The sequence below is a fragment of the Streptomyces sp. NPDC047002 genome (genome assembly GCF_040704505.1).
Taxonomy (GTDB): Bacteria; Actinomycetota; Actinomycetes; order Streptomycetales; family Streptomycetaceae; genus Streptomyces.
On the sequence record NZ_JBEYWC010000029.1, the window covers coordinates 1 to 57,671 of the forward strand.

General features: G+C 73.3%; 44 protein-coding genes, 1 tRNA gene and 1 pseudogene (1 of these 46 running past the window's edge). 28 read left to right on the plus strand and 18 right to left on the minus strand.

Translation table 11 applies throughout. The annotated features are described in order from the left end of the window. Positions 1–101: 101 nt before the first annotated feature. Entirely contained in the window at positions 102–734 is a 633-nt protein-coding gene (locus AB0910_RS23730) for a TIGR03085 family metal-binding protein (RefSeq protein ID WP_366746637.1), read from the minus strand. An 82-nt stretch (positions 735–816) separates the two neighbouring features. Here AB0910_RS23730 and hisI point away from each other — a divergent pair, with 82 nt between their 5' ends. The 19 genes and pseudogenes from hisI (at position 817) to AB0910_RS23825 (ending at position 21,284) form a co-directional block, all read left to right on the plus strand. Beyond that, positions 817–1,170, plus strand: coding sequence for a phosphoribosyl-AMP cyclohydrolase (hisI, locus tag AB0910_RS23735; RefSeq protein WP_366746638.1), 354 nt, complete (start codon positions 817–819; stop codon positions 1,168–1,170). Positions 1,171–1,181: 11 nt separating this feature from the next. Continuing rightward, positions 1,182–2,720 carry an anthranilate synthase component I gene (locus tag AB0910_RS23740; protein ID WP_366746639.1) on the plus strand — a complete coding sequence of 513 codons (1,539 nt, stop codon included), beginning with the start codon at positions 1,182–1,184 and terminating at the stop codon, positions 2,718–2,720. A gap of 34 nt (positions 2,721–2,754) precedes the next feature. After that, positions 2,755–3,414, plus strand: a complete 660-nt coding sequence (locus AB0910_RS23745; RefSeq protein WP_366746640.1) for a TIGR02234 family membrane protein — start codon at positions 2,755–2,757, stop codon at positions 3,412–3,414. 178 nt (positions 3,415–3,592) lie between these two features. Beyond that, positions 3,593–3,886 carry an HGxxPAAW family protein gene (locus AB0910_RS23750; protein ID WP_366746641.1) on the plus strand — a complete coding sequence of 98 codons (294 nt, stop codon included), beginning with the start codon at positions 3,593–3,595 and terminating at the stop codon, positions 3,884–3,886. A gap of 97 nt (positions 3,887–3,983) precedes the next feature. Then, positions 3,984–4,409, plus strand: coding sequence for a DUF2752 domain-containing protein (locus AB0910_RS23755; protein WP_366746642.1), 426 nt, complete (start codon positions 3,984–3,986; stop codon positions 4,407–4,409). 129 nt (positions 4,410–4,538) lie between these two features. Beyond that, the gene (trpC, locus tag AB0910_RS23760) at positions 4,539–5,348 is read left to right on the plus strand and encodes an indole-3-glycerol phosphate synthase TrpC (protein ID WP_366746643.1); all 810 of its coding nucleotides are present in this window, start codon (positions 4,539–4,541) and stop codon (positions 5,346–5,348) included. A 9-nt stretch (positions 5,349–5,357) separates the two neighbouring features. Beyond that, on the plus strand, positions 5,358–5,594 hold the full coding sequence (locus AB0910_RS23765) for a tryptophan synthase subunit(beta) (protein WP_366746644.1): 237 nt from the start codon (positions 5,358–5,360) through the stop codon (positions 5,592–5,594). A gap of 19 nt (positions 5,595–5,613) precedes the next feature. Continuing rightward, positions 5,614–6,852: pseudogene (trpB, locus tag AB0910_RS23770) on the plus strand (tryptophan synthase subunit beta); the annotation flags it as partial. Between the two features lie 86 nt (positions 6,853–6,938). Continuing rightward, entirely contained in the window at positions 6,939–7,757 is an 819-nt protein-coding gene (trpA, locus tag AB0910_RS23775) for a tryptophan synthase subunit alpha (RefSeq protein ID WP_366746645.1), read from the plus strand. A gap of 134 nt (positions 7,758–7,891) precedes the next feature. Beyond that, positions 7,892–8,713 carry a thioredoxin domain-containing protein gene (locus tag AB0910_RS23780; protein WP_366746646.1) on the plus strand — a complete coding sequence of 274 codons (822 nt, stop codon included), beginning with the start codon at positions 7,892–7,894 and terminating at the stop codon, positions 8,711–8,713. A 160-nt stretch (positions 8,714–8,873) separates the two neighbouring features. Next, complete coding sequence (gene lgt / locus AB0910_RS23785) at positions 8,874–9,854, plus strand: prolipoprotein diacylglyceryl transferase (protein ID WP_366746647.1); 981 nt, start codon at positions 8,874–8,876, stop codon at positions 9,852–9,854. Between the two features lie 394 nt (positions 9,855–10,248). Continuing rightward, positions 10,249–10,977, plus strand: coding sequence for a VIT1/CCC1 transporter family protein (locus tag AB0910_RS23790; protein WP_366746648.1), 729 nt, complete (start codon positions 10,249–10,251; stop codon positions 10,975–10,977). 442 nt (positions 10,978–11,419) lie between these two features. Beyond that, positions 11,420–15,979: a glutamate synthase large subunit gene (gene gltB / locus AB0910_RS23795; RefSeq protein WP_366746649.1), complete on the plus strand. Its 4,560-nt coding sequence runs from the start codon at positions 11,420–11,422 to the stop codon at positions 15,977–15,979. Further along, complete coding sequence (locus AB0910_RS23800) at positions 15,972–17,432, plus strand: glutamate synthase subunit beta (RefSeq protein ID WP_366746650.1); 1,461 nt, start codon at positions 15,972–15,974, stop codon at positions 17,430–17,432. The genes gltB and AB0910_RS23800 overlap by 8 nt, the downstream gene beginning before the upstream one ends. Before the next feature lie 307 nt (positions 17,433–17,739). After that, complete coding sequence (locus AB0910_RS23805; RefSeq protein ID WP_366746651.1) at positions 17,740–18,570, plus strand: VWA domain-containing protein; 831 nt, start codon at positions 17,740–17,742, stop codon at positions 18,568–18,570. Between the two features lie 33 nt (positions 18,571–18,603). Beyond that, positions 18,604–19,017: a ribonuclease domain-containing protein gene (locus tag AB0910_RS23810; protein ID WP_366746652.1), complete on the plus strand. Its 414-nt coding sequence runs from the start codon at positions 18,604–18,606 to the stop codon at positions 19,015–19,017. A 92-nt stretch (positions 19,018–19,109) separates the two neighbouring features. Then, positions 19,110–19,496, plus strand: a complete 387-nt coding sequence (locus tag AB0910_RS23815; RefSeq protein ID WP_366746653.1) for a barstar family protein — start codon at positions 19,110–19,112, stop codon at positions 19,494–19,496. 163 nt (positions 19,497–19,659) lie between these two features. After that, on the plus strand, positions 19,660–20,688 hold the full coding sequence (locus AB0910_RS23820) for an aldo/keto reductase (protein WP_366746654.1): 1,029 nt from the start codon (positions 19,660–19,662) through the stop codon (positions 20,686–20,688). 8 nt (positions 20,689–20,696) lie between these two features. Then, on the plus strand, positions 20,697–21,284 hold the full coding sequence (locus tag AB0910_RS23825; RefSeq protein ID WP_366746655.1) for a TetR family transcriptional regulator: 588 nt from the start codon (positions 20,697–20,699) through the stop codon (positions 21,282–21,284). 94 nt (positions 21,285–21,378) lie between these two features. On the opposite strand, the gene AB0910_RS23830 is transcribed toward AB0910_RS23825, so the two are convergent. The 5 genes from AB0910_RS23830 to AB0910_RS23850 form a co-directional block, all read right to left on the minus strand. Then, positions 21,379–21,858: a TetR-like C-terminal domain-containing protein gene (locus tag AB0910_RS23830; RefSeq protein WP_366746704.1), complete on the minus strand. Its 480-nt coding sequence runs from the start codon at positions 21,856–21,858 to the stop codon at positions 21,379–21,381. A gap of 76 nt (positions 21,859–21,934) precedes the next feature. Beyond that, a complete protein-coding gene (locus AB0910_RS23835) occupies positions 21,935–22,771 on the minus strand; it encodes an alpha/beta hydrolase (protein ID WP_366746656.1) in 837 nt (278 codons plus the stop codon). Between the two features lie 192 nt (positions 22,772–22,963). Next, positions 22,964–25,246 carry an NEW3 domain-containing protein gene (locus AB0910_RS23840; RefSeq protein WP_366746657.1) on the minus strand — a complete coding sequence of 761 codons (2,283 nt, stop codon included), beginning with the start codon at positions 25,244–25,246 and terminating at the stop codon, positions 22,964–22,966. A 191-nt stretch (positions 25,247–25,437) separates the two neighbouring features. After that, complete coding sequence (locus tag AB0910_RS23845) at positions 25,438–26,916, minus strand: ankyrin repeat domain-containing protein (RefSeq protein WP_366746658.1); 1,479 nt, start codon at positions 26,914–26,916, stop codon at positions 25,438–25,440. A gap of 47 nt (positions 26,917–26,963) precedes the next feature. Beyond that, the gene (locus AB0910_RS23850; protein ID WP_366746659.1) at positions 26,964–27,863 is read right to left on the minus strand and encodes a hypothetical protein; all 900 of its coding nucleotides are present in this window, start codon (positions 27,861–27,863) and stop codon (positions 26,964–26,966) included. Positions 27,864–28,197: 334 nt separating this feature from the next. Between AB0910_RS23850 and pepN the strand changes: the two genes are divergently transcribed. The 5 genes from pepN (at position 28,198) to pyk (ending at position 36,755) form a co-directional block, all read left to right on the plus strand. Then, positions 28,198–30,705 (plus strand): aminopeptidase N, encoded by a 2,508-nt coding sequence (pepN, locus tag AB0910_RS23855; RefSeq protein ID WP_366746660.1) that lies wholly within the window; start codon positions 28,198–28,200, stop codon positions 30,703–30,705. 256 nt (positions 30,706–30,961) lie between these two features. Next, complete coding sequence (locus AB0910_RS23860) at positions 30,962–32,437, plus strand: aminotransferase class V-fold PLP-dependent enzyme (protein WP_366746661.1); 1,476 nt, start codon at positions 30,962–30,964, stop codon at positions 32,435–32,437. Beyond that, positions 32,434–34,164 (plus strand): SidA/IucD/PvdA family monooxygenase, encoded by a 1,731-nt coding sequence (locus tag AB0910_RS23865; protein ID WP_366746662.1) that lies wholly within the window; start codon positions 32,434–32,436, stop codon positions 34,162–34,164. Before AB0910_RS23860 ends, AB0910_RS23865 begins: the two co-directional genes overlap by 4 nt. 114 nt (positions 34,165–34,278) lie before the next feature. Continuing rightward, a complete protein-coding gene (locus tag AB0910_RS23870; protein ID WP_366746663.1) occupies positions 34,279–35,169 on the plus strand; it encodes a hypothetical protein in 891 nt (296 codons plus the stop codon). 152 nt (positions 35,170–35,321) lie between these two features. Then, on the plus strand, positions 35,322–36,755 hold the full coding sequence (gene pyk, locus AB0910_RS23875; protein ID WP_366746664.1) for a pyruvate kinase: 1,434 nt from the start codon (positions 35,322–35,324) through the stop codon (positions 36,753–36,755). On the opposite strand, the gene AB0910_RS23880 is transcribed toward pyk, so the two are convergent. After that, on the minus strand, positions 36,752–37,534 hold the full coding sequence (locus AB0910_RS23880; RefSeq protein WP_366746665.1) for a helix-turn-helix domain-containing protein: 783 nt from the start codon (positions 37,532–37,534) through the stop codon (positions 36,752–36,754). The two genes, pyk and AB0910_RS23880, sit on opposite strands and share 4 nt — an antisense overlap. A gap of 110 nt (positions 37,535–37,644) precedes the next feature. After that, positions 37,645–37,719 (minus strand) — tRNA-Leu (locus tag AB0910_RS23885). A 99-nt stretch (positions 37,720–37,818) separates the two neighbouring features. On the opposite strand from AB0910_RS23885, the gene AB0910_RS23890 reads away from it, so the two are divergent. Continuing rightward, a complete protein-coding gene (locus AB0910_RS23890) occupies positions 37,819–38,463 on the plus strand; it encodes a response regulator (protein ID WP_366746666.1) in 645 nt (214 codons plus the stop codon). Between the two features lie 96 nt (positions 38,464–38,559). On the opposite strand, the gene AB0910_RS23895 is transcribed toward AB0910_RS23890, so the two are convergent. From AB0910_RS23895 to AB0910_RS23930, 8 genes are all read right to left on the minus strand, one after another. After that, complete coding sequence (locus AB0910_RS23895) at positions 38,560–39,276, minus strand: ABC transporter ATP-binding protein (protein WP_366746667.1); 717 nt, start codon at positions 39,274–39,276, stop codon at positions 38,560–38,562. Further along, complete coding sequence (locus AB0910_RS23900; RefSeq protein ID WP_366746668.1) at positions 39,273–40,187, minus strand: ABC transporter ATP-binding protein; 915 nt, start codon at positions 40,185–40,187, stop codon at positions 39,273–39,275. The genes AB0910_RS23895 and AB0910_RS23900 overlap by 4 nt, the downstream gene beginning before the upstream one ends. 5 nt (positions 40,188–40,192) lie before the next feature. Beyond that, on the minus strand, positions 40,193–41,983 hold the full coding sequence (locus AB0910_RS23905) for a branched-chain amino acid ABC transporter permease (protein WP_366746669.1): 1,791 nt from the start codon (positions 41,981–41,983) through the stop codon (positions 40,193–40,195). A 5-nt stretch (positions 41,984–41,988) separates the two neighbouring features. Continuing rightward, the gene (locus AB0910_RS23910; RefSeq protein WP_366746670.1) at positions 41,989–42,918 is read right to left on the minus strand and encodes a branched-chain amino acid ABC transporter permease; all 930 of its coding nucleotides are present in this window, start codon (positions 42,916–42,918) and stop codon (positions 41,989–41,991) included. Positions 42,919–43,091: 173 nt separating this feature from the next. Further along, on the minus strand, positions 43,092–44,327 hold the full coding sequence (locus tag AB0910_RS23915) for a branched-chain amino acid ABC transporter substrate-binding protein (RefSeq protein WP_366746671.1): 1,236 nt from the start codon (positions 44,325–44,327) through the stop codon (positions 43,092–43,094). Between the two features lie 290 nt (positions 44,328–44,617). Next, a complete protein-coding gene (locus tag AB0910_RS23920) occupies positions 44,618–45,259 on the minus strand; it encodes a hypothetical protein (protein WP_366746672.1) in 642 nt (213 codons plus the stop codon). Positions 45,260–45,418: 159 nt separating this feature from the next. Beyond that, on the minus strand, positions 45,419–45,922 hold the full coding sequence (locus AB0910_RS23925) for a hotdog fold thioesterase (protein WP_366746673.1): 504 nt from the start codon (positions 45,920–45,922) through the stop codon (positions 45,419–45,421). A gap of 39 nt (positions 45,923–45,961) precedes the next feature. After that, positions 45,962–48,277 (minus strand): FdhF/YdeP family oxidoreductase, encoded by a 2,316-nt coding sequence (locus AB0910_RS23930; RefSeq protein WP_366746674.1) that lies wholly within the window; start codon positions 48,275–48,277, stop codon positions 45,962–45,964. A 249-nt stretch (positions 48,278–48,526) separates the two neighbouring features. Here AB0910_RS23930 and polA point away from each other — a divergent pair, with 249 nt between their 5' ends. Both polA and AB0910_RS23940 read left to right on the plus strand, forming a co-directional pair. Beyond that, on the plus strand, positions 48,527–51,238 hold the full coding sequence (polA, locus tag AB0910_RS23935; RefSeq protein ID WP_366746675.1) for a DNA polymerase I: 2,712 nt from the start codon (positions 48,527–48,529) through the stop codon (positions 51,236–51,238). A 251-nt stretch (positions 51,239–51,489) separates the two neighbouring features. Then, positions 51,490–53,325 (plus strand): lytic transglycosylase, encoded by a 1,836-nt coding sequence (locus AB0910_RS23940; protein WP_366746676.1) that lies wholly within the window; start codon positions 51,490–51,492, stop codon positions 53,323–53,325. 73 nt (positions 53,326–53,398) lie between these two features. Here AB0910_RS23940 and hrpB read toward each other — a convergent pair whose 3' ends face one another. After that, the gene (hrpB, locus tag AB0910_RS23945; RefSeq protein ID WP_366746677.1) at positions 53,399–55,924 is read right to left on the minus strand and encodes an ATP-dependent helicase HrpB; all 2,526 of its coding nucleotides are present in this window, start codon (positions 55,922–55,924) and stop codon (positions 53,399–53,401) included. A gap of 3 nt (positions 55,925–55,927) precedes the next feature. Further along, positions 55,928–56,839 (minus strand): class I SAM-dependent methyltransferase, encoded by a 912-nt coding sequence (locus AB0910_RS23950; protein ID WP_366746678.1) that lies wholly within the window; start codon positions 56,837–56,839, stop codon positions 55,928–55,930. Between the two features lie 559 nt (positions 56,840–57,398). Between AB0910_RS23950 and rpsA the strand changes: the two genes are divergently transcribed. Next, positions 57,399–57,671: the start of a 30S ribosomal protein S1 gene (gene rpsA / locus AB0910_RS23955; protein WP_366746679.1), read on the plus strand. 1,236 nt of this gene lie beyond the right edge of the window; 273 of the gene's 1,509 nt are visible here — the first part of the coding sequence; it begins with the start codon at positions 57,399–57,401; its stop codon lies beyond the right edge, outside the window.

Below are 57,671 nucleotides of genomic sequence, written 5' to 3' on the forward strand. Positions count from 1 at the left end.
CTGCGAGGAGATGATCTCCTCGCGCGTCCTCGCGTGCGCCTCGACGGTGAAGAGGCCCAGGTCGTCGAGGAGCCGGGAGAACTGGACCCCGCCGCGCCGGGTCAGACGCCCAGCTTCGCGTCCAGGATCTTCGCCACCGCGTCCTTGTCCCCGTCGAGCGAGACGTCGGCCGACGCCTGGCGGCCCGAGAGGAACAGCGTCAGCTCGCCCGGCTCGCCGGTCACCGTCACGACCGGGGTGCCGCGGCGCGCGACAGCGGTGCGGCCGTCCGGGCGGCGCAGCACCAGGCCGACCGGCGCCTTGCGCCCCATCAGCCGCGCGCCCTTCTCCAGGCGCGACCACAGCGCGTCGGCGAAGACCGGGTCCACCTCGCGCGGCGTCCAGTCGGGCTGCGCCCTGCGCACGTCCTCCGCGTGGATGTAGAACTCCGTGGTGTTCGCCGCCTCGTCGATCTGCTTCAGGCCGAAGGGCGACATCTTCCCCGGGCCCGTGCGGACCATCTGGAGCAACTCCTCGTACGGCTTCTCCCCGTACTCCGCCTGCACCCGGTCGAGGCGGGCGCGCAGCGCGGGGATGACCGTGCCTCCCGCGGCGTCCGGCCGCCGGTCCCGCACCACCACGTGCGCGGCGAGGTCCCGGGTGAGCCAGCCTTCGCACAGGGTGGGGGCGTCAGGACCTGCGGCTTCCAACAGATCCGCGAGGAGGAGCCGTTCACGTTTGGCATGGGTCGACATGCCCGCAAGCGTACGGCGCCGCCCCCTGTCCGCCCAGTGGGCGCCCCGCCGCGCGTGCGGCGGGGCGCGGCAGAATGGGGCCATGACCACGCCGCTCGACCCCGCAGTCGCCGCCCGCCTCACGCGCAACGCCGACGGGCTCTTTCCCGCCATCGCCCAGCAGTACGACACCGGCGAGGTGCTGATGCTCGGCTGGATGGACGACGAGGCGCTGCACCGCACCCTGACCACCGGGCGCTGCACGTACTGGTCCCGCAGCCGGCGCGAGTACTGGGTCAAGGGCGACACCTCGGGCCACGCGCAGCACGTGAAGTCCGTCGCGCTCGACTGCGACGGCGACACCGTGCTCGTCAGGGTCGACCAGGTCGGCGCCGCCTGCCACACCGGCGACCGCACCTGCTTCGACGCCGGCACACTGCCCCTCGCGGCCGAGTAGGGTCTGCCGCCATGGATCTTGAGACGTTCCGCAAGCTGGCGGTCGACCGCCGCGTCATCCCCGTGAGCAGACGGCTGCTCGCGGACGGCGACACCCCGGTCGGCCTGTACCGCAAGCTCGCGGCCGAGCGCCCCGGCACGTTCCTGCTGGAGTCGGCGGAACAGGGCTCCTGGTCCCGCTACTCCTTCGTCGGCGTACGGTCGGCCGCCGCCCTCACCGAGCGCGGCGGCGCCGCGCACTGGCTCGGCACCCCGCCGGTCGGCGTCCCCGCGGGCGGTGACCCGCTCGCCGCGCTGCGTGCCACCCTGGAGGCGCTGCACACCCCCCGCGACCTCACAGCGGGCCTCGGTCTTCCGCCCTTCACCGGCGGCATGGTCGGCCACCTCGGCTTCGACGTGGTGCGCAGGCTGGAGAAGCTCGACAGGGGCGCCGAGGGCACCGGCGCCCGCGACGACCTGCACCTGCCCGAGCTGACCATGCTGCTCACCTCCGACCTCGCCGTACTCGACCACCAGGACGGCACGGTCCTGCTGATCGCCAACGCGATCAACCACAACGACCTCGACACCGGTGTCGACGAGGCGTACGCGGACGCCGTCGCCCGCCTCGACGCCATGCAGGCCGACCTCGCGAAGGCCGCCGACACGGTGCCCACGGCGCTGCCGCCCTCCGAGCTGCCCGACTACACCGCCCGCTGGGGCGGGGAGCAGTTCAGGGCCGCCGTCGAGGACATCAAGGAGCGCATCAGGGCGGGCGAGGCGTTCCAGGTCGTGCCCTCGCAGCGGTTCGAGACGCCCTGCGCGGCGAGCGCCCTCGACGTGTACCGGGTGCTGCGCACCACCAACCCCAGCCCTTACATGTACCTCTTCCGCTTCCCCGGCGACGACGGCGGCGTCGCCTTCGACGTCGTCGGGTCCAGCCCCGAGGCCCTCGTCAAGGTCGAGGACGGGCGCGCCCTGCTGCACCCCATCGCCGGGACAAGGCCGCGCGGCGCCACCCCGCGCGAGGACCAGGACCTCGGCGACGAGCTGCTCGCCGACCCCAAGGAGCGCGCCGAGCACCTGATGCTCGTCGATCTCGGGCGCAACGACCTCGGCCGGGTCTGCGAGCCGGGCAGCGTCGAGGTCGTGGACTTCATGAGCGTCGAGCGGTACTCGCACGTCATGCACATCGTCTCCACGGTCACCGGCCGCGTCGCGCCGGGACGCACCGCCTTCGACGTGCTCACCGCCTGCTTCCCCGCCGGCACGCTCTCCGGCGCGCCCAAGCCCCGCGCCCTCCAGATCATCGACGAGCTGGAGCCCAGCAGGCGCGGCGTGTACGGCGGCTGCGTCGGCTACCTCGACTTCGCCGGCGACTCCGACACGGCCATCGCGATCCGCACCGCCCTGCTGCGCGACGGCACAGCCTACGTGCAGGCCGGCGCGGGCATCGTCGCCGACTCCGACCCCGAGTCGGAGGACGCCGAGTGCCGCAACAAGGCCGCCGCGGTGCTGCGGGCCGTGCACACCGCGAACCGGCTGGTCCCCGCGGAGCCCAGCACCGCCTGAACCGCGCAGGAGGCCGTAGGGGATAGTGGAGGGCGTGACAGCGCTACCCGCCCCCCGGGGCACCACCGACGAGCGACGCGCGACCGGCGCCACGAGCGGCCGCCGCAGCCTCGCAGCAGCCCTGCTCCTCGGCGCCGCGGGCGCCGCGGTGGCGCTCATCGCCTCGGGCCAGATCTGGGCCAGGGGCGCGGCCGCCGTGGGCGGCGGCGCCGTGACGGTCACCGCCGACGGCCGCGACGTGACGGGCGTGCCCGCCGCGCTCGCCGTGGTCGGCCTCGCCGCGCTGGTCGCCGTGTTCGCCGTGCGCCGCGCCGGGCGGCTCGCCGTGGCGGCCGTGCTGGCGCTCAGCGGCGCGGGCACCGCGGTCTCCGCGCTCCTCGGCGGCACCGGCTCCGACGCCCTCGACGAGAAGGCCGCGCAGACCACGGGCGACTCGTCGGCGACCGTGCACGCCCTCAGCCACACCGGATGGCCGTACGTGGCGGCCGTCGCCGGGGTGCTGATCCTCGCCGCCGGACTCCTCGCCGTCGGCTACGGCAGGCGCTGGCCCGCCATGTCGGGCCGGTACGAGCGCGGCACCGGCGCCGCAGGACTCAGGGCGGCCGCACGCCGCAAGCCCGTCGTGGACCCGGACAGGCCGGAGGACGTGTGGAAGGCGCTCGACCGGGGCGAGGACCCCACCGAGCAGAGCTGACGCGCGCGCCCCGCGCCCCGGTGGCGCGCACCGACCCCCCTCGCGCGTCACCCGCAGTGCATGCGGGAGAATGCCGGGTGAGCATCGGACGGGCGGGACGGCGGCGCCACGCCGCCCCGCGCGTCCGGCGGACGACACAGCGCCCACCACACAGCGCCACAGCAACGAGGAGCAACTCATGGCGGCTAACAGCAGCCACGGACACACGCCGGCGGCCTGGACCGGCGTCATCATTTCCTTCGTCGGCTTCTGCGCCGGCGGGGTCTTCATGGTGGGCGACAGCCCGGTCGGCTTCTGGGCCAGCATGGGCGTGGTCGTCCTCGGCGGCATCGTCGGCGTGATCATGCGGGCCATGGGCCTCGGCATGCCGAAGGAGTCCGACGAGATGAGGCAGGCGCGCGAGGAGGCGGGCCGCGCGCAGATCGCCGCCCGCACCGGTGGCGCGCAGGCGCAGCAGCACGCCAGGGCCTGAGCGCCCGCACCACCCGGCCGCCCGCCGGCCGGGGCAGGACCCGGCCGTCCGCCCGGCGGCCGGGTGCGGCAGACGACCACGGGACGGAGTGGCAGCGATGACGGCACCGGTGGTGCGGCCGCCCGCACAGGGGGCCGGCCGGTGGGCCAGGCCGCTCGGCGTCCTCGCGGGCGCGGCCGCCGCCTTCACGTACGTGGGGCTCGTCAACCCGAACCGCCCCGGCCACTACCCCGTCTGCCCGCTCTACGCGCTGACCGGCGTCTACTGCCCCGGCTGCGGCGGCCTGCGGTGCGCGCACGCCGTCGCCACGGGCGACCTGCCGACCGCGCTGCACGACAACGCGCTCGCCGTGGCCGCCTTCGCCGCCTGCGCGGTCCTGTGGGTGCGGTGGGTGCTGCGGACCCGCAGGGGCCTGCCCGCCACCGTGCGGATCAGCGGCCACTGGGGCTGGTTCTTCTGCGTGCTCGTCGCCGTCTTCACCGTGGCGCGCAACCTGCCCTTCGGCGGCCTGCTCGCCCCGTGAGCCGCGGACAGGCCCCGCCCGCGACCCGCGCACCCCGTGATGAGGGCCTTTGGCCTCTTACGGCTAGCATCGAAGGGGCCGGAACCTGAACACATGACCCACCCGCCTGAACGGAAGGGGGCCGCTCGCGTGAGCGTGCTCGACGAGATCATCGACGGCGTGCGCGCCGACCTCGCCGAGCGCCAGGCGCGCGTCGGTCTCGACGAGCTCAAGCAGCGCGCTGCCCGGGTGCCCGACGCCAAGGACGGCGTCGCGGCGCTGCGGGGCGAAGGGGTCAGGGTGATCTGCGAGGTGAAGCGCTCCAGCCCCTCCAAGGGCGCGCTCGCCGCGATCGCCGACCCCGCGGCCCTCGCCGCCGAGTACGAGGAGGGCGGCGCCGCCGTCATCTCCGTCCTCACCGAGCAGCGCCGCTTCGGCGGCTCGCTCGCCGACCTGGAGTCCGTGCGCGCCCGCGTCGACGTCCCGGTCCTGCGCAAGGACTTCGTCGTCACCTCCTACCAGCTGTGGGAGGCCAGGGCGTACGGCGCCGACCTCGTCCTGCTGATCGTCGCCGCGCTCGAACAGCCCGCGCTCGTCTCGCTCGTCGAGCGCGCCGAGTCCATCGGGCTCACGCCGCTCGTCGAGGTCCACGACGAGGAGGAGGCGGAGCGCGCCCTCGACGCGGGCGCCCGCATCGTCGGGGTCAACGCGCGCAACCTGAAGACCCTCAAGGTCGACCGCTCCACCTTCGAGCGGGTCGCCCCCGAGCTGCCTGCGGGCGTCGTCACGGTCGCCGAGTCGGGCGTGCGCGGGCCGCACGACCTGATCGCCTACGCCAACGCGGGCGCCGACGCCGTGCTCGTCGGCGAGTCCCTCGTCACCGGCCGCGACCCGCGCTCGGCCGTCGCCGACCTGGTCGCCGCGGGCGCCCATCCGGCCCTGCGCCACGGCAGGGACTGAGCGCACGCCATGCCCGCGTACCGCCCCGCGCTCCCCGCGGCCGACACCCCGCAGACGCGCCACGCGCCCCTGGCGCGCGGCTGCCGCCCGCGGGGCTGCCGCGCGCCCGCGCGCCGGGTGCACGGGCGGCGGGTGCGGTACGTCATCGGCGACGAGCCGGGACAGGTCAACGGCATGCGATGGCGGAGGCCGGCGCGCGCGGCGCACAGGTGTGCCGCGCCCGCATACGGTGCCTTCCGTCCTTAGCTTCCGAGGAGTTGCTCCGTTGTCCACGAGGCCTTCCGCAGATCCCTCTGCGTTCTTCATCCCCGATCCCGAGGGGCAGGTCCCCACCGCCGACGGGTATTTCGGCGCGTTCGGCGGCACGTTCATCCCCGAGGCGCTCGTCGCCGCGGTGGACGAGGTCGCCGTCGCCTACGACAAGGCGAAGTCCGACCCGGCGTTCGCGGCCGAACTCGACCGGCTGATGGTCGAGTACACCGGCCGCCCCAGCCCGCTCACCGAGGTGCCGCGCTTCGCAGAACACGCGGGCGGCGCCCGGGTGTTCCTCAAGCGCGAGGACCTCAACCACACCGGCTCGCACAAGATCAACAATGTGCTGGGCCAGGCCCTGCTGACCAAGCGCATGGGCAAGACCCGGATCGTCGCCGAGACCGGCGCGGGCCAGCACGGCGTCGCCACCGCGACCGCGTGCGCCCTGTTCGGCCTCGAATGCGTCGTCTACATGGGCGAGATCGACACCGAGCGGCAGGCGCTCAACGTCGCCAGGATGCGCATCCTGGGCGCCGAGGTCGTCGCCGTGAAGTCCGGCAGCCGCACCCTCAAGGACGCCATCAACGAGGCGTTCCGCGACTGGGTCGCCAGCGTCGACACCACGCACTACCTGTTCGGCACGGTCGCGGGACCGCACCCGTTCCCCGCGATGGTCCGCGACTTCCACCGCGTCATCGGCGTCGAGGCGCGGCGGCAGGTGATCGAGCGCACGGGCCGGCTGCCCGACGCGGCGATCGCCTGTGTGGGCGGCGGCTCCAACGCGATCGGCCTCTTCCACCCGTTTCTCGGCGATGCGGGCGTCCGCCTGGTGGGCTGCGAGGCCGCGGGGCACGGCGTCTCCACCGGCGAGCACGCGGCCACCCTGACTGCGGGCGAGCCCGGCATCCTGCACGGCTCGCGCTCGTACGTCCTCCAGGACGACGAGGGGCAGATCACCGAGCCGTACTCGATCTCCGCGGGGCTCGACTACCCGGGCATCGGGCCCGAGCACGCCCATCTGAAGGACAGCGGGCGCGCCGAGTACCTCGCCGTCACCGACGACGAGGCCATGCGGGCCCTGCGGCTGCTGTCGCGCACCGAGGGCATCATCCCGGCCATCGAGAGCGCCCACGCCCTGGCCGGCGCGCTCACCGTGGGCCGGCAGCTCGGCGAGGACGGCCTGCTCGTGGTCAACCTCTCCGGGCGCGGCGACAAGGACATGGACACGGCAGCCCGCTACTTCGGGCTCTACGCACCGGACACCGCGGTCGAGCCGGACACCGCATCGGCCGCCGTCGTCGCGGACGACCGCGCAGACTCGCCCGAGGGGGACGCCAAGTGAGCGGGAACATCCAGCTGTTGGCGGACACCCTCGCGGCGGCACGCGCCGAGGACAGGGCCGCGCTGATCGCCTACTACCCGGCGGGCTTCCCCACCGTGGACGCCGGGATCGAGGCCATCGGAGCGGTGTTCGACGGCGGCGCCGACATCGTCGAGGTGGGCCTGCCCTACAGCGACCCGGTCCTCGACGGGCCCGTCATCCAGACCGCCGACGACATCGCGCTGCGCGGCGGCGTCCGCATCGCCGACGTGCTGCGCACCGTGCGCGAGGCCCACGAGGCGAGCGGCAAGCCGGTCCTCGTGATGACGTACTGGAACCCGATCGACCGCTACGGCGTCGAGCGCTTCACCGCGGAGCTCGCCGCCGCGGGCGGCGCCGGGTGCATCCTGCCCGACCTGCCCGTCCAGGAGTCCGCGCTGTGGCGGCAGCACGCCGCCAAGCACGACCTCGCGACCGTCTTCGTCGTCGCCCCGAGCAGCAGGGACGCGCGCCTCGCCGAGATCACGGCGGCGGGCAGCGGCTTCGTGTACGCGGCCTCGCTGATGGGCGTCACCGGCACCCGTGAGTCCGTGGGCGAGCAGGCCAGGGACGTCGTCGCCAGGACCAGGGCCGCGGGCGACCTGCCGGTCTGCGTCGGGCTCGGCGTGTCCAACGCGGCGCAGGCCGCCGAGGTCGCCGCCTTCGCGGACGGCGTCATCGTCGGCAGCGCCTACGTCAAGCGGGTCCTGGACGCGCAGGACAGCGCGGCCGCCGTCGCCGGGGTGCGCGCGCTCTCCCGCGACCTCGCCGCGGGCGTACGGGCCGCCGCGCGCTGAGCCGCGGGCCGCACGCCGTCCGGTGGGGCGGCGCGCCGCCCGCGTTCGAACGCGCGTGAGGGACGGTCTCATCCTTACGGGTGGACCTCGGACCGGGGAGGCGCCTGCGCACCTCCCCGGTTCGTTGCCGTCGTGTGAGTGAGAAGACACGTGTGGCAACCAGGAGCGCCCGAGAGCGCATCCAGCAGGAACGCGCGGCGGAGAAGTCGCGCGAGAAGCGCAGGCGCGGCTTCGTCGTCGGCGGGACCGCGCTCGCCGTGCTGGCCCTCGCGGCCGGCATCGGCGTGCTCGCCGCCAACGCGGGCAAGGACGAGCCGGCCGACGGCGCCGCGGGGCCCGTCAGCGCGCCGGCCGGTGCGGGCGGCAAGGACGGCCTCGCGATCCGCGTCGGCGCCGCGGACGCGCCGTCCACGCTCACCGTGTGGGAGGACTTCCGCTGCCCGATCTGCGGGCAGTTCGAGAACGTCTTCCGCGACACGTTCCACCAGCTGGAGAACAGCGGCCAGTTGAAGGTCGAGTACCACCTCGCCACGATCATCGACGGCAACATGGGCGGCACCGGCTCCGTGCGCGCGGCCAACGCCGCGGCGTGCGCGCAGGACGCGGGGAGGTTCCCGCGGTTCCACGACGTGCTGTACGAGAACCAGCCCGAGGAGACCTCGGACGCCTTCGGCAAGAACAGCAGGCTGACCGAGCTCGCGGGCAAGGTCGACGGGCTGTCCACGCAGCGCTTCACCGACTGCGTCGACAAGGGCGTCCACGACGGGTGGGTCAGCAAGTCGGCGGCCGCGTTCCGCACCGGCGGCTTCGCCGGCACGCCCACCGTCCTGCTCAACGGCACCCCCGTCTTCCCGAAGAAGGGGAACGAGAACATCACCCCGGCGAACCTCAGGAAGTGGGTCGCCGAGGCGAACAAGGGCAAGCAGCCGGGGAAGGCCGCGACCCCGGGGGCCTGATCCGCGCGGCCTCGCGGGCGGGGCCGGGGCGCCGCCCCGGCCCCGCCCGCATGCCCGCCCCCGGCCCGCCCGCCTGCCCGGAAAATCAACCGCCCGTTACCAGGACGTTGCCGGGTGACCGGCCGTGCGCGGGGCCCGGCACGGTAGCGTCGGACCTGCCATGGAACTTGCCTACATCCCCAGTCCGTCCGTCGGAGTGATCCACCTCGGACCGCTTCCGCTGCGCGGCTACGCCTTCTGCATCATCGTCGGTGTCTTCGTCGCCGTCTGGTACGGCAACAAGCGCTGGGTCGCCCGCGGCGGCAGGTCGGGAACGGTCGCGGACATCGCGGTGTGGGCGGTGCCCTTCGGCCTGGTGGGCGGCCGTCTCTACCACGTGGTGACGGACCCCGAGCTCTACTTCGAGAAGGGCGAGGACTGGGTCAACGCCTTCAAGATCTGGGAGGGCGGGCTCGGCATCTGGGGCGCCGTCGCGCTCGGCGCCGTGGGCGCGTGGATCGGCTGCCGCAGGCGGGGCATCCCGCTGGCCGCGTGGGCCGACGCGCTCGCCCCCGCCGTCGCGATCGCGCAGGCGATCGGCCGCTGGGGCAACTGGTTCAACCAGGAGCTCTACGGCAAGCCGACCCACGTCCCGTGGGCCCTGCACATCACCAACCCCTCCGGCGGCGGCACGCCCGGCTACTACCACCCGACGTTCCTGTACGAGTCGCTGTGGTGCCTGGTCGTCGCCGCGCTGGTCGTCTGGGCCGACCGCAGGTGGCAGCTGGGCCACGGCCGGGCCTTCGCGCTCTACGTGGCGCTGTACTGCGTGGGGCGCGGCGGCACGGAGTACCTCCGCGTCGACGAGGCCAACCACATCCTGGGCCTGCGCCTGAACCTGTGGACGGTCATGGTGATGTTCGTCCTCGCCGTGCTCTACATCGTCCTGTCGGCGCGGCTGCGCCCCGGCCGCGAGAGCGTCGTCGAACCGGGCGCGCACCCGGACCCGGACCCGGAGAACCCCGAGGAGTCCACGGACCCCGAGGAGTCCACGGACCCCGAGGAGTCCACGGACCCGGAGAAGCCCACCGGCGCGGGTGACTCCGCAGAGCCGGGGACGCGGGCGGAGAGCGCCGGCCCGGCGGCGGAGACCGCGAAGTAGAGCCGAGGACCCGGGCGGGCCCCCGCAGGACGGCACACCGCCGTCCCGCGGGGGCCCGTGCACTGCCCCGGCTTCCCACGCCTTCGCGCGGACGCGCGGAGGATTGTTCACCCCGTGTTCCGCCGTGCGCCGCAGCGTGTCCGCCGCCTTCCGCACGCACCGCCCGTACGGTCGTCCCGCGGGCCGCGAGGCCGCGCGAAGGACCGGTGGGGCCACCGCGTGAGCCGCCTCGCCCCGAGGGGCCACTCGCCCGGTCCATACCCCTTTGACCTGCGGTAAGTACGGCCTTCCTTGCTGGCGGCGATCGATTTCCGTGCGTACTTTCGAGCGTGGGAGGGGCCCGTCGGCTCCGTACGGAACCGGGCTGCCGCCCGCGGGAAGGGGAACGCACACCATGGCCGTCTTCGAGGCGAACGCGACACTGCACGACGCACACCGCGAGAACCACACCCACCGCGACGTGACGGGCGGCTGGCTGCGCCCCGCGGTGTTCGGGGCGATGGACGGCCTGGTCTCCAACCTCGCGCTGATGACCGGCGTCGCCGGCGGCGCGGTCTCCCCGCACACCGTGGTGATCACCGGCCTCGCCGGGCTCGCGGCGGGCGCCTTCTCGATGGCGGCGGGGGAGTACACCTCGGTCGCCTCGCAGCGCGAGCTCGTCGAGGCCGAGCTCGCCGTGGAACGCGCCGAGCTGCGCCGCAACCCGGCGGACGAGCTGGCAGAGCTGGCCGAGCTCTACGTGTCGCGCGGTGTGGAGCCGGTCCTCGCCCGGCAGGTCGCCGAGCAGCTGTCCGCCGACCCTGAGCAGGCGCTGGAGATCCACGCGCGCGAGGAGCTCGGCATCGACCCCGACGACCTGCCGTCGCCCGCCGTGGCCGCGGTGTCGTCGTTCGGCTCGTTCGCGGTGGGCGCGCTGCTGCCCGTCCTGCCGTTCCTGCTCGGCGCCACCACGCTGTGGCCCGCCGTGCTGCTCGCGCTCGCCGGCCTCTTCGCCTGCGGGGCGCTGGTGGCCCGGGTGACGGCCCGCGCCTGGTGGTTCAGCGGGGTGCGGCAGCTCGCGCTCGGCGGGGCCGCCGCGGCCCTCACGTACGGCCTCGGGGCGGTGCTGGGCGCCGCGCTGTAGCGGCGGGTCACGGCAGGTCACACCCCTGTGTGAGGGAAGCGAGGGGACAGGGGCGGGCGCGGGCGCCGGCGGCCGCGCCCGTCGTTGTGACCGATCTCCCTGGGCGCGGGAGGCCGCGGGATGCGACACTGGCCGGGCGTGTCGTACGTACCTGTTACACGGCGGTTTCGATCCCGCGATACCGGGGCATGACCCGTTAGCGCCGCGGGCAATGAGGCCCGCGCCCCCGGACAGGCGCCGGACTGTCCGGCACACACCGTGTCCTTCGCTGGGCGGCCGTCACCTCGGAGACCCCGCTGGGACGCGTTCAGGTGTCCGCATGTTGGATGGAATCTTCCGCTTTCTGGGCAGAACACCATCATGTAACCTGCACGAAATTTCTTTGGAGGGCCAACGTCGTCCCTCGGTTCTTGCATATGCCACGACGACGACGGGAGAGCCGATGCGTTCGCACGCCTGGTCGCCCATGGACGGTCGCCCCGCTCCGCAGGGGATGTACGACCCCCGCAACGAACACGACGCGTGCGGCGTCGGCTTCGTCGCGACCCTCACCGGCGATGCCAGCCACGAGCTGGTCGAGCAGGCGTTGACCGTCCTGCGCAACCTCGAGCACCGGGGCGCCACCGGCTCCGAGCCGGACTCCGGCGACGGCGCCGGCATCCTCACGCAGGTCCCCGACGCGTTCTTCCGCGAGGTCGCGGGCTTCCCGCTGCCCGAGCCCGGCGCGTACGCGGTCGGCACCGCCTTCCTGCCCGCGGAGGAGGCGGACGAGGGCGTCGAGGCCATCGAGGCGATCGCGGCCGAGGAGGGCCTGACCGTCCTCGGCTGGCGCGAGCTGCCGGTGGCCCCCCAGATGCTCGGGCTCACCGCCCGCGCCACCCAGCCGATCTTCCGGCAGCTGTTCGTGACGGACCACGCGAGCACCGGCATCGCGCTGGACCGCAAGGCGTTCGTGCTGCGCAAGCGCGCCGAGCGCCAGGCGGGCGTGTACTTCCCCTCGCTGTCCTCGCGCACCGTCGTCTACAAGGGCATGCTCACCACCGAGCAGCTGGAGCCCTTCTTCCCCGACCTCTCGGACCGCAGGTTCGGCAGCGCGATCGCGCTCGTGCACTCGCGCTTCTCCACCAACACGTTCCCGAGCTGGCCGCTGGCCCACCCGTACCGCTTCGTCGCGCACAACGGCGAGATCAACACCGTCCAGGGCAACCGCAACTGGATGCGCGCCCGCGAGTCGCAGCTCGCCTCCGGGCTGTTCGGCGAGGGCGCCCTTGAGCGGATCTTCCCGATCAACACGCCCGGCGCCTCCGACTCGGCGACCTTCGACGAGGTACTGGAACTGCTCCACCTCGGCGGCCGCTCGCTGCCCCACTCGGTGCTGATGATGGTGCCCGAGGCGTGGGAGAACAACGACGCCATGGACCCGGCGCGCCGGGCCTTCTACCAGTACCACTCCACGATGATGGAGCCCTGGGACGGCCCCGCCGTGGTGTCCTTCACCGACGGCACCCAGGTCGGCGCCGTACTCGACCGCAACGGGCTGCGCCCGGGCCGCTACTGGGTCACCGACGAGGGCCTCGTCGTCCTCGCCTCCGAGGTCGGCGTCCTCGACATCGACCCCGCAAGGGTCGTGCGCAAGGGCCGCCTCATGCCGGGCCGCATGTTCCTCGTGGACACCGCGGAGCACCGCATCATCGAGGACGACGAGATCAAGGCGGCGCTCGCCGCGGAGCACCCGTACCAGGAGTGGCTCGAAGCCGGGGAGATCGAGCTCTCCGACCTGCCGGAGCGCGAGCACATCGTGCACACCCACGCCTCCGTCACCCGCCGCCAGCAGACCTTCGGCTACACCGAGGAGGAGCTGCGCGTCCTGCTCGCGCCGATGGCGCGCACCGGCGCCGAGCCGATCGGCTCCATGGGCACCGACTCGCCGATCGCGGCGCTCTCGGCCCGCCCGCGGCTGCTGTTCGACTACTTCACCCAGCTGTTCGCGCAGGTCACCAATCCGCCGCTGGACGCCATCCGCGAGGAGCTCGTCACCTCGCTGTACTCGTCGCTCGGCCCGCAGGGCAACCTGCTGGAGCCGACCGCGGCGTCCTGCCGCAGTGTGACGCTGCCGTTCCCCGTCCTCGACAACGACGAGCTCGCCAAGCTCGTCCACATCAACGCCGACGGCGACATGCCCGGCATGGCCTCCGCCACCCTCTCCGGGCTCTACCGGGTCGCGGGCGGCGGCGAGGCGCTGGCCGCGCGCATCGAGGAGATCTGCGCCGAGACGGACGCCGCGATCGAGAGCGGCGCGCGCATCATCGTGCTCTCCGACCGGCACTCCGACGCCGAGCAGGCGCCCATCCCCTCGCTGCTGCTCACCGCGGCCGTCCACCACCACCTCATCCGCACCAAGCAGCGCACCCAGGTGGGGCTGCTCGTCGAGGCGGGCGACGTGCGCGAGGTCCACCACATCGCCCTGCTCATCGGCTACGGCGCCGCGGCGGTCAACCCGTACCTCGCGATGGAGTCGGTCGAGGACCTGGTGCGCGCCGGGACCTTCATCGAGGGCCTCGAACCCGAGCAGGCCATCCGCAACCTGATCTACGCGCTCGGCAAGGGCGTCCTGAAGGTCATGTCCAAGATGGGCATCTCCACCGTCGCCTCGTACCGCGGCGCGCAGGTCTTCGAGGCCGTCGGCCTCGACCAGGCCTTCGTCGACAAGTACTTCAACGGCACCGCGACCAAGATCGGCGGGGCGGGGCTCGACGTCGTCGCCCAGGAGGTCGCGGCCCGGCACGCCAAGGGCTACCCGGCCTCCGGCATCTCCGCGAGCCACCGCAAGCTGGAGATAGGGGGCGAGTACCAGTGGCGGCGCGAGGGCGAGCCGCACCTGTTCGACCCGGAGACGGTCTTCAGGCTCCAGCACGCCACCCGCTCGGGCCGCTACGACATCTTCAAGAAGTACACGGGCCGGGTCAACGAGCAGTCCGAGCGGCTGATGACGCTGCGTGGCCTGTTCAACTTCGCCTCTGGCCGCGACCCGATCCCCCTGGACGAGGTCGAGCCCGCCTCCGAGATCGTCAAGCGGTTCTCCACCGGCGCCATGTCGTACGGCTCGATCTCCCGCGAGGCGCACGAGACGCTCGCCATCGCCATGAACCGGCTCGGCGGGAAGTCCAACACCGGTGAGGGCGGCGAGGACACCGACCGCCTGCACGACCCGGCGCGGCGCTCCGCGATCAAGCAGGTCGCGTCCGGCAGGTTCGGCGTCACCAGCGAGTACCTCGTCAACGCCGACGACATCCAGATCAAGATGGCCCAGGGCGCCAAGCCGGGCGAGGGCGGCCAGCTGCCGGGTCACAAGGTCTACCCGTGGGTCGCCACCACCCGGCACTCGACGCCGGGCGTCGGCCTCATCTCGCCGCCGCCGCACCACGACATCTACTCGATCGAGGACCTCGCCCAGCTCATCCACGACCTGAAGAACGCCAATCCGCAGGCCCGCATCCATGTGAAGCTGGTCTCCGAGGTCGGTGTCGGCACGGTCGCGGCCGGCGTCTCCAAGGCCCACGCCGACGTCGTGCTGATCTCAGGACACGACGGCGGCACCGGCGCGTCCCCGCTCACCTCCCTCAAGCACGCGGGCGGCCCCTGGGAGCTCGGCCTCGCCGAGACCCAGCAGACCCTGCTGCTCAACGGCCTGCGGGACCGGATCGTCGTGCAGACCGACGGCCAGCTCAAGACCGGCCGCGACGTGGTCATCGCCGCGCTCCTCGGCGCGGAGGAGTTCGGCTTCGCGACCGCGCCGCTCGTGGTGTCCGGCTGCGTCATGATGCGCGTCTGCCACCTCGACACCTGTCCCGTCGGCATCGCGACCCAGAACCCGGTGCTGCGGGAACGGTTCTCCGGCAAGGCCGAGTACGTCGTGCGGTTCTTCGAGTTCATCGCGGAGGAGGTGCGCGAGCTCCTCGCCGAACTCGGCTTCCGCACCCTGGAGGAGGCCGTCGGCCACGCCGAACTCCTCGACACCGAGCGGGCCGTGAACCACTGGAAGGCCCAGGGCCTCGACCTGGCGCCGCTGTTCCACGTGCCGGTGCTCGGCAGGGGCGCCGTGCGCCACCGCACCGTCGAGCAGGACCACGGCCTCGGCAAGGCCCTCGACAACGAGCTGATCCGCCTCGCCGCGGACGCGCTGAACGCCGGGAGCCCGGAGGCCGCCCAGCCGGTCCGCGCGCAGATCGGCATCCGCAACATCAACCGCACCGTCGGCACCATGCTCGGCCACGAGGTCACCAAGCGCTTCGGCGGCGCGGGCCTGCCCGACGACACCATCGACATCACCTTCACCGGCTCCGCGGGCCAGTCCTTCGGCGCGTTCCTGCCGTCCGGCGTGACCCTGCGCCTCGAAGGCGACGCCAACGACTACGTCGGCAAGGGCCTGTCGGGCGGCCGGGTCGTCGTACGGCCCGACCGCGGCGCCGACCACCTCGCCGAGTACTCGACGATCGCGGGCAACACCATCGCGTACGGCGCGACGGGCGGCGAGCTGTTCCTGCGCGGCCGCAGCGGTGAGCGCACCTGCGTGCGCAACTCCGGCGCGACCGTGGTCACCGAGGGCGTGGGCGACCACGGCTGCGAGTACATGACCGGCGGGCGCGCCGTCATCCTCGGGCCGACGGGACGCAACTTCGCGGCCGGCATGTCCGGCGGCATCGCGTACGTCATCGACCTGGACCCCGACAACGTCAACGCGGGCAACCTGTCCGCCGTCGGGCAGCTCGACGACACCGACAGGCAGTGGCTGCACGAGGTGGTGCGCCGCCACCAGGAGGAGACGGGCTCCACCGTCGCCGCCAAGCTGCTCGACGCGTGGGACACCGCGGCCGGCCGCTTCAGCAAGATCATCCCCACCACGTACAAGGCAGTGCTCGCCGCCAAGGACGCCGCCGAGCTGGCCGGACTCTCCGAGACCGAGACCACCGAGAAGATGATGGAGGCGGCGACCCATGGCTGACCCGAAGGGCTTTCTCACCACCGGCCGCGAGGTCGCAAGGACCCGCCCCGTCGAGGAGCGCGTCAAGGACTGGAACGAGGTCTACGTACCGGGCTCGCTGCTGCCCGTCATCAGCAAGCAGGCGGGCCGCTGCATGGACTGCGGCATCCCGTTCTGCCACAACGGCTGCCCGCTCGGGAACCTGATCCCCGAGTGGAACGACTACGCCTACCGGGAGGACTGGAACGCCGCCATAGAGCGGCTCCACGCCACCAACAACTTCCCGGAGTTCACCGGCAGGCTGTGCCCTGCGCCGTGCGAGTCCGCGTGCGTGCTCGGCATCAACCAGCCGCCGGTGACCATCAAGAACGTCGAGGTCTCCATCATCGACAAGGCGTGGGAGGCGGGCGATGTCACCCCGCAGCCGCCCGAGCGGCTCTCCGGCAAGACCGTCGCCGTGATCGGCTCGGGCCCCTCGGGGCTCGCCGCCGCCCAGCAGCTCACCCGCGCCGGGCACACCGTGGTGGTGTACGAGCGCGCCGACCGCATCGGCGGCCTGCTGCGCTACGGCATCCCCGAGTTCAAGATGGAGAAGTCCCACATCAACCGCCGCGTCGAGCAGATGCGCGCGGAGGGCACCAAGTTCCGCACGGGCGTGGAGGTCGGCCGGGACGTCGACGCGGCGAAGCTGCGCCGCCGCTACGACGCGGTCGTCGTCGCGGCGGGCGCCACCGTCTCGCGCGACCTGCCCGTGCCGGGCCGCGAGCTGGACGGCATCCACTTCGCGATGGAGTACCTGCCGCTCTCCAACAAGGTGCAGGAGGGCGACCTCACGGTCTCCCCGATCACCGCGAAGGACAAGCACGTCGTGGTCATCGGCGGCGGCGACACCGGCGCCGACTGCGTCGGCACCGCGCACCGCCAGGGCGCCCTGTCCGTCACGCAGCTGGAGATCATGCCGAGGCCGGGCGAGGAGCGGAACGCGAACCAGCCCTGGCCGACCTTCCCGATGCTCTACAAGGTCACCTCGGCGCACGAGGAGGGCGGCGAGCGCCTCTACTCGGTCTCCACCACCCACTTCGAGGGCGACGACGACGGCAACGTCCAGTCGCTGCACCTGGTGGAGGTGGAGTTCAAGGACGGCAAGCTCAACTCCCTCCAGGGCACCGAGCGGGTCATCCCCGCGCAGCTCGTCACCCTCGCGATGGGCTTCACCGGCACGGACCAGGCCAACGGCCTGGTCGAGCAGTTCGGCGTGGAGCTCGACGCGCGCGGCAACATCGCGCGCGACGCCGACTTCGCGACCAACGTCCCTGGCGTGTACGTGGCGGGCGACGCGGGCCGCGGCCAGTCGCTGATCGTCTGGGCCATCGCGGAGGGCCGCTCGGCCGCCCGCGCCGTCGACGGCTATCTGACAGGCGCGAGCGAGCTGCACGCGCCGATCCGGCCCACGGACCGCGCGCTCACGGTCTGAGGGACCGCCGCGCAGGCGGCACCCGGGCCCCGTGCCCGCAGGTGCCGCGCCGCGGGTCCCGGGCCGCCCCGCTGCGGGCGGCCCGGCCCCACACGTCCCGTACAACGGCGTACGGGCGGCCGGGCCGGGGGGAGGCGCTTCCCCCGGCCCTCCGCACGGCACGGTGCCCGCCCACGCGTCCCCGACCGGACAGGGCGGGTGCCGTGGCATGTGCGCGCTCCCGCGCGGCGCACGCGCGGCGCGGCCGCGTAGGCTCGGTGCCCACGGCCGGTACCGGTGCCCCGGCCGCCGGGGGAGGGGAGCACGGATGGCGCAGGCGCACGGGCGTACGGGCCCCGCGATCGGTCTTGACGCGGTGCGGCGCACCGCACCCGGCCTGGTGAACGTGTACAAGAGTGCCGCGGTCTCCCTGGAGAAGAACGGCCTGGGCGGGCAGCGCGCGGCCGTCTACCTCGTGCTCGACCGCTCGGGCTCCATGCGGCCCTACTACCGCGACGGCAGCGTGCAGGCGCTCGCCGACCGGATCCTCGGCCTCTCCGCCCACCTCGACGACGACGGCACGGTCCCCGTCGTGGTGTTCTCCACCGATGTGGACGCGGAGGCTGAGATCTCGCTCGACCGCCACGCGGGCCGCATCGCCGAGATCGTCGCCCCGCTCGGGCACATGGGCCGCACCAACTACCACGTCGCGATGGACGCGGTCATCGACCGCCATCTCGACAGTGGCTCCACCGACCCCGCCCTCGTGGTCTTCCAGACCGACGGCGGGCCGAGCAACCGCCTCGCCGCGGAGCGCTATGTCTGCAAGTCGGCCTCCCTGCCGGTGTTCTGGCAGTTCATCGGCTTCGGCGACCCGCAGAGCCACCACTTCGACTTCCTGCGCAGGCTGGACGAACTCGCCGTCCCCGAGCGGCGCGTGGTCGACAACGCGGGCTTCTTCCCCGCCGGGAGCGATCCGCGCGGGATGAGCGACGCGACCCTCTACGACCGGCTGCTCGGCGAGTTCCCGCGCTGGCTCGCCGCGGCCGCCGACCGGGGCGTCCTGCCGCGCCGAGGGGCGCCGCCGCGCCCAAGGCAGGGGGCGCGCGTCGAAGGAGAGCCGGTGAACTTCCCGCGAACGGACAGCCGTTGGCATTGACGTGGGCACGTCTACGCGCGTCATCATGGAGCCATGCGTACACCCCCACGTCTCGCCGCGCTCGGCGGCATCGCAGCCCTTGCCTCCTCCCTCTTCCTCGGCGGCGCCGCCGTCTCCGCGTCCGCCGCGCCTGCCCCGGTCGCCGTGCACGCCGTCGCCGCCGTCGGTGACGTCTGCTACGGCGACCTGCCCTCCCAGGCGCACGACACCCAGGACCTCATCGACCAGGGCGGCCCCTTCCCCTACAAGCAGGACGGGGAGGTCTTCCGCAACGACGAGCACCTGCTGCCCAGCCAGTCCAGCGGGTACTACCACGAGTACACGGTCGTCACCCCCGGCTCCTCCGACCGCGGCGCGCGCCGCATCATCACCGGGCAGCAGAACGACGAAGAGTACTACACCTCGGACCACTACGCGTCCTTCGACGCGATCGACTTCTCCTGCTGACCCGGGGCGGATCCGCCTGACCGGGGTCCGATCCGCCCGCTCCACGCTCCACGACCGAGTCCGGCCCCACCCGGAGAGGTACCCTCCGCCCCATGACCACCACCTATGTGATCGAAGGGGCGGAGGTCACCGGCCTCGACGCCTTCTGGCGGGCCGTCGGCGCCGCCGTCAACGGCCCCGGCGGATACTTCGGCGCGAACCTCGACGCGCTCGCCGACTGCCTGCGCGGCGGCTACGGCACCCCCGACGACGGCGACTTCGCCTTCGTCTGGCGCGACCACGCCCGCTCCCGCGCGGCCCTCGGCCACGCCGAGACCGCGCGCACCCTCGAACGCCGGCTGGCCCGCGCCCATCCCACCCAGCACCCCGCGCTCCGCGCCCGCCTCGCCGAGGCCCGCGCCGGCCGCGGCCCCACCGACTTCGACGACCTCGTCGCCGTCTTCGAGCGCGAGGCGCCCGGCGCCCTGACCCTGGCCTGAGCCCGCCCGGCCTCGGCCCGGTCCGCCCGACCTCGGCCTGAGCCCGCCCGACCCGCCTGCCCGGCGCACGGAGGCCCGCGCCTTGCGGTAACAAATATTGAAATCTGTCAGCGCATATGTGATGCTCCCTGGGTACGTCCCGCCACGTCCCAAGGAGCCACCTGTGCAGACCCGCACGCTCGGTACCACCGGCCCCCAGGTCTCCGCCCTCGGCCTCGGCTGCATGGGCATGTCGCCCGCCTACGGCGACACCGACCGCCCCGAGTCGATCGCCACCCTCCACGCAGCGCTCGACGCCGGAATCACCCTGCTCGACACCGGTGACTTCTACGGCATGGGCCACAACGAACTGCTCATCAACGAGGCCCTGCGCACCGCCCCCGCCGCCCTGCGCGAACAGGCCGTGACCAGCGTCAAGTTCGGCGCGCTCCGCGACCGCGAGGGCCGCTTCCTCGGCCACGACGGCCGGCCGGAGGCCGTGAAGAACTTCCTCGCCTACTCGCTCCAGCGCCTGGGCACCGACCACATCGACATCTACCGCGTCGCCCGCGTCGACCCCGCCGTGCCCATCGAGGAGACGGTCGGCGCCATCGCCGAGGCCGTCGACGCCGGGTACGTCGGGCACATCGGTCTCTCCGAGGCGGGCCCCGAGAACATCCGCAGGGCCGCGGCCACCGCCCCGATCGCCGACCTCCAGATCGAGTACTCCCTGCTCGACCGCGGCATCGAGGACGAGATCCTGCCGCTGTGCCGGGAGCTCGGCATCGGCATCACCGCGTACGGCGTCCTCTCGCGCGGCCTGATCAGCGGGCACTGGGCCCGTGGACGGAAGCCCGGGCCCGGCGACTTCCGCGGGCTCAGCCCCCGCTTCCGGGCGGAGAACATCGACGGCAACCTCGACCTCGTGGACGCCCTGCGCGCCGTCGCCGACGCCAAGGGCGTCACCGTCGCGCAGACGGCCATCGCCTGGGTCCTCGCGCAGGGGGAGCGCAGGGGCGCCGCCCTCGTGCCGGTCGTCGGGGCCCGCCGCCGCGACCGGCTGGCCGAGGCGCTCGGCGCGCTTGACGTTAGGCTCGACGACGATGACCTGGCCGCCGTCGAGGAGGCCGTGCCGCCCGGCGCCGCGATCGGCGCGCGCTACCCGGAGGAGCAGATGGCCCACCTCGACAGCGAGAAGAAGCAGACGACATAAGGGACCCGATGCCGCCCTCCGAGACGCCCCTGACCCCCGAGCGGATCCTCGAAGCCACCGAGGACGTGCTGCGCCGCTACGGCCCGGCCAAGGCCACGGTCGTGGACGTCGCGAGGGCGCTCGGCGTCAGCCACGGCAGCGTGTACCGCCACTTCCGCACGAAGGCGGCGCTGCGCGAGGCCGTCGCGGTGCGGTGGCTCGCCCCCGAGCAGGGCGACCTCTGCGTCATCGCCGAGGACGGCGGCGGCGCGGGGGAGCGGCTGCGCCGCTGGCTCGGCGCCCTCTTCGAGGCCAAGCGGCGCAGGGCGGGCGAGGACCCCGAGCTGTTCGCCACCTTCCTCGCGCTCGCCAGGGAGAACAGCGACGCGGTCGCCCGGCACATCGACGTCCTCGTCGGGCAGCTCGAGGTGATCGTGGCCGCGGGGATCGCGGACGGCGAGTTCGCCGCGGGCGACGCAGCGGCCACGGCCCGCGCCCTCTGGCACGCCACGGCCCGCTTCCACGACCCGGCGCACGCCCACGAGTGGCACGCGCAGGAGACCGCGGCGGACTTCGACGCGGTGTGCGCGCTGCTGCTGCGCGGCCTGCGGCCGTAGGCCGGATCGGCGCGTACGGCCGCGGACCGGCCCCCGGCCTGCGGCCGTGGACGGGATCGGTACGTGTGGCGGCGGACCGCTTCCCGCGCGCTCCTCAGCCGGAGCGCAGGCCCCGGTCGGCGAAGGCGATCAGCCAGTCGAAGCTCTCGTCCACGTCGGCGCTCCACTGGAAGCCGCCGCCCGACTGGAGGGTGGCGAAGCCGTGGCAGAGGCTGCGCAGCGTGCGCAGGGCGTGGTCCACGTCGGCCTCGGCGATCGTGTAGCCGCGCAGCACCGCGGTGAACGCGTCGAGCAGCCGCCTGCCGCCCTCGGCCACCGGGTCGTCAGGGCCCTCGGGCTCCACGCCGATGGTCGCCGCGTACCGGCCGGGGTGTGCGAGGACGAAGGCGCGGAAGGCGCGGGCCGCCGCCGCCAGCGCGTCCCGGCCCGCGTACCCCTGCACCGCGCCGCCCACGGCGTCGGCGGCCTCGCGCAGCGCGAGGGCCGCGATGCGGCGGCCCAGGTCGTCCTGACCCGCCACGTGCTTGTAGAGGGACGGGGTGCGCACGCCGAGCCGCTGGGCCAGCAGGCCCATCGTCAGGTCGGCGACGCCGACCTCGTCGGCGAGCGCGGCACCTGCCGCCACGACGGCCGCGGGGTCGAGTCCCGCCCTAGGCACGGGCCGCGTCCGGGCCGAGGAAGTCGAGCATCAGCGAAACCACCTGGTCGGGGACGTGGGCGTGCGGGTAGTGGCCCGCGCCCTCGATCATCGCAAGGCGCCCGAGGCCGGGCCGCAGCGCCCCGACGACCGCGGCGCCCTCGGCGCCCGGGTCCGCCCAGTCCGGGTCGAGCGTCCCCATCACCACGAGCACCGGGCAGCGCACCTCCCCGAGCCGGGCGCCCGCGTCTGCGGGGGTGCCGCGCCCCATGGCCTGGAGCGCCTTCATCCGGCCCGGCTCGCGCAGCATCGCGTCGATGCGGGCGAGCCGTTCGGCCAGGGCCGCGGGCTCCGCGCCCGGGTGGGCCACCTCCAGGTAGGAGCGCCACAGGCGCCGGCTGCCGAACAGGCCGGCGCCGAGCAGCCGCACCATGGCCCGCCTCAAGCGCCGCACCCGCAGGTCCCCGATGCGCGTCGACTGCTTGCGGGTGAAGGGCGCGATCTCCACCACCGAGGTGATCAGCGAGGGTTCGAGCGCGGCCGCGACGGTGGCGGCGCCGCCGGAGATCGAGTGGCCGACGAGCACGGCGGGGCCGCCGAGGTGGCGGACCACGGCGAGCAGATCCCCCGCGAGGGCCGTGCGGCTCCACTCGGGCCAGTCGGTGCTCGACTCGCCGCAGCCGCGCAGGTCGACGGCTGCGACCCGGTGGCCGGCCGCGACGAGCTGCGGGACCATCCGGCGGTAGGCCTCCCTGCTGTCGCCCATCCCGTGGGCGAGGACGATCAGCGGGCCGGCGCCCGCCACCTCGTATGCGAGCGTGCCGCCGTCGACGGCGAGGTACTCGGTCATGGCAGTCCTTCGGTCTGCGGCGGCGTACCGCCGACTGTGGCTAATACCGTTAACTAAAAGCTAATGCCATTAGCAACGTGCGTCAAGGCGGCGGCGCACGGGAACGCAGAAGCCCCCGGCGCGGCCGGTGGCCGCGCCGGGGGCTTGGAGGGCCGGGGCGCCGCCCGCCCCGCGTCTCAGCCGGTCACGCGCTCACTCCTGGGTGAAGCCGTCGAAGTCGACCTCGCCCGTGGTGCCCGGGTTGTGGGAGGTGGCGAAGACGCCCACGTCCTGGGTGGCGGCCGCGCTCGGCACGTCCGCCGTGCCGACCGTCTTCCAGGTGCTGCCGTCGGTGGAGTAGTAGCCGGTGTACGTGGTGCCCTCGCGCACCAGCTTCAGCCACGACGGACAGGCCGACGTGCCGACCGCGCTCTCGGTGTCGAGGTTGCCGTCGCCGTCGCTGTCGGAGTCCAGCAGGTAGCCGTGGCCCGGCGTCTCCACGAGGATCACGAACCCGGGGGAGTGGTCGGCGTCCGTGATGTCGTTGCGCGCCATGATGCCGGTCTTCGCCCAGGCGTCGGTGTCCGACTGGGAGTCGACCCTGACCGTGGTCGTGGAGCCGTCGTGCTCTGCGCCCTGCAGGTACAGCGCGCCGTATTCGTTGATGCCGTTGTACAGGTCGGCGCCCTGGGCGCGGATGCCGAGCCTGGTGCCGTCCTGGCTGAAGTCCGCGCCGGTCGAGGCGTAGGAGCGGTACGGCGCCTGCACCGGCTTGTGCACGGTGACCGTGTCGCCCGCCGACTGCCGGGCGGGCGCGGCCCCCAGGTAGCGGTAGGCGGCCGAGGCGTCGACCGTGCCGGTGGTGAAGAGGTCGTCGGACGCGGGGACCGTCACCCGGTACGTGGCGCGCGCCGTGCCGCCGGCGGGCACCTCGCGGAACGCGGCGGGCGAGGTCGCGACGGCCGTGAGGCCCGCGGAGGGCGCCAGCTTCAGGCGGACGTCCCTGACGGGCGTCGAGCCGTAGTCGGAGAAGGTCGTGGTGACGGTGTACGCGGAGCCGCCCGGCACCTGCGCGGGGCCGGCCGACCAGTGGACCGCGACCGCGGTCACGGGGCGGGTGGCGGGTGCGGTGTGCCGCAGCGGATGGACGCGGTACAGGACCACGCCGTGCGGCGGCACGTCGGCCGCGATCGTGCCGGCCGACTCGGAGGCGCGGTGGGTCCACAGGTCCCGCACCGCGTAGTCGGCGGCGCCGGGCAGCCCGAGCGCCGCGGCGGTGGTGGTCACCGCGCGCGTGCTGGTGCCGGTGTTGAACAGGCCGACGACCGCGTCGCCGTTCTTCTCCCGCTTGGCGAAGACCTGGGAGGTGGCGTCCTTGGCCAGCCGCCGCGCGTCGACGGCGTCCTGGTCGACGGCCAGCACGTCGGTGTTGCGCAGCAGCGCCAGGTCGGCCGGGTCGAGGCGGGTGATGTCGGTGCCCAGCATCAGCGGCGAGGCGGCAAGCGACCACAGGCTCAGCTGGGTCTTGCGCTCGTCGGGTGTCAGCCCGTCGCCGGCCCCGTTGCCGACCTCGATCGAGTCGTAGTCGTTGAAGCCGCCCGGGCCGCCGTACGGTGCCCAGTCGGCCACCTGGTCGAAGCGCGAGGAGACGGACGACCAGGAGGTCAGCGGGTAGCTGCTGTCGTCCTTGCCGCAGTAGCACTCGATGTCGCCGCCGGTGCGCCAGCCGTCCGAGAGCGCGGCCCACCGGTCCGCGTTGCCGATGTCGAGGCTGTTCGACAGCTCCAGGTGGATCGGGCGCCCGGTCTGCTCCAGCGCACGCGACCAGGCCCGCACGTCCTGGATGTCCGGGGTGCCGACCCCGTCGATCTTGACGTAGTCGACGCCCCAGCCGGCGAACTGGTCGGCCCAGGAGTCGGTGAAGGCCTGGGCGCCCGGCTTGCCGTAGTCGATCCCGACCATGCCGCCGCAGTTGTAGTTGTTCTCCGCGGCGGAGGTGGCGATGTCGGCGGCGTGGTACTTGGTGCCCTTGATCGCGGTGTTCTCCACCACCGCCCGGTGGGAGATGCCGGGCGTCACGTACAGGCCGAACTTCAGGCCGAGGGAGTGCACGTGGTCGGCGACGGCCTGGATGCCGTTCTCGCCGCCCTTCGGTGGGAACTTGGTCTCGTCGGTGACCCAGCGGCCGTAGCGGTCCACGTCGGGGCCCTGGTCGCCGGGGCAGTGGTACCAGAAGTCGTCGACGTTGACGTACAGGTAGCCCTCGCGTGCCAGGCCGCTCTTCTTCATGGCCCGCGCCGCCGCCTCGATGTTCCCGGCGGTCGGGTTCTTGCGGACGAAACTCCAACTGCTCCAGCCCAGTACGGGCTTGGCGCCCGCCGCCTGGCCTGCGCCGCCGCCAGGGGCGCCGTCGGCCTGCGCCTGGGCCGTCAGTCCCGTGACGAGCAGCAGGCCCCCGGTGAACGCGGCCAGCAGGCCGCGTACGGATCTCTTCATCGAGCCGTCCTCCACGGCCGCGCCGCAGCGGCGCGGCTCCTCCAGCGCTTGTGTCCGTGCAGGTCCGGCGATTGGCGGCTCGGGGACCACGGCGAGAAGCGAACAGAATCGAACGCGAACCCTCAGATATCACCAAGCAGTTCTGCGCATGTCAAGACATGCGACCGAGGCGGGCGGCCGCCGCGTGCCGGTCAGCGGCGGCGCGGCGGGGTCAGCTCCAGAGACCTGCGCACCGGTCCCCGAGGCAGCAGCGCCACCGCCTCGCGGGCGCGCTGCCAGGCCGGGCCCGCCGGGTCGGCCCCGGCCAGCAGCCGCGCGAGCGCCGGGGCCGCCCGCTCGTCGCCGCGCCGCGCGAGACCGGCCGCCGCCTCCGCGGCCACCGCGTCGTCCGCGTCGCCGAGCCGCCGCACCAGCGCCTCCCGCACCCGCGGCTCCGCCGAGTCCGCCGCCGCCAGCGCCGCGACAGCGGCCCGCCGCACCGCGGGCACCCGGTCGGAGCTGAGCGCGGCCAGCGTGCCGAGGCCCGCCTCGGCCGCAAGCTGCGGCGCCCCCGCGACCAGCCGCCGCACCTCCGCGTCCCGGTGGGCCGCGTGCCGCGCCACGTCGCCCGGCCTGCCGCCGTGCCGGGCCAGCGCCCGCACCACCGCCCCCGCAAGCGCGCCGCCCGCGCCCGCCGCCCCCGCCGACACCTCGCGCAGCACCCGCGCCACCCGCTCCGAGCGCGCGCCCCCGGCCGGCAGCCCCGCCAGCACGTCGGCGGCGAGCGCCCGGCGCGCCTCGTCGGGGGAGCGGCACCACACCGCGGCCACCTGAAACGTTTCCTCAGCGGGCTGTGCCACCAGCGCGGCCACCGCCTCACGCCAGTCGTCGCGCCCCGGGTCCCCGCAGCCGAGCGCGCGCCCCGCCAGCTCCTCGTACCCGGCCCGCACCCCCAGCGCCCCTTCGAGCACCGTCACCACCGCCGCGTGCCCCGTCCCCGCGGCCCGGCCCGCCACCGGCACCCCGTCCCGCAGCAGCTCCACCGCCACCGTCTCCGCCCCGTCCGCCACCGCCCGCCGCACGACCGTCTCGAAGCCCTCCCCGTACGCGGCGGCCAGCTCCTCCCGCAACTCCCGCTCCACGTCGAGACCGAGCCGGCCCCGCGCCTCGGCGAGCGCCGCCTCGCGCCCGCCGGGGCCCGCCGCGCCCGCGCCGTGGCGCAGCAGCGCCCGCACCGCGCGCGCCGAGCCCCGCCGCGCCGCGAGCACCAGCGGCAACTCCCCGCCGGGGCCCGGCAGATCCGGTTCTGCGCCCCGTTCGAGCAGTACATCGAGCGTGTCGGCGAACCCCTGCACCGCCGCCCACGCCACCGCGGTGAACCCGTACGCCTCCCGCGCGTCCGCCTCCGCACCCGCGGCCAGCAGCGCCCGCACCACCTCCGTGTGGCCGCCGCTCGCCGCCCCGCACAGCGGCAGGTCCCCGCCGCCCTCGCCGCACGCGCCCCGCGGGTCCGCGCCCGCGGCCAGCAGCAGCCGCACCGCGGAGGGCCGGTCGGCGACCGCCGCCGCGTACAGGGCGGTGTGCCCCTCGCCGTCCACCGCGGCCAGCGCGTCCGCGGTCCCGGCGCGCAGCAGCCGCACCACGACGTCGTCTGCGCCCCCGTACACCGCAGCGAACAGTTCCTCGTGCATCTCGCCGTCTCAGGATCCCGTCACAGCCCCGGGACCTCCCCGGGGCCTCACGTGTCGCACTCCAGCACCGTGCGGCACAGCCCGCACCGCGCTCTGACCCGCCCGCGCACCGGCACCCGGATCCGCTGGTGGCACGTCGGGCACGCGAACGCCACCCGCGGCCCGTCCCCGAGCGCCTCGAACGCGTACGGCGCCGCGGGATCGCCCGGCGCACCCGGGTGGTCGAGCGCGTACCTGCGTTCCCGCACGTACCGGTGCCTGCCCGCACGCCCCGCCGTCGTCAGCGGCGGCTGCCGCTCGTCGCGCAGCGCACGCGCCGCGCCCCGCGTGTACGCCTCGTACCCCTGCGGGCTGGTGAACCAGATCCGTGGGTCCTCCCCGAACACCGCCGCGCGCTTCGCCAGCACGTACCCGAACTCCTCGGGCGTCAGATAGCCGAGCTTCTGGCTGGAGTCCCGGTCCTCGCGGTACGCGTCGAGCAGCAGCCAGCCCGCGCCCAGATACGTCGTCACCGTGTCCGTCAGGATCTCGTTCGCCCGCGTCCCGGGGAACGACAGGCCGAGCCGGTGCAGCAGCACATGCGTGATCTCGTGCGCGAGCGCCGCCCCGATGTCCCGCCTGTGCCTGCGGAACCGGTCGTTCAGCTCCACGAAGTACTCGGGCCCCGCCGTCAGCTCCACGCTCGCCGCGTGCGTCATCTCCCGGAAGCTCACGATCACCCGCGCGTCCGGCAGCCCCAGCTGCGCCACCAGCGCACGCGCCACCCGTTGCGTGCCCAGGTGCAGGTCGTCCACGTCGGAGAACGCCACGTCCGCCGGGGCCACGCTCGACGCGTACGCGAGGACGCCGTCCGGCGCCAGCCGCCGGTACAGCGCGGTGACGGCCTCCCGCACCGTGTCGAGATGCGGAAACCCGTGCACCACGCCCGCACCGCTGCCGTTCGCCACGCCCTACCCCCTACGCCCGCCGATGCGGGCCTGCCCGGCCCAGGTCCCCCGGAGGCGGTCAGCCGCTCCCCACTCTACGGCGCCGCCCCGCGCCGCACGGTCCCGCCGCCGCCCCGCGCCGGTACCGTACGCGGACCCCCGCACGCCCCTACGCCACCGGGCGGCCAAGCGCGGCGACCGTGCGCCAGGACACGCACCGCACACCGCGCCGCACGAGCCCGCGCACACCCGAGGACCGTACGCCCCGCGCACCCTCCGTCACCGCACGCAGCGCCCGGCGGAAGAGCGCGGAACCGTACTGCGCGGCCCGCCCGACATCGGGCAGCATGGGCCCATGTCCGTACTGACGCGCGACGAAGCGCGAACCCGAGCACAGCTGATCGACGTCCACCGGTACGCCGTCGCCCTCGACGTCACCACCGGCAGCGAGACCTTCGACTCCCGCACCGTCATCCACTTCACCGCGCGTGCGGCCGGGGACACCTTCGTCGAGCTCAAGCCCGCCACCCTGCGCTCCCTCGCCCTCGACGGCGAACCCCTCGACCCCGCGGCGCTCACCGGCAACCGCTACCCCCTCACCGCGCTCACGCCCGGCGAGCACGAGCTGCGCGTCGACGCGGACATGCACTACTCCCGCACCGGTGAGGGCATGCACCGCTTCACCGACCCCACCGACGGCGAGACCTACCTCTACACCCAGCTGTTCATGGAGGACGTGCAGCGCGTCTTCGCCGCCTTCGACCAGCCCGACCTCAAGGCCGTCTTCGACGTCGCCGTCACCGCCCCCGAGAACTGGACCGTCCTCGGCAACGGCATCGCCACGCACACCGGCGGCGGCCGCTGGACCCTCGCCACCACCCCCCTCATCTCCACCTACCTCGTCGCCGTCGCCGCAGGGCCCTGGCACTCCGTGCGCACCGAACACGCCGGCATCCCCTTCGGCCTCCACTGCCGGCGCTCCCTCGCCCCCCACCTCGGCGAGGACGCCGACGAGCTCCTCTCCCTCACCCGCGCCTGCTTCGACCGCTACCACGAGAAGTTCACGGAGCCCTACCCCTTCGACTCCTACGACCAGGCGTTCGTCCCCGAGTTCAACGCCGGGGCCATGGAGAACCCCGGACTCGTCACCTTCCGCGACGAGTTCATCTACCGCTCCGCCGTCACCGACACCGAACGCCAGAGCCGCGGCATGGTCATCGCCCACGAGATGGCCCACATGTGGTTCGGCGACCTCGTCACCCTCGCCTGGTGGGACGACATCTGGCTCAACGAGTCCTTCGCCGAGTACATGGGCTACCAGACCCTCGCCGAGGCCACCCGCTTCACCGACACCTGGGTCGACTTCGCCGTCGGCCGCAAGCCCTGGGGCTACGACTCCGACCAGCGCCCCAGCACCCACCCCGTCGCCCCCGAGCCCGACGCCGTGCCCGACACCGCGTCCGCCATGCTCAACTTCGACGGCATCTCCTACGCCAAGGGCGCCTCCGCCCTGCGCCAACTCGTCGCCTGGCTCGGCGAGAAGGACTTCCTCGCCGGCGTCAACCGGCACATCTCCCGCCACAAGTACGGCAACGCCACCCTCGCCGACTTCGTCGACTCCCTCGCCGCGGCCACCGACCGCGACGTCCACGCCTGGGCCGCCGCCTGGCTGCGCACCACCGGCGTCGACACCCTCACCCCCCGCACCACCGCGACCGCGGCCGACTGGACCCTCACCGCCGCCCACCGCGGCAGCCGCCCCCACCGCATCGCAGTCGCCGCCTACGACCACGACATCGTCGACGCGGGGCGCCTCGTCGCCCGCGACCGCTTCGAGATCGACGTCCCCGCCGACGGCGACAGCGCCCCCACCACCCTCCCAGGCCGCAGCCCCGCGCTCCTCGTGCTCAACGACGGCGACCTCAGCTACACCAAGATCCGCCTCGACCCCGCCTCCTGGGACACCGCGCTCGCCTCGCTCTCCGCCGTACCCGACCCCCTCACCCGCGCCGTGGTGTGGAACGCCGCACGCGACATGGTCCGCGACGGCGAACTCGTCCCCGACGTCTACCTCGACGCCGCACGCAACCACCTCCCGCACGAGACCGACCTCGCCGTCGTCCAGGGCGTACTCGCCTTCGCCTGCGGCCAGATCGCCGACAGCTACACCCTCCCCGAGAAGCGCCACGCCGCCCTCGCCACCCTCACCGCGCTCTGCCGCGACCTCATCCGCCGCACCGAGGACGGCAACAACCCCGGGCTGCGCCTCACCGCCGTACGCCACTTCATCGACGTGGCCACCCAACCCGACGGAATCCAGGACTGGTTCGACAGCGGACACGTCCCCGGCGGCCCCGAACTCGACCGCGAACTGCGCTGGCGCGTCCTCACCCGCCTCGCCGTCCTCGGCGCCGCGACCGAGAAGGACATCGCGGCCGAACTCGCCCGCGACCCCAGCGCCGGCGGCCACGAGGGCGCCGCGCGCTGCCGCGCCGCCCTGCCCGACCCCGACGCCAAGGAAGCCGCCTGGGCCCGCCTCTTCGACGGCGACGACCTGTCCAACTACCTCTTCACCGCCGTGGCCCAGGGCTTCTGGCAACCCGAACAGGCCGACCTCGTCGCCGACTTCGTCCCCCGCTACTTCCCCGCCGCCGTCGCACTCGCCGCCCGCAGAGGCCCCGCCATCGCCGCTGCCGCAGGCCGCTACGCCTTCCCCGCCCACGCCGTCGACGAGAACACACTGCGGCTCGGCACCGCATGCCTCGAAGGCGACGATGTGCACCCCGCGCTGCGCCGCAAGCTCGTCGACCAGCTCGACGACCTGCGCCGCGCCCTGCGCGTCAGGGAGACGAGCACCGGCTGACCCGCCGGGGCCGCGGCAGCCCGCCGCGGCCCCCGACCCGACCGGGCGGGCCGTGGCACACGGCCCCGCCCGCGCCTTCCCCACCCCGCCACCCCGGGGCGCGACGGCGCCCGTCCCCACCGGGGCGCGCGCCACCACCCGCACCGGGCACCGTCCCAGGCCCGCCGCGCGGAGCCGTACAAAACCCGCCAGGGCAATACCCCATCCGGGTGCCGGTCGTTGGGCACGGTGACGCCGACCACGCAGAAGGGCCAGGATGACCACCCCGCCGCACCCCCCGACACCCGGCAGCCCGCTGCCGCCGCTCGCGGGCGGCAGCCACGGCCCCGACGCGCTGCGGCCCCTCGTCGCCACCGTCCTCGACGCCCTCGCCTCAGGCGCGGCGGAACGCCGCGGCAGGCCCCTGCCCGCGGGCGGCCCCGAAGCCACGGCGGCCCAGGTGCTCGCCGCCGCCACCCCCGTCCTGCCCGAGCACGGCGCCGGCGCCGGCGAAGCCCTCACCACCCTCGTCCACAGCATGGCGGCGGGCGCCGCCGACCCCGGCCACCCGCTGTGCGCCGCCCACCTGCACACCCCGCCCCTCGCCGTCGCCGTCGCCGCCGACCTCGCGGCCTCCGCGCTCAACCAGTCCCTCGACTCCTGGGACCAGGCCCCGGCCGCCGCCGCCCTCGAAGCCCTCGTCACCCGCGCCCTCGCCGCCGAGGTCTACCGCGGCGCCGACCCGGGCCACGCGCCCGCGCCCGACGCCCTCGTCACCACAGGCGGCACCGAGTCCAACCAACTCGCCCTCCTCCTCGCCCGCGAGGCGCACGCCCGCACCGGCGGCGGCGTCCAGGTCGTCACCGGAGAACACACCCACCACTCCGTCACCCGCGCCGCCTGGCTCCTCGGCCTCCCCGAGCCCGTCACCGTCCCCGCGCCCGGCGGCACCCTCGACCTCGCCGCGCTCGACGACGCCCTCACCACCCTGCGCGGCCCCCTCCTCGTCGCCGCCACCGCGGGCACCACCGACACCGGCGCCATCGACCCCCTGCCCGCCATCGCCGACCTCTGCGCCCGGCACGGCGCGCGGTTCCACGTCGACGCCGCCTACGGCGCGCCCCTGCTGTTCAGCCCCCGCAGGGCCCACCTGCTCGACGGGCTGGCCCGCGCCCACACCGTCACCCTCGACCTGCACAAACTCGGCTGGCAGCCCGTCGCGGCCGGACTCCTCGCCGTCCCCGACACCGCCCTGCTCGCCCCCCTCGAACACACCGCCGACTACCTCAACGCCGACGACGACACCGAAGCGGGCCTCCCCGACCTCCTCGGCCGCTCCCTGCGCACCACCAGGCGCCCCGACATCCTCAAGATCGCCGTCACCCTGCGCGCGCTCGGCCGCACGGGACTCGGCGCACTCGTCGACCACCTCTGCGACAGCGCGCAGGAGTTGGCCGAGGCCATAGCGAAACACCCGCGGCTCGAACTGTACGAGACACCCACCCTCACCACCGTGCTGTTCCGGCCCACGGGCCCCGGCGACACCCCCCTGCCCGACACCACCGTCGCCGCCATCCGCCGCACCCTGCTGACCGAGGGCACCGCCGTGCTCGGCCGCGCCCGCGCAGGCGGCCGGCTCTGGCTCAAGACCACCCTCCTCAACCCCCACACCACCCCCGACGACCTCGGCGCGCTCCTCACCCGTGTGGAACACCTCGCCGACACCCTCGTGGAAGGCAGCACCCCCCGATGACCCGCACCACCCCGCCACCGCACCGCACCCCCGCCGCCCCCGCAGGGGCCCGACAGCACACACCGGGGACCGCACGTCCCGCAGGAGCCCGGCAGGACGCGCCACGGACCGCGCGCCCCGGCGGGACCGAGCAGGACGCACCGGGGGCGGCGCACCCCTGCGGGACATGGCAGGACGCACCGGGGCCCGCGCGTCCCGCGGGGGACTGGCAGGACGCACCAGGGACCGCGCGCCCCGGCGGGACGCCGCAGGACACACCGCACACCGCGCCGCGGGACACACCGCGCACCGCGAACCCGGTCGCGGCCCCGCGGGACACACCGCCGGGCGCGCCCGCGGGGGAGCGGCCCAAGGACCTCGTCGGCATCGGCATCGGCCCCTTCAACCTCTCGCTCGCCGCCCTCGCCGACGGCGTACCCGGCCGCATCGAGACCGCCTTCTACGAGCAGAACCCCGCCTTCACCTGGCACCCCGGCCTCCTCATCGACGGCGCCACCCTCCAAGTCCCCTTCCTCGCCGACCTCGTCACCCTCGCCCAGCCCGCCAGCCCCTGGTCCTTCCTCAGCTACCTGCGCTCCGTCGACCGCCTCTACCCCTTCTACTTCGCCGAGCGCTTCCACATCGAACGCGCGGAATACGACGCCTACTGCCGCTGGGTCAGCGCCAACCTCCCGGGACTGCACTTCGGCCACCAGGTCGACGCCGTACGCTGGAACCCCGAACGTGCCCTGTTCGAAGTCGACTTCACCCAGCTTGACCCCGAAGGCGAAGCCGAGGCCCTCGGCCGCGCGTACACCCGCAACATCGCCCTCGGCATCGGCACCGCGCCCCACATCCCCGAACCGCTCACCCCGCTCGCCGACGACCCCGCGGTCCCCGTCATCCACTCCTCCGACTACCTCCGCCACCGCGACCGGCTGCTGCGCGCGGGACACGTCACCGTCATCGGCTCCGGCCAGTCGGGCGCCGAAGTCTTCCTCGACCTGCTGCGCGCCCGCCCCGCCGGCGCGGAACGCCTCCACTGGCTCACCCGCACCGAGGCGTTCGCCCCCATGGAGTACTCCAAGCTCGGCCTCGAACACTTCACCCCCGACTACACCCACTACTTCCACCAGCTGCCCGAACACACCAGGAACGACCTCGTGCCCCGGCAGTGGCAGCTGCACAAGGGCATCGACCACGGCACCCTCGCCGCCATCCACGACGAGCTCTACCGCCGCACCCTGAACGGCGGCTGGCCCGACGCCACCCTCACCCCCGGCGTCCGCGTCCGCACCGCAGGACGCGTCGCGACCACCCGGGTCGAACTCCACCTCGAACACCTCCAGCAGGGCAGCCGCACCCGCCTCACCACCGACGCGGTCGTCCTCGCCACCGGCTACCGCGAGCGCCCCGCCGACCGGCTGCTCGCCGGGCTCGACGCCCACATCCGCCGCGACTCCGCGGGGCGCCCCCGCATCGACGGCGACCACCGCATGGTCCTCGACCCCGCCGTCAGCGGCTCCGTCTACGTCCAGAACGCCGGCGCCCACGCCCACGGCGTCGGCACCCCCGACCTCGGGCTCGCCGCCTGGCGCAGCGCCACCATCCTCAACCACCTCACCAAAGTCCCCGCCTACCCGCAGCCCCACCGCACCGCCTTCACCACCTTCGGGCTCGACGACCCGGCACGGCACGGCACGGAGCACGCGCCCCTGCGCCTCGTCCCCCTCGTCGAACCCGCCTGAGCCGACCGGCCCCCGCGCCCACCGGGCCCGCTGCGAGGGCCGGGTGACGAGTGTTCAACGGGCGTTGGCGCCGCGGTGACAGGCCGTTTCCCCGCCCCCGGTTCGATCACGGGCATGACCCGTGCGCACCGGACCACCGCCCCCCGTCCCCACCGCCGCCTCCGGCTCGGCGTCGTCACCGCTGCCGCCGCGCTCGCCGCGGCCTGGACCGTACCCGCCCACGCCGCCGAGCCCGCGAAGCCCACCTTCCAGATCAAGCTGCTGCTCGACCCCGCCCAGGTCCTCACCCCCGGCGGCACCCCGCTCGCCGCCGCCACCGGTGCGCTGGGCCTCGGCGCGGCCTCCGGCGTCGAGGCGGCCGAGTACCTCGACTCCGACAGCCGCCAGCTGCAGAACGAGGGCTGGAGCGTCCGCGTACGCCACGACGACACCGACGACAAGGTCAAGGAGACCTACAAGAAGCGGTACGGCATCGCGGGCGACGGCACCGACGCGGACGCCCTCGCCGACGCCCTCGACCAGGCCGCCGACGACTCCTTCGACGCGGGCGAGGACGACTACGACGCCCAGGTCGACCTCAGCTACGACCAGGCCACCCTCGACTTCTCCGACGGCAAGAAGGCCGACGCGGACGGCCTCGGGCGCGGACAGCTCCCCAGCCCCGCCGACGCGCGCGACGACGTCGTCCACGACCTGCCGGGCAAGCTCGACGACCTCGGCGCCAAGAACTTCGCAGCGGACCTCCTCGCCGGCGCCCACATCTACGGCCCCGTCGTCCAGACCGACTACCCGGCCACCGTCGCGGGCCACACCGCGGAACTCCAGGTCACACCGATGCGCGGCGCGCCCGCAGGCAGCCCGTACTGGGTCGAGCTCAGCGCGGACGCCACCACCCTGACCCAGGCCGTCGCCCTCCGCGGCGACCTGGAGGACGCACTCGACGCGCACGGCTGGCTCCTGCCGGAGAACGCCTTCAAGACCGAGCAGATCCTCGCCTCCTACTGAGCGCCACGGAACGTGACGGAAGGCCCTTCGAAACGCTCATCGGAGCGGCCTTCCGCACACTTCGCCACCCGGCAACAAGGCTTCACGCAAAGGTTGTTGAGGAGTCACGCGGGTCCAATTCCCTACCGCTGGGTAAGGTTTACGCTCGGTGTATGCGCCGAGCGAAAATCGTCTGTACCCTGGGCCCCGCGACCGACTCGTACGACCAGATCAAAGCCCTGGTCGAAGCCGGAATGGACATCGCGCGCCTCAACCTCAGCCACGGCACCCACGCCGACCACGAGGACCGCCTCCAGCGCGTACGCAAGGCCGCCGAAGAAGCCGGCCGCAGCGTCGGAATCCTCGCCGACCTTCAAGGTCCGAAGATCCGGCTCGGCCGATTCCGCGAAGGCCCCGTACTGCTCGAACGCGGCGACACCTTCACCATCACCGTCGACCCCCACGAGGGCGACCGCACCACCTGCTCCACCACCCACCACGGACTCGCCACCGACGTCACAGCCGGTGAACGCGTCCTCGTCGACGACGGCAAGGTCACCCTGGAGGTCACCGCCGTCGAAGGCCCCCGCGTCCACACCACCGTCATCGAAGGCGGCATGGTCTCCGACCACAAGGGCCTCAACCTCCCCGGCGTCCCCGTCTCCGTCCCCGCGCTCTCCGACAAGGACGCCGACGACCTCCGCTGGGCCCTGCGCGCCGGAGCGGACGCCATCGCGCTCTCCTTCGTGCGCAGCGGCCGCGACATCGACCCCGTCCACCGCATCATGGCCGAGGAAGGCGTACGGCGACCCGTCATCGCCAAGGTCGAGAAGCCCCAGGCCGTCGACGACATCGACGCCGTCGTCGCCGCCTTCGACGGCATCATGGTCGCCCGCGGCGACCTCGGCGTGGAGATGCCCCTCGAAGAGGTCCCCGTCGTCCAGAAGCGCGCCATCACGCTCGGCAGGCGCAACGCGAAACCCGTCATCGTCGCCACGCAGATGCTGGAATCGATGATCCACAACTCCCGGCCCACCCGCGCCGAGGCCTCCGACGTCGCCAACGCCGTCATCGACGGCACCGACGCCGTCATGCTGTCCGCAGAGACCAGCGTCGGCGCCCACCCCGTCGAGGCCGTCCGCACCATGGCGCGCATCGTCGAGGCCGCCGAGGAGACCGTGCTCGCCCAGGGCCTCCCGCCCCTCACCGAGCGCACCAAGCCCCGCACCCAGGGCGGCGCCGTCGCCCGCGCGGCCGCCGAGATGGGCGACTTCCTCGGCGCCGACTTCCTCGTCGCCTTCACCCAGTCGGGCGACACCGCCAAGCGGCTCGCGCGCTACCGCTCGCCCATCCCACTCCTCGCCTTCACCCCCGACCCCGCGACCCAGGCCGAACTCACCCTCGTCTGGGGCGTCGAGACCTTCCTCGGCCCCCGGGTCGAGACCACCGACGCGATGGTCGAACAGGTCGACGAGATGCTCCTCAGGCTCGGCCGCTGCCGCCGCGGCGACACCGTCGTGATCACCGCGGGCAGCCCGCCCGGCGTCCCCGGCACCACCAACCTCGTCCGCGTCCACCACGTGGGCGAGGACGACAGCCCGCGCTAGCCCTTCGCCCCCACATGGGCATCCATCAACGCGACGGCGTCCCGCCGCGCGACGGATATGTTCTGCACGGTGCGCCGCTGGTGGCAGGACTTCCAGGCGACGCCCACGCGGTCGAGGGCGCCGGTGTAGAGCGCGCGGATGTCGGCGGAGCGGTTCGTGAAGAAGTACCGCGGATACTCGTACCGCTTCCGGACGCCGCCGACGACCTTCTCCGTCCAGTTGGTGACGCGGCACCCGTCGGAGTGCACGAGCCCTCGCACGAACTCCCACGGGCACGCGTCCGTGACCGCCCGCTGCCACTCTTCCAGTACGATCCGCCGCTCGTGCTTCCTGCCGGGGCCGTGCTGCGGAAAGAGGCAGGGCCAGTGTCGGTCGTAACTGCCCACTTCGACGCAGCCCTGCCGCTGTGTGGTCCAGACGCCGTTCGCCGGCCGCACGGTGCGCACAGCGGCGCGGCACTGGACGATCAACCCGGGCCATGCGTCGGCGCAGAAGATGCGTAAGTTGTGGCCCCTGCGCCCCTGGGGGCTGATGCAGCCGTCACCCAGGTAGAGGCCGAGGAGATAGGCGTAGGCGGCGGGGTCCTGGGGCGGGGCCGGGGCGGCGCGGCAGCGGAAGCACGGCTCTGTCTGCGCGCTCATCCGCGGCCGGGCCTCGGGGCGGGTCTGCCAGGAGCGGATAGCCGCGCGCGAGATGCCTGTACGCCGGGCGACCGTGTTGAGGCTCAGTCCCTCGTCGACGAGGGCGAGTGCGCGTAGGCGCGTCTGCATGTCGTACATGCGGTCGATTGTCGAGAGGCGCCCCGACGAGGGGGGGCGGAGGCGCCGGAAGTTAGCTCGAACGGGTGTCGCGCACCCCGAGAGGCCCAACCTTCGAAATGAAGGAAATGTGCCCCAGGTGGGATTCGAACCCACACTGTCCGCTGTTTGAGAGCGGCCTCTCTGACCAGTTGGAGTACTGGGGCCTTGGAATCGGAGGGTGGAGGGTGACCCGCCGAGTCTCAGCCTATCGCAGATCGGTAGGCTCATGGAGAGCACCGCCCCGCCGTGAATCGAGGAGCCCCGTGACCACCCCCGACTCGCCACAGCCCGTCGAGGACGACGACAAGGCCCATGTCCCGCCGCTGACGACGCGCGTCGTCATCGCGGAGGACGAGGCGCTGATCCGTCTCGACCTCAAGGAGATGCTCGAAGAGGAGGGCTACTCCGTCGTCGGCGAGGCCGGGGACGGCGAGCGTGCCGTGGAGCTGGCCAGGGAGCACCGGCCCGACCTGGTGATCCTCGATGTGAAGATGCCGGTGCTCGACGGGATCTCGGCGGCGGAGCGCATCGCCGCCGAGTCGATCGCGCCGGTGCTGATGCTGACGGCGTTCTCGCAGCGCGATCTGGTGGAGCGGGCGCGGGACGCCGGGGCCATGGCGTATCTGGTGAAGCCGTTCAGCAAGTCGGACGTGGTGCCGGCGATCGAGATGGCGGTGTCGCGCTTCACCGAGCTGCGGCAGCTGGAGCAGGAGGTCGCGGACCTCACGCAGCGGCTGGAGACGCGGAAGCTGGTGGACCGCGCGAAGTCGGTCCTGCAGACGCAGTACGGGCTGACGGAGCCCGCGGCGTTCCGGTGGATCCAGAAGACGTCGATGGACCGGCGCCTCTCGATGCAGCAGGTCGCCGAGGCGGTCATCCAGGACGCCGAGGAGAAGAAGGCGAAGTAGCCCGCGCGCGGTGGTGCGGGTGCGGGGAGGCCCGCTCCGGATGTGGTTCCGGGGCGGGCCTCTTCGCGTGCGGTGCCGGTGGCGGCCGGTGTCCGTTCAGTCCTCGCCGAGGTAGGCCTTGCGGACGGACTCGTCGTGGAGGAGGTGCTGTCCGGTGCCGGACAGGACGATGTTGCCGATCTCCATGACGTGTCCCTGGTCGGCGAGGGAGAGCGCGGCCTGGGCGTTCTGCTCGACGAGCAGGATGGTGGTGCCGCGCGTCTTGAGCTCGGCGATGGTCGCCATGATCTTCTGCATCATGATGGGGCTGAGTCCCATGGAGGGTTCGTCCAGCATGAGCAGCTTGGGCTGGGACATCAGGGCGCGTCCCATGGCGAGCATCTGCTGTTCGCCGCCCGAGAGGGTGCCGGCGGCCTGTTTGCGGCGTTCGCCCAGGATGGGGAAGAGGTCGTAGGAGCGCTGGACGTCCTTCTCGATGCCGGCCCTGTCGGTGCGGAGGAACGCGCCGAGGAGGAGGTTCTCCGCGATGGTGAGGCGGGGGAAGATGTGCCGGCCCTCGGGGGAGTGGGCGAGGCCGAGTGCGACGATCTTGTGGGCGGGTACGCCGTTGAGGGGCTTTCCGTCGAAGGTGATGCGTCCCGCGGACGGCTTGAGGAGCCCGGAGAGGGTGCGCAGGGTGGTGGTCTTGCCGGCGCCGTTGGTGCCGATGAGGGTGACGACCTGGCCCGCCTCGACGGAGAAGCTGATGCCTTTGACGGCTTCGATCTTGCCGTAGGCGACCTTGAGGTCTTCGACTTCGAGGAGTGCGGTCATCGGTCGTCTCCGTCCGGTGTGTCGTGCGCGGCGGGGGCGGCGGTGCCGGTGCCGGCCGTGCTGTCGGTGCCGGCGGTGCTTTCGGTGCTGTTGTCGGGGTTCGCGGGGGTTTCCTCGTAGGGCGTGCCGAGGTAGGCGGCGACCACGCGTTCGTCGGCCTGGACGACCTCGGGGGTGCCTTCGACGAGCTTCTCGCCCTGGACGAGGCAGGCGACGCGGTCGCAGAGGTTGAAGATGAACCGCATGTCGTGCTCGATGACGAGGACGGCGATGCCCCGGTCGCGGATGGCGAAGACGAGTTCCTCGGTGGTGCGGGTCTCCTGCGGGTTCATGCCGGCGGTGGGCTCGTCGAGGAGGAGGAGCCCGGGGTCGCTGGCGAGGGCGCGGGCGATTTCGAGCTTGCGCTGCTCGCCGTAGGGGAGGTTGCGTGCGAGGTGGTCCGCCTTGTGCTGGAGGCCGGTGAACTCCAGGAGTTCCATGGCCCGTTCGCGGGAGGCGGCTTCTGCCTTGCGGAAGCCGGGGCCGCGCAGGATCGCGGACCAGAGCCCTTCCTTGGTCCTGGTGTGGCGTCCGATGAGGACGTTCTCCAGGACGGTCATGTTGGCGAAGAGGCGGATGTTCTGGAAGGTGCGGGCGATGCCCGCCTTGGTGACGAGGTGGGGCTTGGGCGGCAGGACGGTGCCCCGGTAGGTGACGCGTCCTTCGGTGGGGACGTAGAGGCCGGTGAGGCAGTTGAAGAAGGTGGTCTTGCCTGCGCCGTTGGGGCCGATGAGGCCGACGATCTCGCCGCTGTCGACGGTGAGGCCGACGGAGCGCACGGCGGTGAGGCCGCCGAAGCGCATGGTGACGTCGGTGGCGTTCAGCACGGTGGTGGCCGCGGGCGTGCCGGGGGCGGTGGCGGTGGTGCTCATGGTCGTTATGCCTCCGCCTTGGTGACACCGACGGTGCCCGCGGGGAGCCCGTCTTCGGGGACGTCGAGTTGGCCGGTCTCGTGGAATTCGAGCTGGCGGCGCCGGTTGGGGATGATGCCCTCGGGGCGGAAGCGCATCAGGAGGATGAGCGCGATGCCGAAGGCGAGGAGTTCGTAGTTCTGGAGGAAGCCGAGCTTCTCGGGGATGAGGTAGAGGAGTACGGCGCCGAGGATGGGTCCGCCTACGGTGCCCATGCCGCCGAGGACGACGGCGGCGAGGAGGAACGCGGAGTTGGGCGGGGCGGCTCCGGCGAACTGGTACGGGGTGGGCACGACGCTGTAGGTGACGTGGGCGCTGACGGTGCCGGCGAGTCCGGCGAGGGTGGCGCCGAGTGCGAAGGCGATGAGCTTGACGCGGAAGCCGTTGATGCCCATGGCGGTGGCGGCGGTCTCGTCCTCGCGGATGGCGACCCAGGAGCGGCCGATGCGGCTGTCCGCGGCGCGTTTGAAGACGAATACCACGATCGCGGTGAACAGCAGCATGAGGAAGAAGTAGTTGGCGAAGCGGCCGATGGTGAAGCCGCCGAGGTCGTGCGCGTTCCCGAAGTCGAAGCCGAAGAGGTTCAGGTCGGGGATGTTGGAGATGCCGTTGGGCCCGTTGGTGACGTCGGGGCCCGAGCTGCCGTCGAGGTTGTTGACGGCGATGCGGAAGATCTCTCCGAAGCCGAGGGTGACGATGGCGAGGTAGTCGCCGCGGAGGCGGAGTGTGGGTGCGCCGATGAGGACGCCGAAGACGAGGGAGGCGGCCATGCCGGTGAGGGCGGCGGCCCAGAACGGGAACTGGATGTGGATGCTGGAGTACTGGCTGCCGGAGACGAGCGCGGCGGCGTAGGCGCCGACGCCGAGGAAGGCGACGTAGCCGAGGTCGAGGAGGCCGGTGAGGCCGACGACGATGTTGAGGCCGAGGGCGACGGTGCCGAAGATCAGAATGTTGACGCCGAGGTTGGCGTTGTGGTCGTCGGCCTGGGTGAAGGGGAAGGCCACGGCGGCGAGGAAGGCCATGCCGGTGGCGAACCCCTTGTGGCGGCCGTTGAGTTCGGAGAACCGCTCGAAGAGTCCCGCGGCGTTGAGGGCCCAGGCGGCGAAGATGACGAGGAGCGCGAAGCCGATGAAGGTCTCGCTGTCGTCGTCGTCGATGCCGATGCCGTAGCTGAAGGCGACGAGGGCGAGGGCGGCGCAGAGGGTGATGATGACGCGCTGCGCCCAGGGGGCGGGCAGCGCGGCGCGCGGGATGTGGTCGGCCTTGGTGAAGTACGCCTTGACGCCGGTGTTTTCGTGGGGGAGTCCGAGGGCTCCGAGGAGGGCGATCAGTCCGGCGACCGCGGCGACGTAGGCGCCCGGGTCGAGGTTGACGAGTCCGCCGAGGTCGATGGCGATCGCGAGGGCGCTGAACCAGGTGACGGTGAACGCGGCGAGCGCGGCGAGGAAGACGGGGTTGGCGGAGCGTGCCGGGTTGAGCCAGCCGAGGCCGCGGGTGTGGCGGCGGGCGAGTCCGAACAGGACGGTGAGGGCCCCGGCCACGAGGGTGATGATCTGGAGCCCTGCGGGATATCCGTAGACGGTGAGGTCGCCGGGGAAGTCGCTGGTCCAGGTCCAGGACATGAAGGCGGAGACGACGGTGCCGAGTCCGCCGACGAGGACGAGTGCCTCGGCGGCACGCTCGGGCAGGGGGAGGGCGCCGGGCCTCTGGCTGCCGGTCCCGGGTGCCGGGGTGTGCTGTGCTGCTGTGGTGGTCATGGTGGTCACGCCCTGTCCGCGACGCGCTCGCCGAGCAGCCCTTGTGGCCTCAGCAGGAGTACGAGGATGAGGAGGATGAACGCCCAGACGGATGCCCATGCCTGGCCGCCGAACTGCTCCATGCCGGGGATGTCGGAGATGTAGGCGGTGGCCATGGCCTCGGCGAGGCCGAGGACGACGCCGCCGAGCATGGCGCCGTAGATGTTGCCGATGCCGCCGAGGACGGCGGCGGTGAAGGCCTTGAGGCCGGCCTGGAAGCCCATGGAGTAGTCGACGTTGCCGTACTTGAATCCGTAGGAGATGCCGGCGACGGCGGCGAAGAGGCCGCCGATGGCGAAGGCGACCACGATGATGCGGTCGGTGTTGATGCCCATGAGGCGCGCGGTGTCGGGGTCCTGGGCGGTGGCCTGCATGGCGCGGCCGGTGCGCGAGGTCCTGACGAAGAAGGCGAGCCCGGTCATGCAGACGACGCCGGCGGCGATGAGGAAGACGTCGCCGCTCTGGATGCTGATGGAGCCGAGGTGGTAGGGCCCGAAGGGGAGTTGGGGGAAGGGCCGGTTGGACTTGGCGTCGGGGTAGAGGTTGAAGACGATCTGCTGGAGCGCCAGGGAGAGGCCGATGGCGGTGATGAGCGGTGCGAGCCGTGGTGCGCCGCGCAGGGGCCGGTAGGCGAAGCGTTCGGCGCCGACGGCGATGAGGACGGCGACGAGGGCCCCGCCGACGAGCATGAGGGGGACGGCTATCCACATGGATATGCCGTGGGGGAGCCAGAGCCAGACGGTGAGTGCGCCGAAGCCTCCGGTCATGAATATCTCGCCGTGGGCGAAGTTGATGAGCTGGACGATGCCGTACACCATCGTGTAGCCGATGGCGATCAGCCCGTACATCGAGCCGAGGAACAGCCCGTTGGCCAGCTGCTGCGGCAGGGTGTTCACCGCATGGCCTCCATGTGGGTCAGGTGTGGTGTGTGCGGGCGGGGCCCGGCGCTGCCCGCTGCTTCGGGCGGCCGGGTTCCGGTGCGCCCGGTACCGCTGTGCTGCGGTACCGGGCGCACGGTGGGGCTGTATGTGGTGTGTTCGGCGTGGTGCCGGGTGCCCCGAGGGGCCGGTCAGCCGTTGAAGGTGCCGCTCTTGACGGCCTTCCACTTGCCGTTGGTGACCTGGTAGACGGTCAGCTGCTTGTTGGCGGTGTCGCCGTACTGGTCGAACTTGACGGGGCCTGCGATGCCCTGGAAGTCGCTGGCCTGGACGGCGGAGACGAGCTGCTTGCGGGCGTCGGAGGGCAGCTTGCCGTCCTTGGCGATCTTGCCGACGGCGTTGATGATCGCGCTGGCCGCGTCGAAGGAGTAGCCGCCGTAGGTGCTGTAGTCGCCGGGGTACTTCTTGGCCTTGTAGGTGGCGATGAAGTCCTTGGCGGCGGGCTCGGTGTCGAGGGGCGCGCCGACGGAGGTGGCGAGGTCGCCCTCGGACTCCTTGCCCGCGGTCTTGATGTACGTGTCGGAGAACATGCCGTCGCCGCCCATGAGCGGGATCTTGGCGCCGACGTCCTTGAGCTGCTTGGTGATCAGCTGGGACTCGTCGTACTGGCCGCCGTAGTAGAGGATGTCGGCGCCGGAGTTCTTGATCTTGGTGACGAGGGTGGAGAAGTCCTTGTCGCCGGTGTTGACGTGGTCCTCGCCGACGACCTTCCCGCCGTCCTTGAGGAAGTTCTGCTTGAACAGCTTCGCCAGGCCGGAGCCGTAGGTCTGCTTGTCGTCGACGACGAAGGCCTTCTTCTTCTTGAGGTTCTCGCTGGCGTACTGGGCCGCGAAGCCGCCCTGGAGGGCGTCGGTGGTCGCGGTGCGGAAGTACGTCTTGAAGGGGCGTGTCTTCTTGCCGGTCTGCCAGTTCTTGCCCTGGGTGAGCTCGGGCGCCGTGTTGGCGGGCGAGATCTCGACCATGTCTGCGCTGGAGAAGACCTGCTGCATGTTGGTCGCGACACCGGAGTTGAGCGGTCCGACGGCGGCGATGACGGTCTTGTCGGCGACGAGCTGGGTGGCGTTCTGCTGGCCGGTGGCGGGCAGCGCCTTGTCGTCGAGCGCCTTGACCTTGAAGGTCACGCCGGGCACGGTCTTCTTGGCGTTGGCCTGGTCGGCGGCGATCTGCACGCCGTACTGGAGGCCGAGGCCGGTGGCGGAGTTCTGCCCGGTGAGGGGCGCGTCGACGCCGATGGTGACGGTGGTGTTGCCGCCGGAGCCGCCGGATCCGCTGCCGGAGTCCTTGCTGTCGCGCGACCCGCAGGCGGTGAGGGTGAGTGCTCCGGTGGTGAGCACCGCGGTGAGTATGAGTGTGGAACGCTGTCGCACGGTAGATCCTCTCCCTGGCCCGGCCGCCTCGGGCGAGGTGGCCGGATGTCTCGCCGGGTCGTACGGGGTGGCACCGGGTTTCGAATGGGCGCGCCCGGCGGCGCGGTAACTGGGCGTGACTCTAGGCGAGATGGGACACCTCGGGCGCCCAGCGGACCGATGCTGTGACTTTCTTGTTATGACCAGGAGGAGATGACGGGGGCACAGTGTGGGCAGATCGGGTGTTTCCGTACGGCGGCTCTGTGTTCACATCCTGAGAACGCCCAGTTCCGCTAAGGGGCTTGGGTCGATCATGCTGCTGTCGCCCGGCAGAGGTCGCGCAGCGCGGCGGTGATGTCGGTGGCGTAGGCGCGGTCCAGTACTTCGGTGTGGTGCTGCATGTCGTTCCTGTAACGCAGTGTTACGTCCAGGAAAGGCAGTCGGACATCGAGCGGCACGGCGGCGCAGTCCCGCACGGTGATCGTCAACGCCACGTCGCGCGGGTGCCGTTCGGTCACGGTGAAGGGCGCGGCCGGGCTGCTGCGGGTGGTGAGTCCGGTGAACGGGTGGCGCACGTCCTGCACGGTGGCGGAGGGGCCGGGCGCGGCGGTGATGCGCACATGGAGTGTGAAGGTGTGTTTTCCGGGTGCGGTGGGGAGGGTGAGGCCGCGGTAGGCGACGGAGCGGATCCGTCCAGGTCCCCGCGCGTCCTCGGAACGCACTGGTCGGTGCAGGGTGTTGGCGGCGGCGATTCCGCCGAGCAGCAGTGCGCAGGCGATGCCGAGGGCGGTGGCGGCCCTGCGGTGGCGCAGGGGGCGGGCGCCGCTGACGACATCGCGCGGGGCGGTGGGGCCTGCGGTGGCGTGCGGTGTGCCGCCCGGGTGCGGAACGGGTCGCTCCGGCTCGGGTCCTCCGCCCGCCGCTGCGCCGGAAACGGGCCCGGATCCGGTCACCGCGGGCCCGCTTCCCGCACTGCGGCTGACCGGCCGCGGGCCGGGCCCCGGTGGGGCGTTCTCGCCATGGGGGAACGGTATGCCGTCACCTTCGGTGACACAACAGGCGGCGCCGGAGCGGGAGATGATCCGCTCCGGCGCCGCGGGGGCGTGCCGCGCCTACCGCGTGGGTGCGGGGGCGTCCCGCAGGAGGCAGGTGAGGCGGGCGGTGCACACGCGCCGTCCCTGCTCGTCGCTGATGACGATCTCGTGCGTGGTGGTCGAGCGCCCGCGGTGCACCGGGGTCGCGACGCCGGTCACGGTGCCGGACGAGAGTCCCCTGTGGTGCGTGCAGTTGAGATCGACGCCCACCGCGATCTTGCCGCTGCGGCCGTGCAGCATGGCGCCCACGGAGCCGAGGGTCTCGGCGAGCACCGCGGAGGCGCCGCCGTGCAGCAGCCCGTACGGCTGCGTGTTGCCCTCCACGGGCATGGTGCCGACGACACGGTCGGCGGACGCCTCCGTGATCTCGATGCCCATCCGGATGCCGAGGTGGCCCGCGGAGAACAGCGCGGGCAGGTCGGTGCCGAGCGCCGCGTACTCGTCGACGATGTCCTGCGGCAGCTTCGGTCCCGGCGTGCCGGACGGCCCGTCCGTCCCGCCGGTCTCGTACGTGTCGGCCATGGGCCCGGCTCCGATCCTGTGCGTGGTGTGTGGCTCCCCCTACTTACCAGACGCGCCGCCGGCGTCCTGTGCCGCGGGTTCGAAGCGCACGACCACGGACTTGCTCGCAGGCGTGTTGCTGGTGTCCGCGGTGGAGCCCAGCGGGACCAGCACGTTCGTCTCCGGGTAGTACGCGGCCGCGCAGCCGCGTGCCGTCGGGTAGTGGACGACGCGGAAGTGCGGGGCGCGGCGGTCCACGCCGTCCTTCCACTCGCTGACGAGGTCGGTGTACGCGCCGTCCACGAGGCCGAGTTCGCGCGCGTCCTCCGGGTTGACCAGTACGACGCGGCGGCCGTCTGTGATGCCGCGGTAGCGGTCGTCGAGGCCGTAGATCGTGGTGTTGTACTGGTCGTGGGAGCGCAGGGTCTGCAGCAGCAGCCGGCCGGGCGGCACCTCGGGCACCTCGACGGGCGCGGCGGTGAAGTTGGCCTTGCCGGTGGCGGTGGGGAAGCGGCGCTCGTCGCGCGGCGCGTGGGGCAGCGCGAAGCCGTTCGGGTCGGCGACCCGCCGGTTGAAGTCCTCGAAGCCGGGGACGACCCGGGCGATGCGGTCGCGGATCGCCGCGTAGTCCCGCTCGAACTCCTCCCACGGGGTGCGGGACGCCCCACCGAGGACGGCGCGCGCCATCCGGGCGACGATGGCCGGCTCGGACAGCAGGTGCGGGGAGGCGGGCGGCAGGTTGCCGCGGGACGCGTGGACCATGCCCATGGAGTCCTCGACCGTCACCACCTGCCGGCCGCCCGCCTGCACGTCGCGGTCGGTGCGGCCGAGCGTCGGCAGGATCAGGGCGCGGGCGCCGGTCACCGCGTGGGAGCGGTTGAGCTTGGTGGAGACGTGCACGGTGAGGCGGGTGGTGCGCATGGCCGCCTCGGTGACGTCGGTGTCGGGGGTGGCCGCGACGAAGTTGCCGCCCATCGCGAAGAAGACCTTGGCCGCGCCGTCGCGCATCGCCTCGATGGCCCGTACGACGTCGTAGCCGTGGTGGCGCGGCGAGGTGATGGAGAACTCGCGGTCGAGGGCGTCGAGGAACTCGGCGGCGGGCCGCTCGAAGATGCCCATGGTGCGGTCGCCCTGCACGTTGGAGTGGCCGCGCACCGGGCAGACCCCGGCGCCGGGGCGGCCGATGTTGCCGCGCAGCAGCAGGAAGTTGACGACTTCCCTGATGGTCGGCACGGAGTGCTTGTGCTGGGTGAGGCCCATGGCCCAGCAGACGATGGTGCGCTCCGATGCGAGCACCAGGTCGAGTGCCTGTCCGATCTCCTCGCGGGTGAGGCCGGTGGCGGCGAGCGTCTCGTCCCAGTCGGCGTCGCGCGCGACCTTCACGAAGTCGTCGAAGCCGTGGGTGTGCTCGTCCACGAACTCCTGGTCGACGGCGCCCGGGGTCTCAAGGACCAGTTTGTTCAGCAGCCGGAACAGGGCCTGGTCGCCACCGATCCTGATCTGGAGGAACAGGTCGGTGAGGGCGGCGCCCCTGAGGGTGCCCTTCGCGGTCTGCGGGTTCTTGAACCGTTCGAGTCCCGCTTCCGGCAGCGGGTTGACGGAGATGATCTTCGCGCCGGCGGCCTTCGCCTTCTCCAGGGCGGAGAGCATCCGCGGGTGGTTGGTGCCCGGGTTCTGCCCCGCCACCACGATCAGGTCCGCGCGGTGCAGGTCTTCGAGGGAGACGCTCCCCTTGCCGATGCCGATGGTCTCCGTGAGCGCGGAACCCGACGACTCGTGGCACATGTTGGAGCAGTCGGGCAGGTTGTTCGTGCCGAACTCGCGGGCGAACAGCTGCAGCAGGAACGCCGTCTCGTTGCTGGTGCGGCCCGAGGTGTAGAAGAGGGCCTCGTCGGGGGAGGCGAGGGCGCGCAACTCCTCCGCGATGATCGCGAAGGCGCGCTCCCAGGAGACCGGCCGGTAGTGGCCGTCCGCCTCCGGGTCCTCGCCCCGCTCGAACAGCACGGGCTCGGTGATGCGGCCCTGCTGCCCCAGCCAGTAGCCGCTGCGGGTGGCCAGGTCGGAGAGCGGGTGCGCGGCGAAGAACTCCGGCGTCACCCGGCGCACGGTCGCCTCCTCGGCGACGGCCTTGGCGCCGTTCTCGCAGAACTCGGCGATGTGCCGGTGCTCGCCCTCGGGCCAGGCGCAGCCCGGGCAGTCGAAGCCGTTCTTCTGGTTGACCTTGAGGAGCGTACGTGCGGTGCGGGCCGCGCCCATCTGCCGCTGCGCGATCTGGAGGCTGTGGCGTACGGCGGGGATGCCGGCGGCGGCGTGCTTCGGCGGGCTGATCCGCGGCGCGTCCTGGGCAGGGTCCTCCGCGGGGGGCTTGCTGACCATGGTGCTCTCACTCTCTGCCGGGCTCCGGGTGGGGGAACCCGCACCGGACAGGGCCGGATAGCGCGAACTGTCTACAATATTCAATGATCCCATGCGGGCGGGCCGCCGGGTCCTGCGCCCCGATGTGACGTGGCCCACCGGAAAAGCCGCGCGGTGCCCGGCGGCCCGCGCCCCCGGGCCGGGCGGCCGCCGCCCCGGGCACGCCGACGGCGGTCGGGAATGTCGGTGCGGCGTGGCAGGATCGGACGCGTGGCTGAGACAGCATCGAAGAAGACCCCGCAAGACCGTCCGCGCCTGCTCCTCATGGACGGGCACTCCCTGGCGTACCGGGCGTTCTTCGCGCTGCCCGCGGAGAACTTCACCACCGCGTCGGGGCAGCCGACCAACGCCATCTACGGCTTCGCGTCGATGCTGGCGAACACGCTGCGCGACGAAGCACCGACGCACTTCGCCGTCGCGTTCGACGTGTCGCGGAAGACCTGGCGCTCCGGCGAGTTCCCGGAGTACAAGGCGAACCGCTCCACGACCCCTGACGAGTTTAAGGGACAGGTCGAACTCATCGGGGAGCTGCTCGACGCGATGCACGCGGAGCGCTTCGCCGTCGAGGGCTTCGAGGCGGACGACATCATCGCGACGCTCGTCACCCAGGCGGAGGCCGAGGGCTTCGAGGTCCTGATCGTCACCGGCGACCGGGACTCCTTCCAGCTGGTCAGCGACCGCACCACGGTGCTCTACCCCACCAAGGGCGTCTCCGAGCTCACCCGCTACACCCCGGAGAAGGTCCACGAGAAGTACGGGCTGACCCCCGCGCAGTACCCCGACTTCGCTGCGCTGCGCGGCGACCCCTCGGACAACCTCCCCGGCATCCCCGGCGTCGGCGAGAAGACCGCCGCCAAGTGGATCAACCAGTTCGGCTCGTTCGCCGAGCTGGTCGAGCGCGCCGAGGAGGTCAAGGGCAAGGCCGGGCAGAACTTCCGCGACCACCTCGAATCGGTGAAGCTCAACCGCCGCCTCACCGAGATGGTCAAGGACGTGCCGCTGCCGAGGGCCGTGGCCGACCTGGCCCGCGCCCCGTACGACCGCACCGCGCTCACGGGCGTGCTCGAAGTCCTGGAGATCCGCAACCCCAGCCTGCGCGAGCGGCTCCTCGCCGTCGACCCCGGCGCGGCCGATGCGGAGCCGCCCGCGCCCGCGGCGGGCGTCGAGCTCGACGGGTCCGTCCTGTCCACGGGCGAGCTCGGGCCCTGGCTCGCCGAGCACGGCGCCGAGCCCCTCGGCGTCGCCACGGTCGACAGCTGGGCGCTCGGCACGGGCAACATCAGCGAGATCGCACTCGCCGCCGCGGAGGGGCCCGCCGCCTGGTTCGACACCACCCAGCTCGACGAGGCGGACGAGCGCGCCTTCGCCGAGTGGCTCGGCGACGCCGACCGCCCGAAGGTCCTGCACGGCGCCAAGAACCTGATGCGGGTCGCCCCCGAGCACGGCTGGCGCGTCGCGGGTGTCGGCATGGACACCGCGCTCGCCGCCTACCTCGTCAAGCCCGGGCGCCGCTCCTTCGCACTCGACTCCCTCGCCGTCGAGTACCTGGGCCGCGAGCTGAGCCCGCCGGCCGCGGCCGACGGGCAGCTCGCGTTCGGCACCGACGAGCGGGCAGAGGCCGAGGCGCTGATGGCGCAGGCGCGCGCCGTCCTCGACCTCGGGGACGCCTTCACCGAGCGGCTCGCCGAGGTCGGCGCCGCCGGCCTGCTCACCGAGATCGAGCTGCCCACGTCCGCCATGCTCGCCCGCCTCGAACGGCACGGCATCGCCGCCGACCGGGCCCATCTGGAGGCCATGGAGGAGCAGTTCGCCGGGGCCGTGCAGCAGGCCGTGAAGGAGGCGCACGCCGCGGCGGGCCACGAGTTCAACCTCGGCTCGCCCAAGCAGCTCCAGGAGGTCCTCTTCGGCGAGCTCGGCCTGCCGAAGACGAAGAAGACCAAGACGGGCTACACCACCGACGCCGACGCCCTCGCCTGGCTCGCCGCGCAGACCGAGCAGGAGCTGCCGGTGATCATGCTGCGCCACCGGGAGCAGGCCAAGCTGCGCGTCACGGTCGAGGGTCTGATCAAGACCATCGCCGCCGACGGCCGCATCCACACCACGTTCAACCAGACCGTCGCCGCGACGGGCCGGCTCTCCTCCACCGAGCCCAACCTCCAGAACATCCCCGTCCGCACGGACGAGGGCCGCGCCATCCGCCGCGGCTTCGTCGTCGGCGAGGGGTACGAGTCGCTGATGACGGCCGACTACAGCCAGATCGAACTGCGCGTGATGGCCCACCTCTCCGAGGACGAGGGCCTCATCGAGGCGTTCACCTCGGGCGAGGACCTGCACACCACGGTCGCCTCCCAGGTGTTCGACGTCGAGAAGGGCGCCGTCGACCCGGAGATGCGGCGCAAGATCAAGGCGATGTCGTACGGACTCGCCTACGGGCTCTCGGCGTTCGGCCTCTCCGGGCAGCTCGGCATCGAGGCGGCCGAGGCGCGCGTCCTGATGGAGAACTACTTCGAGCGGTTCGGCGGCGTGCGGGACTACCTGCGGCGCGTCGTCGACGAGGCGCGCGCCACGGGCTACACCGAGACCATGCTCGGCCGCCGCCGCTACCTGCCCGACCTCAACAGCGACAACCGCCAGCGCCGCGAGACCGCCGAGCGCATGGCGCTCAACGCGCCCATCCAGGGCACCGCCGCGGACATCGTCAAGATCGCGATGCTCAACGTCGACCGCGCCCTGACCGAGGAGGGCCTCGGGTCCCGGATGCTGCTCCAGGTCCACGACGAGATCGTGCTGGAGATCGCCCCCGGCGAGCGGGCGCGCGTCGAGGAGCTGCTGCGCCGCGAGATGCCCGCAGCGGCCCAGCTCCGCGCCCCGCTCGACGTGTCCATCGGCTCGGGCGCCGACTGGGAGTCCGCGGCGCACTGAGCCACCATCCACCGGCCGCGCGGCGGGCGGCGGGCGCACCCGCAAGGGCCGCCCGCCGCCCGCCGTTCGCATGCCCCGCTGCCGCCGCGGGGCCCGTCTTCCTGTGAGCCGGGCAAGCGGCGGGCAACTCACAGGTGGCGAACCGGTGAAAAGCGGTCAGGGGACGCTGTCCCCGCGCCAAGTGGTGTCGTAGGGTCACCTGGGTCGGGGCGCGGGAGCGCGAAGTGTCGTTCTGGGGGAGGTCATTCGTCATGGCAGCGCTTTTCGGTCGCAGGCTGCGCAGAGGCGCGACCAGCACCGCGGTCGCCGCGGTCGCCATCGCCGCACTGTCCGCCTCGCAGGCCCCCGGGCTCACCGCGCCGCTCACCGGCGGCGGACAGCGCAGTGCCGGGGACGCACAGGACCAGGGCCCGGACACCGCGACGGGCAACTCGCCCTACTACACCGACCTTCCGCCGCTCGCGTCGCCGACGCCCGCGGCCGGCGCCACCGCGGAGCCCGGAGGTACGGCGGCGGGCGGCCCGCAGGAGTCGGGCATCCCCGCCACGGTCCTCGCCGCGTACAAGCAGGCCGAGCAGGCGCTGAAGGAGACCAACCCGCAGTGCCGCCTGCCGTGGCAGCTGCTCGCCGCGATCGGCAAGGTCGAGTCGGGCCAGGCGCGCGGCGGCGCGGTCGACGCCGGCGGCACCACCCTCAGCCCGATACTGGGCCCCGTCCTCGACGGGAACGGCTTCGCGGACATCACGGACACCGACCACGGTCTCTACGACCAGGACACGGTGCACGACCGGGCCGTGGGCCCCATGCAGTTCATCCCGTCGACCTGGCGCACCTGGGGCCGCGACGGCAACCACGACGGCGTCAAGGACCCCAACAACATCTTCGACGCCGCGCTCGCCGCGGGCGCCAAGCTCTGCGCGAGCAACCACGACATGACGGTCCAGGCCGACATGAACGCCGCGATCCTCGGCTACAACCAGTCGCAGCAGTACCTCGACACCGTCCTGTCCTGGTACGAGTACTACCTCAAGGGCACCCACGAGATCCCGGACGGCGCGGGCTCCGTGTCCCCGACGGAGTCCTTCGACCCGCTGCCCTCGGCCGACCCGTCGAGCAGCCCCCCACCGACCCCCTCCGGCACGCCGTCCGCCTCGAAGCCCGGCCACCCCGCGGCCCCGCCCTCCGGGGCCCCCACCCCGAGCGACCCCGGCAAGCCGTCCACACCCCCCGGCGACGGCTCCACGACGCCGCCCGCCACGGGACCGGCGTTCAAGTCCCTCGTCAAGACCGTGGACGACCGGCTGACCGCCGTGGCCGGCGCGCTCTTCGCCGAGCAGCCCCAGGTGCGCGCCGTGGACGACGCCGGAAAGCCCGTCGCCGGGGTCGCCGTCACCTTCGAGATCACCGGCGGCACCGATGCCCGCTTCGACAAGGGCGGCGACAAGAGCGGCACCAAGGCCACCGTCACCACCGGCAAGGACGGCACGGCGAACGCGCCCGCCGTCAAGGCGGGCGACAAGACGGGCACGTTCACCGTACGGGCCACGGCAGGGGACGCCCCCGCCGTCGACTTCACCGCGACCGTCACCCCGCACACCGCCGACGCCCTCGCCTACCTCGGCAAGGCCGGCGATCAGAGCGCGGTGGCGGGCAGCGACTTCAAGCAGCCCGTCGCCGTCAAGGCCACGCTGAAGGGCGAGGCCGCGGCCAAGGTCGCCGTCTCCGCGGAGATCCTCGACAAGGACGGCAAGCCGGTGCAGGAGGGCGGGCCGTTCTTCAAGACCGCGGGCGGGGCGGGCAGGACGGCCACGACGCTGTCCGGCCTGACCACGGCCGCCGACGGCACCCTCACCCTGCCGGTGCTCACCGCGGGCAAGGACACCGGGCGGTTCACGGTGGTGCTCACTGCCGAGGGCGGCGGCACCGTCACGATCGGCGTCGAGGTCATCGCGGCCGTCGCGCCCTCCGACCCGCCGTCGGGCCCGCCCTCCCCGTCGTCGTCCGCCTCGCCCTCGGCGTCCGGCTCCGCGTCCCCGTCCCCCTCAGCCTCGGCATCAGCTTCGGCCTCGGCCTCGGCGAAGAAGTAGCCGCCCCGGGCCGCGCAGGCCGCCCGGGAGCGCCGTACGCCCCGCGGGAAGACGTCCGCGGGGCGTACGGCGCTCAGCTGCTCCTCGGCCGCACCCGCCGCGTGGCCTCGGCCGTCGACGGGTCCTCCGGCCACGGGTGGCGCGGATAGCGGCCGCGCAGCTCCGCCCGCACCGCGCGGTAGCCGTCCCGCCAGAACGACGCCAGGTCCGCGGTGACCGCGGCCGGACGGCCGGCGGGCGAGAGCAGGTGCACCAGCACCGGCACGCCCGCGAGCACGGGCGTCTCCCGCAGCCCGAACACCTCCTGGAGCTTCACCGCGAGCACCGGCTGCTCCCCGTCGTACGCCACCCTGATCCGCGAGCCGCTCGGCACCTCGATCCGTTCGGGCGCCAGCTCGTCGAGGCGCGCGGCCTCGCCGCTCGCCCACGGCAGCAGCCGCCGCAGCGCCTGCCCCGCTTCGATCCGCGCCAGGTCGGCGCGGCGCCGGGCCCTGGACAGCTCAGGTTCGAGCCAGTCGTCCGCCCGGTCGAGCAGCGCGGCGTCCGACACGTCCGGCCAGCCGCCGCCCACCGCGCGCCGCAGGAACGCCAGCCGGTCCCGCAGCTGTTCGGCCTCCCGCGTCCAGCGCAGCAGCCCGAGCCCCTCGCGGCGCAGCCCGTCGAGCAGCGCGGCCCGCACCGGTGCGGCGGGCGCGTCGCGCAGCGGCCGTACGGACAGCTCGACCGCCCCGAGCCGCTCCACGCGCCTGGCCACCACGTCGCCGTCCTCCCAGCGGACCTCCTCGCCCGCCGAGCGCAGGTCGCCGGCAGCGGCGAGCGCCGTGTCCTCCTCGATCACGGCCGCGAGCCGCACCCGCGCGGCCGCGGCGGACGCGGGCCGGTCGGCCACCGCGACCGCGAGCCACTCCTGGCCGCGCAGCCGCGACCCCTCGCCCAGCTCAGCCCCGGTCCCCGACACCATCAGGTACGCGCCGCCGCCCCGCGCCGCCGCCACCCGCTCGGGGAAGGCGAGCGCGGCGAGCAGACCGGCCGCGGCGTCGTCGCCGACCCGTCCCGACGGGGCGCGCCCTCCGCCCGGCAGGGCGCCTTCGAGCCGCCGCACCTCCTGTCGCCACCTGGCCCCGTACGCGTCGCCGCCGGCCCGCGCCGAGCGCAGGGCCGCCGCGAGGTCGTCCCCGTACGAGCGGGGCGGCTCCTCGCTCAGCAGCGCCACCACCTCGGCCGCGCGCCGCGCGCCCACCCGCCCGGCGCCGTCGAGCAGCGCACGCGCGAGCCTGGGGTGCACGCCGAGCCCGGCGAGCCGTGTGCCGCGCGGCGTCACCCTGCCGTCCCGCCCGGTCGCGCCGATCGCCCCGAGCACCGCGCGCGCGGCGGCGAGCGAGCCCGCGGGCGGCGGGTCGAGCAGCGCGAGGCCCGAGGCGCCGGGGTCGCCCCAGCACGCCGCCTGGAGCGCGAACGCCGTCAGGTCGGCCACCTTGATCTCCGGCGCGGGGAAGCGGGGCAGCCTGCCGTGCTCCGCCTGGTCCCAGCACCGGTACACCGCGCCGGGCGCCTCGCGCCCCGCGCGGCCCGCCCGCTGCGCGGCGCCCGCCTGCGAGACCCGGACGGTCGTCAGCGCCGGGAGCCCCCGCGCGTGGTCCGTGCGCGGCTCGCGGGCGAGGCCCGCGTCCACCACCGTGCGCACCCCCGGCACGGTCAGGCTCGACTCGGCGACGGCCGTCGAGAGCACCACCCGCCGCCCGTCCGACGGCCCGGCGAGCACCGCGTCCTGCACGGCGGCCGGCGCCCTGCCGTGCACCTGGAGCACCTCGGCCCCCAGCGCCCGCACGTCCCCAAGCTGCCCCGCCACCCGGGCGATCTCGCCCACACCGGGCAGGAAGGCCAGCACGTCGCCCTCCGGCCGCTCCGCAAGCGCCCGGCGCACCACCGACGCGACATGGGCGAGCAGCGCAGGGTCGACCCGCATGCCGTGCGGCGGCCGCACCGGCCGCGCCGGCGGCGCCCACACCACCTCCACCGGGTACGAGACCCCGCTCGCCTCGACCACCGGCGCGTCGCCGAGCAGCGCGGACCAGCCCGCTGCGTCCGTCGTCGCCGAGGCCGCGACGAGCCGCAGCTCGGGCCGCAGCGCGGCCCGCACGTCCAGCAGGAAGGCGGCCGCCGTGTCCGCGTCCAGATGCCGCTCGTGGCACTCGTCGAGCACCACCACGTCCACGCCGGAGAGCTCCTGGTCGCGTTGGAGCCGCTGGAGCAGCACGCCCGTGGTGACGACCTCCACCACCGTCGAGCGCCCCACCGCGCGCTCGCCGCGCACCGTGAACCCGACGCGCTCGCCGGTCCTCTCGCCCAGCAGCCAGGCCATCCGCCGGGCGGCGGCGCGCGCGGCGATGCGCCGCGGCTCCGCCACGAGCACCCGCCGCACCGGCCCCTGCGCGCCCGGCAGCAGCCCGGCGAGCGCCGGCGGCACGAGCGTCGTCTTGCCCGTGCCGGGCGGCGCGCACAGCACCGCGGCGCCCGCCGCGTCCAGCGCCGCCGCCAGCTCGGGCACGGCCGCGGCGACGGGCAGCGCGGCGAGCGCCTCCTCGCGTACGGGCGGCACGGCTCAGTCCCGTACGCAGACGAAGATCGCGGTGCCGGGCAGCACCGCGCCGCGCAGCGGCGACCAGCCGCCCCACTCCTGCGTGTTCCAGGCGGGCCACTCCGGCTCCACCAGGTCGAGCAGCCGGAACCCGGCGGCCCCCAGGTCCCGCACCCGGTCCCCGAGCGTCCTGTGGTGCTCCACGTAGACCGCGCGGCCGCTCCCGTCCTGCTCCACGTACGGGGTCCTGTCGAAGTACGACATCGACGCCGTCAGCCCCTCAGGACCCGGCTCGTCGGGGAACGCCCAGCGCACCGGGTGCGTCACCGAGAACACCCAGCGCCCGCCGGGCCGCAGCACCCTGCGCACCTCGCGGAACACCCCCACCTGGTCGGCGACGAACGGGATCGCCCCGTACGCCGAGCACGCCAGGTCGAAGGCGCCGTCGCGGAAGGGCAGCACCCCCGCGTCCGCCTGCACGAGCGCCACCGAGTCCGCGCGCTCGTCGTCGATCCTGCGGGCGTGCTGGAGCTGGCGGTGCGAGAGGTCGAGGGCGACAGGCCGCGCGCCCTGCGCGGCGAGCCACCGCGAGCACTGGGCGGCGCCCGCGCCGATCTCCAGGACATCGAGCCCGCGCAGCGACTCCAGCGGGCCGAGCAGCTCCGCCTCCATCTCGTCGAGCCCCTCGGGGCACCAGACGAAGCGGTCGTCGCCGAGGAACGTGCCGTGCTCGACCTGGTACTCGTCGGCGTTCCTGTCCCACCATCCGCGGTTGGCCCGCGCGCTCTCCGCGGCGCCGGACGGGCGGCGTGCCGCCTCGGGCTCCGGAGGCTCCGCGTTGGCCGCGGCCCCGCTCCAGGGAGCGGGGCCGGCGGGGACAGGAGGGACTGCGGGGACAGGGGTGCCGTGCCGGTGTGCGCCGTGCTCTTGGTTCATCGTGCCCGTCGTGGTGTCTCGTGGTGGAAGTGCGGAGGCGTCCGCGGTCCGCGGACGCGGACGAAGATGCGGATGCGGACGAAGATACGGAGGGGAAGGGGAAGGGGTGGTGGGGATGGTCTCGGGCCCGGTCGGCGTCGTAAAATATTCCCGGTTCCGGGACGAGGTCCGCCGCCGTGCCGAGTCTGGCAGTGCGCCGTGTGCGGCGCGGGGCGAGGGTCCTGCGGAGCACCCGGCTCCGCGGCCGGTGTCCGGCCGGGCCGCCCGGGGACCGCGTACGACGTGCCGCTTTCCGGTATGCGGCGTTCCGCCCCCGGTGGGCGCCTTCGCGCATTGACCATGCCTGGCCGCCCCCGTATGCTAAAGGTTGCGCTGCGGGCTTGCGCGCCTCAGACGTAGCAGCCGCGCTCGCATCTTTGGAGTCTCCTCGGTTCGTCGAGGCGCTTGCCCGGTTCCCGGGTCGGCGCTTCCCGGGCTGGCCTGGTTCCACTGAGGCGATATCGGGCTCTCGGCGTAGCAGTACCTACGATCCAATGTCCGTACCGGAGCCCTTTCCCACATGACGAGCAGCACCGAGACCACCGCCACCACCCCGCAGGTTGCGGTCAACGACATCGGTAATGAGGACGCCTTCCTCGCCGCGATCGACGAGACGATCAAGTACTTCAACGACGGCGACATCGTCGACGGCGTCATCGTGAAGGTCGACCGGGACGAGGTCCTGCTCGACATCGGTTACAAGACCGAGGGTGTCATCCCCTCCCGCGAGCTTTCGATCAAGCACGACGTCGACCCCAACGAGGTCGTCGCCGTGGGCGATGAGATCGAGGCC

Coding starts and splice junctions, on each gene's coding strand:
- AB0910_RS23730 (WP_366746637.1), bottom strand. CDS start 734: ATGTCGACCCATGCCAAACGTGAACGGCTCCTCCTCGCGGATCTGTTG.
- hisI (WP_366746638.1), top strand. CDS start 817: ATGACCACGCCGCTCGACCCCGCAGTCGCCGCCCGCCTCACGCGCAAC.
- AB0910_RS23740 (WP_366746639.1), top strand. CDS start 1,182: ATGGATCTTGAGACGTTCCGCAAGCTGGCGGTCGACCGCCGCGTCATC.
- AB0910_RS23750 (WP_366746641.1), top strand. CDS start 3,593: ATGGCGGCTAACAGCAGCCACGGACACACGCCGGCGGCCTGGACCGGC.
- AB0910_RS23755 (WP_366746642.1), top strand. CDS start 3,984: ATGACGGCACCGGTGGTGCGGCCGCCCGCACAGGGGGCCGGCCGGTGG.
- AB0910_RS23765 (WP_366746644.1), top strand. CDS start 5,358: ATGCCCGCGTACCGCCCCGCGCTCCCCGCGGCCGACACCCCGCAGACG.
- lgt (WP_366746647.1), top strand. CDS start 8,874: ATGGAACTTGCCTACATCCCCAGTCCGTCCGTCGGAGTGATCCACCTC.
- AB0910_RS23790 (WP_366746648.1), top strand. CDS start 10,249: ATGGCCGTCTTCGAGGCGAACGCGACACTGCACGACGCACACCGCGAG.
- gltB (WP_366746649.1), top strand. CDS start 11,420: ATGCGTTCGCACGCCTGGTCGCCCATGGACGGTCGCCCCGCTCCGCAG.
- AB0910_RS23800 (WP_366746650.1), top strand. CDS start 15,972: ATGGCTGACCCGAAGGGCTTTCTCACCACCGGCCGCGAGGTCGCAAGG.
- AB0910_RS23805 (WP_366746651.1), top strand. CDS start 17,740: ATGGCGCAGGCGCACGGGCGTACGGGCCCCGCGATCGGTCTTGACGCG.
- AB0910_RS23810 (WP_366746652.1), top strand. CDS start 18,604: ATGCGTACACCCCCACGTCTCGCCGCGCTCGGCGGCATCGCAGCCCTT.
- AB0910_RS23815 (WP_366746653.1), top strand. CDS start 19,110: ATGACCACCACCTATGTGATCGAAGGGGCGGAGGTCACCGGCCTCGAC.
- AB0910_RS23825 (WP_366746655.1), top strand. CDS start 20,697: ATGCCGCCCTCCGAGACGCCCCTGACCCCCGAGCGGATCCTCGAAGCC.
- AB0910_RS23830 (WP_366746704.1), bottom strand. CDS start 21,858: ATGGGCCTGCTGGCCCAGCGGCTCGGCGTGCGCACCCCGTCCCTCTAC.
- AB0910_RS23835 (WP_366746656.1), bottom strand. CDS start 22,771: ATGACCGAGTACCTCGCCGTCGACGGCGGCACGCTCGCATACGAGGTG.
- AB0910_RS23840 (WP_366746657.1), bottom strand. CDS start 25,246: ATGAAGAGATCCGTACGCGGCCTGCTGGCCGCGTTCACCGGGGGCCTG.
- AB0910_RS23845 (WP_366746658.1), bottom strand. CDS start 26,916: ATGCACGAGGAACTGTTCGCTGCGGTGTACGGGGGCGCAGACGACGTC.
- pepN (WP_366746660.1), top strand. CDS start 28,198: ATGTCCGTACTGACGCGCGACGAAGCGCGAACCCGAGCACAGCTGATC.
- AB0910_RS23860 (WP_366746661.1), top strand. CDS start 30,962: ATGACCACCCCGCCGCACCCCCCGACACCCGGCAGCCCGCTGCCGCCG.
- AB0910_RS23865 (WP_366746662.1), top strand. CDS start 32,434: ATGACCCGCACCACCCCGCCACCGCACCGCACCCCCGCCGCCCCCGCA.
- AB0910_RS23870 (WP_366746663.1), top strand. CDS start 34,279: ATGACCCGTGCGCACCGGACCACCGCCCCCCGTCCCCACCGCCGCCTC.
- pyk (WP_366746664.1), top strand. CDS start 35,322: ATGCGCCGAGCGAAAATCGTCTGTACCCTGGGCCCCGCGACCGACTCG.
- AB0910_RS23880 (WP_366746665.1), bottom strand. CDS start 37,534: ATGTACGACATGCAGACGCGCCTACGCGCACTCGCCCTCGTCGACGAG.
- AB0910_RS23895 (WP_366746667.1), bottom strand. CDS start 39,276: ATGACCGCACTCCTCGAAGTCGAAGACCTCAAGGTCGCCTACGGCAAG.
- AB0910_RS23900 (WP_366746668.1), bottom strand. CDS start 40,187: ATGAGCACCACCGCCACCGCCCCCGGCACGCCCGCGGCCACCACCGTG.
- AB0910_RS23905 (WP_366746669.1), bottom strand. CDS start 41,983: ATGACCACCACAGCAGCACAGCACACCCCGGCACCCGGGACCGGCAGC.
- AB0910_RS23925 (WP_366746673.1), bottom strand. CDS start 45,922: ATGGCCGACACGTACGAGACCGGCGGGACGGACGGGCCGTCCGGCACG.
- AB0910_RS23930 (WP_366746674.1), bottom strand. CDS start 48,277: ATGGTCAGCAAGCCCCCCGCGGAGGACCCTGCCCAGGACGCGCCGCGG.
- AB0910_RS23940 (WP_366746676.1), top strand. CDS start 51,490: ATGGCAGCGCTTTTCGGTCGCAGGCTGCGCAGAGGCGCGACCAGCACC.
- AB0910_RS23950 (WP_366746678.1), bottom strand. CDS start 56,839: ATGAACCAAGAGCACGGCGCACACCGGCACGGCACCCCTGTCCCCGCA.